Genomic DNA, 57,501 nt, shown 5'->3' with positions numbered 1-57,501 from the left:
ACACATAATGGCGCAGAAGCCACCATCAGGATTCATTGTACGCAACGCCAAGAAGGCGAAGTCGAGATCAATGTTTCTGATACGGGGCAAGGCATAGCACCCGACCAGATCGACCGGGTATTCGAGGCATTCTACACTACCAAGTCTGACGGAATAGGAATGGGCCTTTCCATATGCCGCTCTATCGTCGAGGCGCATGGAGGCCGTATCTGGGCCAAGAGCAATTATCCTACCGGAGCGTCATTCAACTTCACGCTTTCCACCTACGAGGACACCGCCGTTGATCGATGACAGGAAGAACAGGCGCCCAACGGTGATCGTCATCGATGACGATCAAAGCGTCCGCGAAGCGCTCAAGGGGCTGTTCGAATCCGTAGGACTAATTGCTGAAACACATGGCTCTGTCAGAGAGTTCATGGCCGCAGACGATCCCGAAAAAGCCGGCTGCATCGTTCTCGACATCCGCCTTCCCGGCCAAAGCGGACTTGAGTTCCAAGAAGCGCTGGCGCAGAGCGATCTTCCTCGATCTGTCATCCTGATAAGCGCTCACGTCGATGTGGCGATGGCAGTACGGGCAATGAAGGCTGGTGCCATCGACGTACTGACGAAACCAGTCCGTGAACAGGATCTGCTGGAAGCCGTAAACCACGCAATAGCCAATGATGCAGCGCGCCGAGAGGAAAGAACCTCGAAGACCGCCGCCCAATTGAGACATACATCGCTCACCGAACGTGAACGCCAGATCCTGACCCTGGTCGTCGCCGGCAAGCTAAACAAGCAGATCGCCGCTGAGCTGCAACTCGCGGAGCCCACCGTGAAACTTCATAGGGGTCACATGATGCGGAAGATGAAGGCGACGTCGGTCGCTAATTTGGTCAAGATCGTTGGTGGTCTATTTTAGCCCACTGACTTAGCCATATATCCGAGAGGTGTGGCGAGATGCCCTCCGCCCTGAGCGATCTTGGCTGGAACTCCAAGGTCTTGAGTGGATTCGAACCTGTGACCCACATCTGATCAGCATTAAGCGGTTGGCTATCCGGATAATCTCCGCATGTGCGATAGGACTATTGGAGCAGATAGAACTCTTACTCACAAGTTCCGTGACGCGATTGAACACTTCTTGGTCAACCAGCCTCCCACCATCATTCAAAACCTTACGCCTCCCACTCGAAACGATAGCGACGCTATAACCTTGCAGTCGTCTGCGTCCGTCATGATCCATGCAAGGAATTTATATGAATAGTGACGAAGCCGGACAATATCTATGGCACGGGTCCAGAGCCGCTAAGCCATAGCCTTGTCACTCGACTGACTTCCATCCCGCTAACAATCGCCTTGGTTTCAGGGGTCTGCCAACTATAGCCGGTACCTGCAACGAATGTTTTTTTGAAAGGCCCTTTCACGCGACGCGCGAGCGCGATCTCGGCGTTGTTGCAAAGACTTGTCGATACGCGTTCCCGAAAGCGCTCTGGGATTTATAGCCAACGCGTCTGGCAACGTCGTCAACGGGACCCGTTCCTCTCAGCAACATTGTTCGTGCGAGCGTCAGCCGCCAGTAGCGGAGATAGGCGAGCGGTGGCCTTCCCACCTGTTGCCCGAACTTTGCAGAAAACGCGGCTCGCGACATTCCTGCGACGTCTGCCAGCGCCGCAACGGTCCATGGCGCTGCAACGTCGCGGTGGACGGCGCGTAATGCGCGACCGAGACGTGGATCGGAGATGGCTCCAAGCCACCCCGTCAGACTTCGATCACGATCGTCAGACAGCGTCCGGAGCGCTTCTACCACGAGGACGTCTGCGAGACGGGCGGAAACGATGCCGGTGCCTATGGCACCCCGCAGGATCTCGTTGGTGATCAGGTCGAGAACGGCTGCTATGGCCCCAGATGCGCTGGCCTCCCGCCCCACGCGCAAGAACCCAGGAAGCATGTCGAGGAGGAAATCGCCATTCTCGTCATGGAACGCTATCGAGCCGCCAATCGCAACGACGCCATCCCCCGATTCTACTCTGGACACGTCCGACCCCCCTTCCGGAAACAGCAACGTTCCATCTTGCGGTTCCAGTTCAGGATCGCTCGCCACAACATAGGACGTGCGACCCAACAGGCAGACATCACCCTTCTTCATGAAGCAATGGGGCTCATTCGGCGTGCGCATCCACTGTTCGCCCTCGAGGACCGCGACGAACTTGAGGCGGTTCGCGGCCGGGAATGCAAATGCCCACGATCCCCCCGCTTCCATGCGTGTGCGCCTCACCACCCGAGCGCCCAGTACCTCGAGGACATCAGACAGCGGGTCCCGCTCCATTGTAGACGATGGCGACAAAACCATGGATCTCCTCGCATAGATGCTCTTGAAGCTTCGATCTAGGTTGCGCTGATCAAAGTCCAAGAGGAGACCGATCATGAGCATCGAAGATAAAGTCGTCGTCATAACCGGAGCGAGCAGCGGCATAGGACGGGCAACGGCAAAGCTGCTGGCGGAACGCGGCGCATTCGTGGTTCTCGGCGCGCGGAGACTGGAGCCGCTGCAGGTTGTCGCGGATGAGATCTTGGCCTCGAACGGCAGGGTCGCTTTCAAGGCGACGGACGTTCGCAAACGAGCCGACCTGGAAGCCTTGGTTTCGCTCGCCGTTGAAAAAGGCGGCAAACTCGACGTGATCGTCAACAATGCCGGTGTCGGCCCGATTTCGCGTTTCGACGAGCTGCGGGTCGACGACTGGGATCTGATGATCGACGTCAATCTGAAAGGTACGCTTTATGGGATTGCCGCGTCGCTACCGGTTTTCGCTCGGCAAGGCTTTGGGCACGTCATCAACGTGGTCTCCACCGCCGGGCTAAAGATTGTGCCGACCATGGGTGTCTATGCGGCCACAAAAAATGCCGTCCGGACGGCGACCGAGGCCCTGCGCCAGGAGGCGGGACCCAACTTGCGGGTCACCGAAATCTCGCCCGGGATGACCGCGACAAACTTCGGCGACAGCATCACGGATCCCGTCATGAAGAAAAAGATCGAGGATGATCTGGGCGCGATTGCCATGCCGGCGGAGGCTATCGCCCGCGGCATTCTGTTTGCTATCGAACAGCCGCCGGCGGTCGACGTCGGCAGCATCGTCATCCGCCCAACAGCGCAGGGATGATGGTGCAGGTGACGTGTTACGGGTAGACGGTGGATGCTTCAATGCCGCACGAGGTCGCTGGCTCGCCCAAGCAAGACGTGTTCCTGCGCGTCCTTGCGAGCCGCCGTGCTTAGCGAAGGCGGTCACCGGCCGCCTTCGTGCTCGAAATATATCCAGCATCTCGACCAAGCGCCATGTTGCGGCAAGGAAACGGGCGGCGTGCATCTGCGGACACCAGATTTCGTATCAGTTGCCGCAGTATGAGAACACGCTCGTCCGAAGCGTTCGTCGAAAAGCTATTTACAATGTCCGCACAAGACGACAAGCAGAACCATAGCTCACGTTTGGAAGTTCATGGATGCCCTATCAGTGCAGTCAATGCAACTCAGATACGGAAGAGGGTTTTCTGCTTGAAAAGGGCGACGGCGCCATGATGTCATCAGAGACATGGGTTGCGGGCAAGCCCAACAAAAGCCTCTTTACTGGACTGAGCCTTAGAGGCCAGACAGTTTATAACGTCGTGACTTTTCGGTGCGTCGCATGCGGTTACCTCGACTCCTACGCATTGAGCAAACAATAGACCGGGGACATCTTCTACGCCTCAACTCTTCTCCCTGTAGAAGATCATTCCGCCGTGGTGCAGCGTATCGCTGTCGACGAAGGTCCCATCGGCGGTAAAGCCGGTGTCGTCCCAGTAGTTGATGTGCGTGCCGGTCACGCGGTATCGGCCCTGGTAAGCGCTGCGGCGGATGCCGCGGGCTTCGTCGTAGCGGCCGGTGGGAAGCAGCTCCTGACGGATGCGGCCGTCGCCGGTGACCCACATACCGAGATAAGGATGGCTCTGCGGCTGGGCGTTGGCGGTGGTGTCGGTGTTTGGCGCGTTGTTGGATTGCGTGGGCATGGTGTCCTCTGCCTTTACATTGTGGACCACCGCGCTGATCGATAGGGCGGTGACGAGGATACAGAGGAGGTTTTTCATGGCTGCGTCTCCTCCGAGAGTGTCGTTGCCGGGCGCTCGCCGCCGGGCTCACCGCTGTTGACGTCGCGCCGCTCGCGGAAGAGATCCGACAAGACTTGAGAGGCCGCGATCGCCTTGGGGAACCCCGCCGGTACGGTCACCATGTAGATGACCTCCTTGAGCTCCTCCTCCGACACGCCGATGTTGAGCGCATAGCTGGCATGAACCCTCATGAAAGCCGTCTCGCCGATGGCGGCGAAGGCCGCGACCGCAGCGAGCTGGCGTGTCCGGTTGTCGAGGCCCGTGCGCGACCAGACGTCGCCGAGGGCATAGGCTTCAGTCGCTTCGGCAAGGAACGGGAATTCCCGCCGCATGCCTTCAAGCGTGGGCTGCGTCATGCCGTTGTTCAAGCTCCGGATGACTGCAGACCCGCGCTCCCGCCTCTCTTCTACGGTCTGGCTGAGTGCGGCTTCCGGAAAAAGGCCGAGAAACGAGACGGCGGCGGCGGTCGCCACATTGGATCCGAACTGCTGGAACATGATGTTCTCCTTTTGCTGCCTTGTTGCGTCATGGCCGGTCAGAATCCCGCCCTGGTCGGACGAACGACGATCTCGTTGACGTCGACATCCTCGGGCTGCTCGATTGCGAAGCGGACGGCGCGGCCGATCGCATCGGCTGTCAGTGCAATCGCGCGGTATGCCTTCATGCCTTCGATCGCTGTCGGGTCAGTGATCGTGCTGGCCAGCTCGCTTTCAACGACACCCGGATGGATGCAGGTGACGCGCAGCTTGTCGTTTTCCTGCCGCAGACCATCGGAGATCGCCCGGACCGCATATTTCGTTGCACAATAGACAGCCGCGGTTGGCGACACCGTCAGGGCACCCACGGAGGCGATGTTGATGATCTGGCCGGAGCCGCGTTCGGTCATCTCCTGCAGGACAGCGGCAATGCCGTAGAGCACTCCCTTGATGTTGACGTCGATCATGGTGTCCCACTCGTCGACCTTCAGCGAAGCCATCGGCGACAGCGGCATAACGCCGGCATTGTTGACGATCACGTCGATCCGCCCGAATTCCTGTCGAGCGGCCTCTGCGAAGGCCGCGACGTCGGCACGATCGGTCACGTCGACCCTACGGGTCATGACCTTGCCGCCGGCCGCGCGGATCTCTTCGGCGACGGCCTCCAAACGATCGGTGCGGCGGGCGCCGAGTACGACGGTCGCGCCGGCCTTTGCCAGTTCGTGGGCGATGCCGACCCCGATGCCGCTGGAGGCGCCGGTGATTAGAACAATCTTGTCCATGACTTTCTCCTGTTGCATCCGCTTGATGCGGTAGCCAGAACAATAGTCCTGACGCACTGTCGTGATAACCTGCTGACTTGTTCACTCGCTGGTAAGGAATTCTAACCAATGCAATCAGACCTCAACGCACTCGCGGCCTTCGCTCTCGTTGCGGAGAAAAAGAGCTTTCGCGCCGCAGCCGACGCAATGGGCGTCACACGCTCCGCCGTTAGCCAGACGATCCGCAGGCTTGAGGAAACACTTGGCATCGCACTCGTCCATCGGACGACCCGCAGCGTGTCGTTGACGGAGGCCGGGGAACGGCTCTACGTCGAGGTGGCACCGGCTCTGCGGGATATGCGCGGCGCTATCGAGGCGGTCGCCAATTTTCGCGGCCGACCGCGCGGGCAGCTGACGCTCGCGGTTTCGTCGATCGCGGAGAGTTTCTTGTCGGGGCCGCTGCTCGCTGCGTTCCTGGAGGAAAACCCGGAGGTGACGCTGCATATCACCGTCACCGACGAGGAGTTCGACATCGTCGCGGAGGGCTACGATGCAGGGGTTCGACTCGGCGAAGTGATCGCCCAGGACATGATCGCCGTGCCGGTCTCAGGTGAGCAGCGCCAGCTGGCCGTGGCGTCACCAGGCTATCTCGAACGCTTCGGGACACCAAACCATCCGAGCGAGCTTGCAAGCCGCCGCTGCATCGGCTGGCGTAGAGCCACAAACGTCGCACCCTATCGGTGGGAGTTCGAAGAAGAGGGGCGGGCTTTCTCTTGTGGCTGTAACGGATACGGTCACGACGACCGACATGGCGTTGATGATCAAGCTCGCCAGCGCCGGCGCCGGGATCAGCTTCGGCATGGAGGACAGTTTCCGGCCGGCGGTGGCGAGCGGGAAACTGGTGCCGGTTCTCCAGGAGTTCTGCCCGCGCTTCCCAGGCTTCTTTCTCTACTATCCCAGCCGCCGCAACATGGCGCCGAAACTCAAGGCGCTGGTGGAGCATCTAAGAAAGGCGCGCCCGAGTGGCCGGTCGGATGAGGTTCTCACCTTTGCCGGACGACAGGCGGACGCTGGCGTTTCCGACACATAGCCCGTGCGAACTTGACTCGGCTCAAGCTGAGGCGATTGAAGTTCTCGAATGACCAAGCACGACGCGCTTAAGGGGATTTGAACCATCAACCCAGACTTTGGGACTGAGTGTAGTTCCAGTTCTTGGCTCGTTGCGCCAGCAGGTCCACCAGATCGCGTGTCCGCTGCGGTATCTGCTTGCGGTCAAGCTGAACCGCGTAGATCGGCGTTTCCGGCAAACGCCAATCGCGAAGAACCTCGACGGTACGGCCGCTTTGGAGGTCCTTGATTCCGCACCAGGCCGGCAGCCAGCTCATCCCGAGGCCGCGCAAAGTCATCGCCCATGCAACGGTCATGTCCTCCACGACAATCCGGTTGCGCGGTACGATCCGGGTCAACCCACCTGTGCCGAGATTGTCTGCAAACAACCATGGAGACAACTGGCCATTGGCTGGGTTGCGATATCCGAGCTGATGATGGGCTTCGAGATCGGCAGGTGATGCAGGCACGCCCATAAAGTCGAGATATTTCGGAGTAGCAGCGAGAACATGCGGGAATGTACCCAGACGCCGTGCAATCAGCCCAGGCTGCCGATCGAGAGGGCCAAAGCGGATGGCGACGTCGATCCCCTCCGCGGCGAGGTCCAGACCCGAATCGTCTACCTTAATCTCAAGCTCCAGGTTCGGGTTGGCCTTCAGGATGGCAGGCAGCATCGGCGCAATGCATGTGCGCAAGAATGGTCCCGGAGCAGCGAGCCTCACGCGCCCACCTGAACTACCCGCAGCAGTCTCCCCGATGGTTGCTTCGAGGCGTTCGGCCTGGCGTAACAGATCGCGCGCGCCCTCAAGCAGTTTCTCGCCGTCATGCGTCAGCGAGATAGCATGGGTTGTCCGATGCAGCAGCTTGACCCCGTGAAGGGTTTCGAACCGGCTAACCGCTTTCGACATGGCGGACGTGGATGTCCCGGCGCGCCGTGCCGCCTCGGCAAATGACCCCGCATCCACGACGCGCACGAACTGCAGGAGGTTCAAAAGGCTTTGCTGTGCAGTCGGTGTTGCCATGGCGGCATTATAGCGATGACATCAAAGTCACTACAATGCCTGCCGTCGGTCACGATATCCCAGCGATCAACGGGGCAGCAGTGTGTCGCCCTGAGCTAGGAGCCAGCACCATGACCGCATCCGACAACTTGCAAGCGATGCTGAACAAGGCAGAAGAGCAGCTGCCCGATGGAGAGCCGATTTTCATGCTGAACCTGCTGCGTTACAGGCATGAGGCAACCTATGAAAATGGCGAGGACTTTGCGCCATGCAGTGGCCGTGAAGCTTATTTTACACGCTATATCCCGGCCTTCGCGAAGGCGACCGAAGGATATGGAATCGAGCCGTTCTGGATCGGCAAGGTCGGAAGCCTGCTGATCGCACCACCTGACGAGCTTTGGGACGACATCGCGATTGTTCGATATCCGGACTTCGTGACTTTCAGGCGCATGGCGGACAGCGTCGAATATCACCGTGACGCGGAACCGCACCGGCTCGCGGCACTGGCAGACTGGCGGCTGATTGCATCGACGCAGATCCCGATCCCGCACTGACCGGTAATCTTCGCCGCAGCCTGTCCTGACGGCAGACGCGTTTCCGCCGTCGCTGCTGCCTTCACGGCGACAGGATTTCCGGTCCGAAGGCCTGTGATATAAACGACGACGCCCATCTCGACTTCGTCGGAGAGGCGACTCATTTCGGGCGTCGCCTCTCCCTTCCGGCGCTGTTGCTGCACGTGGCCTCAACGCAATCGAACCCCAAGCTCGCCTAGACAGAAAACCCCGCACTGTTTCGTGCGTCTCGGTTTAGAAACGGCAGCCGTTGCGTCGCCTCACCGGTCAATGCAAGGACGGCGTTGGCGACCGCCGGTGCGATCGGCGCCACGCCCGGCTCACCCATTCCGGTCGGTTTATTGGCGGATTTGATGATGTGGGTTTCGACTGCCGGCATCTCGTTCATGCGCAGGATAGGATACTGACGAAAGTTGATTTCTTGGACCAAACCATCTTGTAGCGTCACTTCCCCGTAGAAGGCAGCGGAAAGCCCGAAGCCAATTCCACCTTCCATCTGGGCGGCGATCTGGTCTGGCGCGACAGCAATGCCGCAATCGACAACCGAGACCACACGGCGCACGACCGGTCTTTCCTCCATCATCCTCACTTCGGCAACCTGACCGACAACGGTTCCGAAGGCCTCATGGATGGCAAGACCGCGGGCCCAGCCGGCTTCGAGCGGCTTGTCCCAATCTGCCCTGCGACACAGCTCCTCCAGCACCGCAAGCCGTCGGTTATCGCCTGCCTTTTCGTAGAACACACGTCGGTAGTCGGCCGGATCGCGGCCGGCCCGTCGAGCGAGTTGGTCGATGATGTGCTCCATCACCATGGCGGTGTGCGAATGGCCGACGGAGCGCCAGAACCCGACAATGACTGGAAACGCTGGCGTGAATATCTTTCCGTCAACCGTGGTCGCAGTCGAGAAATAGGGCGAATTGGCGATGCCCTCGGTCGCGGTGAGATTCGGCCCGACGGGAAGAAGTGATTGGCAGACCGTATGAACGCGCCACCGCGTCGGAAACCCGTCCGACCCCAGCTCCACCCAGACACGATGATGCGACATCGGCCGGTAGTATCCGGATGCCATTTCATCCTCGCGGGTCCAGATCAGCTTGATCGGCCGGCCCTCCATCCGTTTGGCAATCCGGACGCACTCGACCAGATAGTCCGAGCTCATGATACCGCGGCGGCCGAACGATCCACCCGCCGGAAGGACCTCGATATTGACCTTCCCGGGCATGGTCCTTGCGGTCAATGCAGCCTGCACTTGATCGATCGTCGCCAGATGCGCGCCTGATGTGATCGACACGTCCCATCCGTTCACCTCGGCGACACAGTCCATCGTCTCCATGGGGGCGTGAGCAAGATAGGGGAAGTCGAACGCGAACTCGGCGACCTCGCCATCGAAAGGCGTTTCAGGCCCATCCCCTGTGGCCTGGAACTCGCTGGGCTCAACATCCGTACGGCCGGCTGCGATGTCTTGGTAATAGCGGGTCAGTTCGTCCGTGGAGCGCATTTCGGCTTCGCTGTCGTCCCACTCGATGCGAAGAGCAGCCCGCCCCTGGATTGCGGCGAAGGTCGTTTCGGCCAGGACCGCAACCCCGGTTTCAATCGCAAAGACTTCGACGACACCCTTCACGCGCAAAGCGTCCGTCGCGTCGAACCGGGCAAGCGTGCCGCCGAAGCGGGGGCTATGCGCGACCACCGCGACCAGCATGTTCAGGCGCTGGACGTCCTGTGTGTAAACTTGGGCGCCCGTGCTCTTTTGGAGGGAGTCCTTGCGCCGCACTCGGTCCGTGCCGATCAACCGGAAGTCCCGCGGCTGTTTCAAGACCGGAGACTGTTGAGGGGTCTGGCGGGACGCGTCACCCAGAAGGTCGACAAAGGTTGCAGAGCGGTTGGAGATCGGGTGAGACACGATACCGTCACGCACGATGATCTTGTCAGCCGGAACGTCCCAGCGAAGTGCCGCTGCGTCGACAAACATGGCGCGCGCCGCCGCGCCCGCATTGCGCATCAGGTCCCAGTTGCTGGCAATAGAGTTCGAGCCCGCCGTTATCTGCACACCATAGGCACGAACATTGCTGCGTGCATCGATGACACGCACCTTATCCCAATCCGCGTCGAGCTCTTCGGCGACAATCGCCGCAAGCCCGGCGTGGATCCCTTGACCCAATTCCTGCTGCTTGTTGACGATTGTCACCCAGCCATCGGCTGTGATGCGAATGAACGGTCCGAACGCGCTCGGGTCCGGATCGCCGCCGCCCGCTTGGAGGATCGCGCCGACAACCTGCATCGGGTTGGTGGCGACATAGCCGACAACCAGCGCTCCGCCGACCAACGATCCGCCGAGGATCAGCCGACGTCGGGTCAGCAAGGTGCGGGGATTTTTTTCCGCTAGATCAGACACGAGCCGTCTCCTCTTGATTTTCATCTCTCTTGCGGTCTGCCTACTGGGGACAGACAGCCCCGGTCTCAAGCCACGCTTTGATCAGCGATCCAAACTCTTGTTGAGTACCAGGCGCAGGCTGGCGATTTCCCCCCGGGTGCCATGCCCACCCGACCAGTTCATCTTCCATCACGTGATGCAGCAGCTCGTCCCGCGTCATATGCGAGCGCGTTGGATCCAGGAGTTGCCTGCAGATGTTGCCAAGTGTCTGACCTTGCCAGGCCATCTCGATCGGGGCGAGTTTCCATTTCGGATTGCCGGGAACACCGGACGCCGCGAAATTCTCGGCCTGATGGCATGTGCTGCAACGGAGTGTCGATGCACCTCCTCCATCCAGGCCACGCGTGACCCATGGCATGTGGGGACGCATGGCATCGGTCTGCGTTGGCCGGTCGGTGCGCGGATGACAGTTCAGGCAGCGTGGATGTTGGAGAACGCGACCAGCTTCCTCAAAAAATGCGACGGATCGGCTAGCCGGATCGGCGATCCCATCGAAATCCGACACCGACCGCAATCGTTCGATTTCTGCTGGGAGCAGCCTGGCTTCCAGCGGTCCGGTCTGCGGCAAGGTTCGAGGGTATAGCGCGTAGACGATGCCGATTGTGCCGGTCACCGCCGTCAGCGCCAGTATGGACAAGAGTCCTACCTTCAAGCGGCGACGCCACGTCCACGGGATCGGGGTTTGCCGCGCGTTCATGTCGATTGCCCCAGCTGTGCGGCGGCGGTATGAATGGCGACGCGAATTCGGTTATATGTCGCACATCGGCAAAGGTTGCCGCTCATGGCCAGGTCGATATCTTGATCTGTCGGCCTTCGGTTATGACGCAGCAATGCAATCGCGCTCATGATTTGTCCTGACTGACAGAACCCGCATTGCGGCACGTCATGCGCCACCCATGCGGCCTGGACGACACGGACCTCATCACCTTCGGCGCCTTCGATAGTGGTAATCTGCGCAGAGGTTGCTGCTTTCAGCGGAATGGAACAGGATCGCTTGGGCTGCCCATCGAGATGCACCGTGCAGGCGCCACACTGCGCAACGCCGCAACCGTATTTGGTTCCGGTCAAGCTTAGCCTGTCGCGAAGAATCCATAACAAAGGCGTATCACCGTCATCCTCGACAAGGTGAGCTTGGCCATTGACCGAAAGTGCAAACGACATGGTGGTTGGTCCTTCGAAGCGGCGGCTATCAAAAGCCTCGTGTCAAATCGAGAGCAGTTTGAGTCCCAGAGCGCGTCCAGTCATCAAGCGAGAGCAACTCCCGACTGAGGTTTCTCATCAAAGGATACGCCCGTTAGAGATTCCGAGACGTCCCACAGTCTGCGTGCGACATGGACTTCCAGCGATTGTTGCGGTGGCTTTGCATCGGTCGGATATCCCCGCGTCTCGCTGATTTTATCCGGACCGTAGTATCCGCCGCTCCGGGCATCTGGGGATGTTGCTGCATACAACGTCGGGAGGGCGCCCTGGGAAGCGGGCTGGAACAGAAACCACATATAAGACCGAACGAGACCCATCAGACTGGATCGGCCCGGCGCGTTGTGGAGAAGGTCGGTGCGCGAAACTCCGGGATGGGCCCCGATACTGGTTATTCCCCATCCATGAGCATCGCTGCGCCGCTGGAGCTCGAACGCGAACATCAGACAGGCTAGTTTCGACTGGGCGTAAACGGGCATCGGCTTGTAGCCGCGCTCCGCCTGCAAGTCCTCGAAATTGATGACCCCACTGCGCGCGGCGACGCTGGAAACCGAGATCACTCGCGGTGCGTTGCCACGCCGAAGCAGGGGCAGAAGATGCGCAGTCAATGCAAAATGGCCTAGGTGATTTGTGCCGAGCTGAAGTTCGAAGCCATCCTCAGTGGTTTTGCGTCGTGGTGGTGTCATGACGCCGGCATTGTTGATCAGCACGTCAACGCTGGCCCGATGGTCCCGAAGCCGTTTTCCGAAGGCCTCGATCGATTCCAGGCTGCCAAGATCAACAGGCTCGAAGGCCACGACCGCATCCGGCACGTTCTGCTTTATCCTCATCACGGCATCGTTGCCTTTTTGGGCATTGCGGCCGGCGATGATCACGTCGCCGCCGGCTCGCGCAAGGGCCAAAGCGTCTTCGAAGCCGAGGCCACCTGTACCGGTCACAATGAAGGTCCGCCCATGTTGGGGCAGGATATTCTCGATGGTCCATCTGTCACGCATTATCTGTCCTTTCAAAATTACACCAAAGCGCCGGATGTAAAATTCGGCTTTCAAAGCTGCATAAGCTCCACGATCGCGCCTACTGCTCAATCTTGTGAATACGGTAAACAGCCGCCGGAGGAATGTTCGCCAGAGTTCCGCCAATCCGCACAGCTTTGAGGCCGAGCCGGCTCAGCACCTTGGCTGGAACAGGACAACGAAGACCGTAAGTGAACTGATAGAACCCACCGCCTGGGCTCATCTTCTGAAATGCTGCGGCCAGGATTTTCGTGACCTGGAGAGGCGACATTGCGAGCAGTGGTAGGCCGCTGACGATGGCGCCGACAGGCCGATGATTAAAGAGCTCTATAGACGACAGCCGCGCGGCATCCATCCGAAAAACTGTCGCCTGGGGATAGCGCGTGCGAAGAGCCGCCGCGAACTTCGGCTCGAACTCGATCAAAGCGAGCTCAGTCTGGGGTACCCCACGACCAATGATCGCGCGGGTGAATGCCCCGGTTCCTGGCCCAAGCTCGATGACCGGACCCGTGTCCGATGAGATTTCCGAAGTGATAAGTCTTGCAAGCGCCGCACCTGACGGGGCGATAGCAGCTATCCTCAGAGGATTTCGGAGCCATGCCCGGAAGAAGCCCCATGCCTCGAAAGTATCGGTGCTCATCCGACGGTCTAAAGCTTTGGTATCGTGCTTGCTGCAAGCTCGGATCGTTTTCATTAATTTCGCCATGACACGTTACCCACCTTTCGAATTGCTTGAATTCTTCGGGTGACCCACAGAACTGCAAACTCGGCAAGAAGAACGCAACCTAGAACAGACACCGCAAGCACCGTTGAGTTGGTTTCTTCGATCTTGTGCGAAGCGAAGAAACCGATACCGGCAAACAGGCTGCTCCAGGTCAGTATTCCTGCAGCCGAAGCGGTCAGGAAACCTCTTGAATTACCCCGTAGAAAGACCGCAAAAATGGGTGCCAACAACCTGATTGTCGGAACCAGCTGTAGGCCAAAAGCCAGCACCGTCTGCCTGCGGCGGAATGATGCTATTCGATCATTGATCCGATCGGACGAAATGCCGAGTAACCGGCTGACCGACGAGAGAATGCGCATCGAGCGCTCGTCGCCCAAAGCCCGAACACAGTAAAAGCACGTAGCACAGCCGCAGAAACTTCCAATCGAGGTGGCAAGGACTGCTGCTGGTAGCGACCAGGCTCCGTCCGATGCACTGATCCCAACGGACAGCAGCAGTCCATGTGACGGGATCACAGGCATAAAGCGTTCAGCCAAAGCGGCAGCGAACAGTCCGATAAGGCCGTAGACGCTGATCCATCTCATGACCACGCCGATGGGGTCGATTCCCATAGCCAGCCCTTTTCTGTTTCAATTGGTGTTTCATGGGCAACCGAGCACGCTCGATGCGAGGGACTCGCCTTTGGTGGCCCTGCAGGTCGTCAACCTGGGGGCGTGACGACCTGTCCAGAAAAGCCACAGGCCGATGCCGACGCTGCGGTTACCCTGAGCGAGCTTGAGCTTTCTCGGTATGATAATCCGTTGGACTTTCGCGAATTGCGCTTGATCTACGATAGATCTCTGTCATGTTAAGTGAACTCCTGGCTTCGGTTTCGCAATCTCAAGCTAGATGGAGTACCCCATGAACAGAATGCCCGAATTCGCAGAAAACTTGCCTATTCCTGCAGGCGACGATGCGCTTGCACCTAGTAGCTCGGTCATATGTTGGCCTATCCGCGTGTCGGAGATTCATTTGTCATCACCGCTTCTGGAGGCCGTAACTGGCTACATCGAAAGTCAGGGCGGTGGCCAGGGCCTGTTCCCGACCCAGATCCCCGGTGTTAACGTCGTTCGGTCTTTCCAATCCATGATGCCTATGCGGCAGATTTACCGGCCCTCTCTTTGCGTTGTAATCCAAGGCGCCAAGGAGATACACTTCGGCAGTGACAGGCTGGAGTATCAGGCAATGCAATGCTTGGTGGTCAGCGTGGAGCTACCTGCCAGTGGCCGAATCGTCGAGGCCAGTGCGGAAAAACCCTATCTTGGCGTTATGATCGACCTTGATGTCGGTGTGCTACGCGAGGTGCTGGAACAACTCGATACGCCGCCTACTGCTCCCACCGAACCCGGTCCCTGTGTCTTCGTCGGTAACGTCGATCAACCTCTGGCCGATTGCATCCTGCGCCTTGTCCGCATGTCTGACACGCCGAAGGCCATTCCCATCCTCTACCCGTCCTTGATGCGGGAGATCTGCTATTGGCTTTTGAGCGGGCCTCACGGAAGCGACCTTTGCAGTCTTGCACTTCCGGAAACCAATACAGAACGTTTGGCCAAGGCCATTCGTATGCTACACGTCGATTTTGCAGGGACGCTCCGAGTTGAGCATCTGGCAGATGTCGCTCAGATGAGTTCGTCATCGTTCCATCAGCACTTCAAGGCGCTGACATCCATGACGCCGCTCCAGTTTCAGAAACAGTTGCGATTGCTGGAAGCGCGCCGCTTGATGGTGTCAGAGGCGGCAAACGTAGCAGATGCGGCCTATCAGGTCGGGTATGAAAGTGCCTCCCAATTCAGCCGCGAATATTCCAGAACATTTGGAATAGCGCCGAAGCAGGACGCGCTCAACCAGCAACGTCTTTACAGGCAATATGCCAATCGCAACGTGCAAGGCGCCTGACGTTCCTCAATATCTCTGTACCCACCAATGCCGTCCACAATGGTTCGGCAAACGTATCAAGAGTCTGTCATGAGAGAATCAGGGCCGTCTTCATCCGCGGGCGTCCCACCGGTAACTCCTGATAAAATCTAGAAGCGCGCGCATCGCTGCACTGGGCAGACGCCGGTTAGGGTAGTAGAGGAACCAGCTCGGCAAGGCTGGACGCCAGTCGACGAGCAGGTCTATCAGTCGACCGCTCTCAATATCGGGTTTTGCATAGTCGTCCAGAACATGCGCGATACCCTTGCCGGCCAACGCCGCTTGCAACTCATTCTGTGCCGAACTGAGTGTCAGGCGGCCCGTCGGCGTAATTTCAAATTCGTCGCCTCCGTTGAAGAACCGCCATGTCATCAGCGTGCCGCCAGGAAACCTTCGCCGGATACAGTCATGATTGACAAGATCATGCGGTGTTTCGGGCCGGCCTGCTCTTTCAAGATAAGTTGGTGACGCGACGATCGCATATCGCAACGATGGTCCTAGCGGGACCGCGATCATGTCTTGAGCCAACTGCTTGCCGAATCGTACACCAGCGTCAAAACCCTGTTCGACGATATCGATCACAGCCGCATCACTGATGATTTCCACTTTTACCTCGCGGAATGCCTCCATGAAGTCGAAGACGAGGCGGCACAGAAGATGATCGACAGCCGGAGCAGGCGCATTGATCCGTAGGGTGCCTGACGGCGTGTCCCTGAGCTCGTCGACCTCGGCGACCGCCAGCCTGATGTCGGCCAGAGCCGGCGCGAGGCGGTCGAGCAGACGCTGTCCCGCTTCAGTCGGAAACACGCTTCTGGTGGTTCGATTGAGCAGCCGAATGCCCAAAGCCTCTTCCAACCCGTTGATTGTCTGGCTGAGCGCGGACGAAGAGACGCCGCGCTCGAGCGCCGCGGCGCGAAAGCCACCACAGCGGACAATGGCGGCAAAAACATCAAAGCTGTCCAGACGTAATGCATTCATTGCGAAGCTTACCTTACCAAGCCGGTTTCATTTGCGCAGCTTATCAGCGCGGAGCGTGGCTGTCATGATGGTTCCCAATGGCTTCATCGCGCACTCGCCGCGAAGATCGATTTTGAAAGGAAACATTATGACCGCATTTACCATCAACAGGCGGGCCGTCATGCTCTCAGCTGTCGTCGGGGCATCGAGCATGATCGTTCCAGCGCTCGGCACCACCGGAATTGCAAACGCACAAACCAAATCCTCCACAGCCCGCAATGCCGGCCATTACCGCTTCCGCATCGGTGAAATCAGCGCAACGGTCCTTAGTGATGGTATCATCGGCGGCCCCCCACAGATCTACGCCAGCGATGCGCCAGAAGCTGACCTCCAAGAGGTTCTGCGGCGTGCTTTCCTGCCGTCTGATCACCTGACCCTCAACCTGAACACACTGCTGATCGAAACCGGTGGCCGTCGGATCCTCATCGAAGCCGGAGCCGGCGGCACTATGGGTCCGAATGGCGGACGGATTTTCGACAACCTTGCCGCGATCGGACTGAGTGCGGACGACATCGACACGATTGTCATCTCGCACACCCATCCAGACCATGTCGGGAACCTCAGGAACGCGGACGGTGGCAGAGCTTTCCCTCGCGCCACGGTATTCCTGCCGAAGGCGGATTGGGATTTCTTTGTCGTCACCGATCCCGATCTGTCCTACATGCCGGTCCCGCAGGAATTCCGTCTGCGGTTTGCTGCTGCCATCAAGAGCAGCCTTGAGCCTGTGAGAAATGACGTAGAGCTTTACGAGGCGGGCGCCGAAATCGTTCCGGGACTGACGACAATCGTTGCATCGGGCCACACGCCCGGCATGGCGACGTTCCTGGTCCATTCCGGAAATGATCAGTTGTTGCTGACGGCGGACCTTGCCTACCACCCCGTCGTCAACGTCGACAGGCCTTGGCTTCCCGGCCCCGACCGCGACAAGGAAACGGCGCTGTCCTCTCGCCGCCGCATCTTCGACCGGGCCGCCGCCGACCAGATTCCAGTTCTCGGTTTCCATTTTCCGTTTCCCGGCCTCGGCCGGATGCTCAAGACCGACGGCGGCTACGCCTGGGTTCCTGCCAACTGGCAGTTTTGAAGCTGGCGCCAAACCAACAGGAGACATTTCATGAACCAGTCGAAAATCAACAGACGCGGGTTTCTCGGAACGGTCGGCGCAGCCGCAACCGGAGCGGCCTTTGCCCTGCCCGCAAAGGTTGCGACCGCGCAAGGAACGGAAACGGCGGCGCCAGCCTCGACGTTCGCACCGGAAGTTCTGATTCGCACGTTGCCGCGAACCGGTGAAACGGTGACGGCTCTCGGTCTCGGCACGTTCCTGACATTCGATCTGAAACCTGGTGATCCCCGCGATGATCTGCGACAGGTTTTCCAGAGATACGTCGCAGCCGGCGGTCGCGTCGTCGACACATCGCCTCTCTACGGCTCGGCAGAGGTCACCGTCGGCCAGTTCATGGGCGAAACGCCAGAGCCCGACGCGATGTTTCTCGCCAACAAGCTCTGGTCGACAGGGGAATATCTCGGCGACGAAAGCCATGCGCAAGAGAGTTTTCGACAGTCTCGACTGCGCACCTGGCGCAAGACGATCAATCTTATGCAGTGCCACAGCATCACCAATGCGCCCGTTGTCATCCCGTTGATGAAGGCATGGAAACAGGAAGGGCTTATACGGCACGTCGGCGTGACGCATCACGAGTCTGCTGCCCAGGATCAGCTGGCCGCTATCGTGCAACGCGACGATGTCGACTTTATCCAGACGAATTACTCGATCTTCAGCCGCGACGCCGAACGGCGCCTGCTTCCGCTTGCTGCCGACAAAGGCGTCGGTGTGCTCATCAATCTGCCGCTGGAAAAGGCGCGTCTTATGAAAGTAGTCGAGGGGCAGTCTCTTCCCGGTTTCGCGCAGGAATTCGGAGCAACAAGCTGGGCGCAGTTCTTCCTGAAGTGGGTCATGGCGCATCCTGCAGTCACGAGCGTGCTCTGTGGAACATCGAACCCGGATCATATGAGCGACAACATTCAGGCCATGCAAGGTCCGCTTCCTGACGAACGCATGCGTGCCCGGATGGTAGCGCATATGGAAACGATTCCCGGGTATAGCTCTATCGGAACCATGCCGTGGTATCCGGGCAAAGAGAATATGTATCCAGGTCTCATCCGGGAAGCGCAGGCGAACGCTGCAAGGCGTCTTCAATAGAAGTATGGAACGCGGCGTGCGATTAGGCCGATAGCTGCCGATAGATACGGACAAGTGTCATGCGCTCGACCCGACGCTCTCTCTTGACTGCGTTTCCGTCGCTACCGTTTCTCGAAGCAGCAACGAGGAATGCATTTGCCTAAAACACTGCGCATGTCCTGCCATCAACCCCTCGATGCTAAGAAACGCGCAGCCTTACGCCACAGTCTAGCTGTGAGCTGCAGTGCGGGATTGCTCGCAGCGTTGAGTTATGGAACGAGGCGTTGCCAGGGTTGTAAGATCCGTCAATCGCGACTGTCGACGAGCGCTATTGGCGCCCAATTCTTGGCCGGAGTATCTTCGTTTTGTTGGGTACGTTCCAACTGAAAACATGCAGGATTTCGGCTATCGTGCGATTTCGCAATGATCTTGTTCTGACCGCCAGAAGCTCTGCGCCGGCAGTGCCCCACGCCGCGCTCCGGAAACAGAGATCTCCACCTAGGAGCGCGCTGCCGAAACCGTCGCGATAAAGGCCCGCAGGTCGGACAGCATCAGTTCCGGTTCTTCCAGCGCGGCGAAATGACCGCCCCGCGGCATGTCGGTCCAATGCACGATGTTGTAGGTCTTCTCCGCGAACGCGCGCGGGGGCGGCAAGAACACCGGATCGGGAAAGGCTGCAAAGCCCATCGGCACTTGGATTCGGGTGCCGACCGGAAGCATTCGCGACGCCTCAAGCCGGCTGCCGTAGTAGATCCAGGTTGCCGTCACGAAGGATGCCGGCGCGATGTAGAGCATGATGTTGGTTAGGAGTTCTTCCTCGGAAAATTTGCTCCAGATGTCCGGGTCGCCATCGACGGTTGTCGGAAGATCGGCCCATTTTCCGAACTTCTCGAGTATCCAACCCGCCGCTCCGACCGGGCTGTCGGCCATCGCGATGCCGAGCGTTTGCGGGCGGGTTGCCTGCTCGTGAAAGTAGGCGCTCTCCCGATCGGCAATTGCAGCCCGCTTGGCGGCGAAGGACTTCTCCTCGTCGGTGGACGGAGCGGCATCCTCCGCACGCACGGTCAACATGTTGATATGGATGCCAAGCAGAGCGTCCGGTCGATCATGCGCTGCCCAGACCGCGAGGGCGTGGCCCCAATCGCCTCCTTGAATGAAATACGGCTTGTCGCCGAACAGTTGGATCATCAGCCCATGCACGAGCGCAGCAGCCCGCCGCGGGCCGATCGGGCCCGTGATCGGGGTGGAGAACGCGAAGCCAGGAAGCGAGGGGACGACAACATCGTGCCCGTCCGCCGCGAGCGGCTCCAAGAGCCGCTCGAATTCGAGATACGAGCCCGGCCAGCCGTGGAGAAGCAGGACGGGCGGCTTAGAGCCGTCGCCCTTCACATGAACGAAGTGGAGGTGCTCGCCTTCCACGTCGGCCGCGAAGTTGGGGAGTGCGTTGAGGCGTCGTTCAACAGCACGCCAGTCGTAGCTGTCCCGCCAATAATCGACGAGCCGCCTGAGATCATCAACCCCGACCCCCGCCGACCAGCCCCCCGCATCCGGCAGCTGGCTCCAGTCGTAAGCCTCGACCTTGCCTCTGATCGCAGCGAGCCGTTCGTCAAGGACGTTGATCGTATAGGGTGAAATCATGATGTTTCTCCGCTTAGGGGGAAAGGGAAACCGCTCTATTGCGGCGAATTCCAGAAACACGGTGTCATTTCTATCGATATCCGTGTTACGGGAGCTACGGACCTGCCCGGGCGATCGCCGTGAAGAGAGGTACGGCTCCCTCAGTCACCAAAGCACCTTGCCTTCGATCGCGGCATGCCAGCGAGATCAACGCTGCCGCGGCTCCACGGCGGCGGTTTGCGACCTGGCTATTTCTTGAGAAGGGAAACCTGCCTCTCGAAGTCGGCCAAATCAAAATAGTCGCGCCAAACAGTGATTTCCCCGTTCTCAACGGTAACCGTACCCATAACCGGCAATGTGATCGTCGCGCCACTTTCATGGGTGAACACATCGATCCGCTCGTTGAGAACAAGATTCCCCGATGCCGCGATGTTGGTCACAGCCCAATCCACCGTGAACGCCGTGCCGACCCCGAAGTCCTCGTGGAATTTGCGAACGTTGTCCCGCCCCATGATGTCGGGCAGCGGCACGTTGTCATAGAGGACGTCATCCGACAGCATCGCAAGGGCGTCCTCAATGCGATTTGCACTCCAGTGGCCGAAGAAAGTGGTGGCGATATCGATCGGGTCGGTGGACATGGTTGCTCTCCAGAGAGGGTTTAGGGAAACTTGATAGATTGTTTGCCGGTAATGGGCCGCCAGCTAACTGCGCGAGCCGGTTACCGATTGAGATAGGCCCAATTCCACGGCGAAACACACAGAGCGTCCTAAAGGCAGAGCAGCTCAGGCTGAGTTTGCATTCGGCTGGCGTGACACGCCAGTGGAACCCAAAAGATGCGCACTTAGTCGCGACTGAATTGCGATGGGCTGCCATAACCGACTTAGAGCCCGTACTGGCCGCGTCCATCTTGCCGCTGACCCATCAGGCCTTGTGCCTGCTGCGTTCCCCTCGAACCGCTATTTACAAGTACGCGTCCCCCCAGATCTATCATTTTCCTTTTTATGCAGTGATCGCTGTAGAAATAGGTAGCGGCATTGAAAAGTGGCGTCAACCGATTTATACAGTGATCGATGCAAAATCGTGTTTCGATACCTCGAGCGAACTTACCGTCGAAGCGTCCTCCACGCGGGCGGCCGCGGGAGTTTGATCGCCAGGCTGCGCTTGCCGCGGCGACACGGCTGTTCTGGATGAGGGGATACGAGGCGACCTCGATCGCCGACCTGACGGAGGCAATGGGTATCGGGCCCAAGAGCCTTTATGCGGCTTTCGGTTCGAAAGATGCGCTCTATGCCGAGGCCCTGCGATACTATTACACGACCTACGAGGGGTTGGTGTGGACGCGCTTCAGGGCTGCTTCGACAGCGAGGCAGGCCGCGCTGCTCTTTCTCCAGGATGAGGCGATCGCCATGACCGGTGGAGATCTCGATCTACCCCATGGGTGCATGTCAACGCTCGCGACCGTGGGCAGCAAAGGGCACTCCGAACTGGGCGAAGTCATGCGAGCGACTCGTGCAGGCGGTTTCGATCTGCTCAAAGCGCGCTTCGACCGAGCGAAGAAAGATGGTGATCTAAAGGCTACGGTGGACACGACCAAACTGGCGAGGTTCGTGCAGACAGTCCAAAGCGGCATGGCGATCCGTGCCCGGGATGGAGCGGACCGCGCGGAGCTGCACGATGTGGCGGAAATTGCGCTTTCCGGCTGGGACAATATCACCGCCAACTGATTACCTGCGTGGCGAGCTCGATTGGTGCCCGAAGTTCGCAGGCTTCCATATCTACCATTCAAGCCGGCGACGGTCGCCCCCAGCGTTGCGAGACCTTGTTGCTGCGCTTGAAATCTGATGTGTTCTAACGCCTTGAACGGATACGAACCTACGATCCGCTTTGCCAATTGAGCTAAGCATCTGATTGAAAATAAAATCTGCAATGCAGAGCGCAACTTGGCCTATCTCGAGAAGCGGATAAGCCGACGGCGGATTTCGCCAGCTGGCAAACGACACCGCGGGTGATTTGCTAAGCGACTAAGGCCGGAATGCAAATGCTCGAACTGCACATGGCCGCCATCGGCGAACTGATCAATCACCCACAGCACACCGTGCATTTCAAGCCTCTCGGCAGTCGCAAGCTCTCGAAGCACTCCATCACCCGTAAGCAGTCCCCAACCCCGAGTTTGCGCTAGCACGAATGCAAACGTGTCAGGAGCCGAGAGGCGAGCGTGGGCACGGTTGACCTCGGTGGCCCTGCGAACCTCAGCAGACGTCAAAGGTTCTACCCTTAAGCCGAGTCGCACAAGCGTCTGTCCCATTTCGCCGACCAATTCCCGCTCATACAGCAGATCAGGGACGGCGAACTCGAACGGCAAAAGAAACATGAACTCGAGAAGGCCTGCCCTTTCCAGGTCAATTAAGACTGAGGTATCGGAAATGAGAATCGCCATGCGTCAGACTGCCGTCTGGTCCAGTCGTTTGTCGAGTTCGCGAACGGAAATATCGAGCATCTCAGCGGCACGAGACTCGCCCAATACGCCCTCAACCAAAGCACGATAGCATAAACGCTCGAACCTTTTAGGTTCCTCAAGTTCGGGAGCCATACTCTCTGGCTCCTCGTAAGGATAGTGCCGCCACCCTCTCTCTTCGAAAACTTTGAACAGTCGTGAACATGCCGCCTGACTGATAATTCCCAGATCTTTGCACCGATAGGCGAGTGCCTGAACACTTACCCCGAACCTTTTCTTTAGCGCGACAAGCTCGCCAACACTTATAGACGACCGATGAGCACCGGCTTCTGCTCGCAAGACGTCGGCCGGCATCAGAAAAGCGCCGGCGAAGCGATGAGCTGCTTTTTCCACGTCGACTCCCTCGGCTGGCGCAATCACCATATGTCCAAGTTCGTGTGCCAGGTTGAACCGCTTACGCTCTGACCACGTTCCCCGCTTGATAACAATTACCCGAGCGGCGTCGCGGTCCTTGCGACGAACCCTCGCCGCCAAACCGTCGACGTCGTTCAAGTCCATCGAGAGGACCTTTATTCCTCGTTCCTCTAATAGCTCGGCTAGCTGCGGGATAGGGTCGTTTCCAAGACCCCAATCATCACGGACCGAGCGTGCTGCATCTTCCGCATCGCGAATGTCTGAAACTGGATATGGCGCGCTTCGCGGCTGCTCCCACTCGACACTGCGCAAGTGAAGAAGATCCTCGATCACAAGATATCGCTCGAGCATATGGATGGCTCGCGCCTGGACTGCAGCTTCCTCTTTGGAAGACGTTCCGAGCTTTTTTCTGAAGTCCACACCTTCTAGGGATAGCTGATCTTCACTTAGAAGGAATTCCTCGGACACACCCAAGGCTTTGGCCAAAGCTATCAAAGCTTTGGAGCCGGGCATATCTTCATTTCGCTCATACTTGCCGATCGCCTGCGCTGACACCACGCCATTCATTGCATCCGCTAATGCCCTCAATGACAGCCCAGCCGCTTGCCGTGCGACCTTCAATTTGTTGCCGATCATATCGATCTCCTAGATTTCAGTTTACAAACTACTCTATTTTAACATTTTTGTAAACCTGCCCTCTTGAAATGAGCGGCCAGATGCCTGATCTTTTCTGAGAAAGAGTAACCACCGATTCCTGCATAACTCGGATCTTTGCGGCATTCATCGAACTACAGCGCTTCTTCGCAAAGAGATCACCCTCGATCTTAGGAACTGCTTCATGAAAAAGGACCGGTTTACACGCAAGGCGCACCCGAGACAGCTGTCGTCAGGTTACGTCACCTCGGTCCGTGAGACTCTCGTTCGCCGTCAGGCTACCGATGCGAATGAGAAAACAAGCTACTTCCATCCTTGCCGAATGTGCGGTGCAACGATTCTGACAAGGCGCTTGCCCAACGGCGGTTGGGCACACTTCGAAGGAAAGGACGGGCTAACCAGGGTCAAGCACCCGTGTCAAACGCGTGGCGCCGGACTGAGTCGGCGGCGTGACCCTTTCACGTTGGAGCTTTTCCCAGTCCAGCCGACCGATGGGTCAGCTTCATCGCAAGACAGCCCCAGCATGAGATGAACACATCGATATCCCCACCAAACCACATTTTGAGGTAACAGGCCGATGAGCATTGCCGACACGTTCAAGCAGTTTCTCAGCAATATTGCGGTAGAAAATGACGATACCATTAGCCTTCGCTACGGCGAGGTGACGGCCGCACTAAACAAAAAATTTCGCGACACCGACTCAAAAGTCTCGAACTCTCTGCAAGTTGGCTCATACGGCAGGTGGACCGCAATCAAGGGCATTTCTGACCTCGATATGCTTTATATCATGCCCGCCGGGAAGTGGGATAGTTACAAGGACGCCGGACAATCTCGTCTTCTCGATGACACCAAAAATGCGATCAAGAGCCGCTATCCGAGCACGACTGTTCTCAAGGATCGGCTTGTCATCCAGGTGCTCTACCGAGACTTTCATATCGAAGTCCAACCTGTTTTTGAACAGGCGGACGGAAGCTTCAAATACCCTGACACCTATGCTGGTGGGTCATGGAAAATCACGAAGCCCCGTGAAGAGATCGCCGCCATGAAAGAGTCGAACGTACAGAAGAACAAGAACCTGCGTCGCCTCTGCAAGATGGCTCGAGCTTGGAAGAACAAAAATGGCCTTGCGATAGGTGGGCTGCTGATCGACACACTGACCTATAATTTTCTGAAATCGACAAATGAGTATGATGAAAAGAGCTACCTCTACTACGATTACATGAGCCGCGATTTCTTCAAATTCCTCTCAGAACGTCCTGATCAAGACTATTACGCCGCTCTTGGGAGCGGCCAGCGTGTCAAGGTGAAGAAGAAATTTCAGAAGAAGGCAAAAAAGGCCTACGAACTGGCTTTGGACGCCATCGCTGCCGCGGGCTCGACTACCGAGAATGAAAAGTGGCGCAAAATTTATGGTCGCGGTTTCCCTGCTGCAGAACAGGCGGCGCAAAAGGCAGCCTTTGCCTCATCTTCGTGGAGGAACACCGAGGAGTTTATCGACAACCGGTATCCGGTCGATATACGCAATAGCATCACCCTAGATTGTGAGGTCTCGCAAAATGGGTTCCGAGAACGCTTCCTAAGAGAGATGTTGCGGCTGAACCTGCCGCTCAAAACGGCCAAGACGCTGACATTCAGCGTTGTCGATCACGACATTCAGGGCGACTTCAACCTTTATTGGAAGGTGCTCAATCGCGGCGAGGAGGCACGCCGCCGGGACTGCATCCGTGGACAAATTGACGGAGATCGAGGCAGCATGAGACGAACCGAGCACACAAATTTCAGGGGAGATCATATCGTAGAATGCTACGCCGTCCAAAACGGCGTCGTGGTTGCGACCGATCGCATCCATGTTCCCATCCAGGGCAGTCAGGTAAGCGCTGATGCAGCTTGAACAGCAACCCGACCGGGGCGACTTCTCACCGCTTGAGGACCAGATCCGCGAATGTTTTGGCCGTGTCGTCTACACCCACAAAACTCACGAAAAGATGGCCGACCGCTGCTCAGCGACGCTCCAGCGATATAAGCTCTGTCAGATTGGCGTGTCCGTTCTGACCACGTCCGGAGCGTTGTCCGTCGTGTTTCTCGACCAGTTTTGGCTGAAGCTTGCAACTGCATTTCTGTCGATCGTCGGCCTGTGGGCTTCCGGCTACATGAAGGGCTTTGATCCAGGCGGTACCGCACAAAAGCACAGGGACGCCGCCGCCAACTTGTGGCCAATACGGGAATCATATCTGTCTCTGCTGGCCGATCTTCGGATGGGGGGGATTCCATCGGAAGAGGCGTTAAAGCGCCGGGATGAACTACAGAAGAAGCTGGCGGCAATTTATTTGGGGGCGCCACAAACTACCGCCAAAGCCTATGCCGATGCGCAAAGAGCTTTGCAGAAGAATGAAGACTATACTTTTTGCGACGAAGAAATCGATAAATTCGTGCCGAAATCGCTTCGAAAAAAGTAGCATGGTTCAGGTTCGAAATCGATCTTAGCTCTTTCAGAACCCCGTCCACAGACTTCGAGCTGGATAAGCTTGGAATGAACTTGGTGGATCGACATCCACCGGGATAGGGTAACGGAGGGGGTAACCAGAAATGTATTTAAGCAGCATCGAAATTCGCGACTTTCGAATCTTTGAGCATTTCGAGCTATCTCTCAATCAGTCGCTAAATGTGATTGTGGGCGAAAACAATGCCGGAAAAACCGCCTTTGTGGATGCCATAAGGTATGCCCTGGGGACGAACTCGAATGAATGGGTCAGAGTCGACAGCAGCGATTTTCGGCGCGGGACTAATCGCTTCACTATCAAACTCAAATTCGTCGACATCACCGCGCGCCAGGCTGCCGTTTTCGTTGAGTATCTGACCTACGAAAAACATGAGGGGGCCGACACCAGAAGGCCTGTACTCTATCTCAATTTTCATGCCGACCTTACCGATCAGCTATTCCGTGGAAACCGGGTCATATTGACAGACGTCCGGTCCGGCATTCACGGTGACGGCCCTGCCATAGAGAGGGAGGTCAGAGAGTATCTTTCTGCAACTTATCTGCGGCCATTGAGGGATGCAGAGGCAGAGTTAGCCGCCGCGCGGGGTTCACGCCTGTCACAGGTGTTGCAATCGGCGTCAAGCTTCAAAGACAACGGAAACATCGACGCTCTACTAAACATCCTGGTCGAGGCGAATGCAGCAGTGCTCGACAACCCGGGAATCAAAGAGAGTGTCGACAAGATCTCCGCGCAGTTGAAGGAATTGAATCTCAAAAACAATCCGCTGCGGCCGGCGATCGAAATCGTCGGTGGAACCGACTTTGACAGTCTGAGTCCACCTGAACGCAAGTCCATGTTTCGCAGTTTGTTGGAGCGCCTACAGCTAATGATTGATACCAGTGATCGACAGCAGGGCTTAGGGTTTAGCAACCTCCTTTTCATGGCGACAGAGTTGCTGCTGCTAAAGCAGGAGCACGATGATTTCCCCCTGCTTCTAATCGAGGAGCCCGAGGCACACCTTCATCCGCAGCTTCAGATGAAATTTCTCAAGGCGTTGCGTGAAGGCTTCGGAGGCGCCGGCAACCCTCCGCTGCAAAGCATTCTAACAACCCACAGTCCCAATCTCGCGTCAAAAGCTCTACTGGAGTCCATTATCCTCTTCGTGGGCGGAAAAGCCTATGCGTTGCGAAAGGGGGACACAGAGCTTGCACCGGACGACTACGTGTTCATGGAGAAGTTTCTCGATGTCACAAAGTCCAACCTGTTCTTCTCTCGTGGCGTGGTGGTCGTCGAGGGCGACGCCGAAAACGTCCTGCTCCCGACGATAGCGAAGCTGATCGGCTATCCGCTTGAGGATTACGGTGTTTCGATGATCAATGTGGGAAGTACCGCGTTTGCGCGCTATGCCCGCATCTTCCGTCGCAAAGGCCTCGGTGCCGCTGAGCACTCCGACCGTTGGATTCCAACCCGGGTTTCCTGTCTGCGCGATATCGACTTGTGGCCTGCCAGGGCGGAACGCCAAAGCGATGTCGATACGATTGGATTCAAAGTGCGGCGGCCACCGGACGCGTACGGCCGGGGCGGCAATCTCTCGTATTGGCTCGACCAGTACGACACAGAGAAACTGAAAGCCTTCCAAGCAACCCGCACGACTGCGGCAGGTCAAAACGTAGCGGTGTTCCTTTCGGACGAATGGACCTTTGAATATTCCCTCATCCGAGCCGGTCTCGAGCGGGAGGTATATGAGGCCACGGGCACTCCTGCCGCGTTTAACACGATGCCCTCCGATCCGATCGATCGCGCCGTCCAGATTTATGGGCTTATTGAAGGTACGCAAGGATCAAAAACGGAAACCGCGTACAGGCTCGCTACCATCCTGGAAAGAGACTACGGACCTAAGGCGACCCCGGCCATTGCCGGTGAAACGGAAGAACAGCGTGTGGCGCGCATTGCTGCGGACAAAGCAGCGAATCGTGCCAAGCGAAAAAATCTTGCCTCGAAGCTTCCAAAGTATCTCCTAAACGCCCTCGTCCACGTCCTGAAGCTTGAAGCCACAGAGGCCGCCGAGGAGAAGTCAGCGGAGGCCAAGTTATCCTGATGCTAATCGGTGATGAGGATATCGAGGAACTGCTAGGCGAGCTGAATTCAAAGGTCAGCGATCCAACGCAACATATCGTTTTGGACGCTGCGCGGCGTCATGCGTTCAAATCCTACGAACCAGTACAGGCTTGTCCAGGTAGCGGAAAAACAACCCTTGTGGGGCTCAAGTTAATTGCCCTTGCGAAGAAGTGGACCGATCGGCGCCAAGGAATCTGCGTTCTGACACATACAAATGTTGCCAAGGATGAGATACTGCAAAGGCTCCGGGACCATCCTGCGGGATACCGCTTATCCCGCTACCCTCATTTCATCGGGACGATTCAAGAATTCGTGGACACGTTCCTTGCGTTTCCTTACGCGCGAGCGCGAGGCTGGGAGGTGCGCTTGTTGCCCGAAAACGCATACGGCGAGACGGTGACCAAGGAGCGATGGAAAAAAGCGAAAGATCTCGGCAATTCAAAACTGTATTACCTGACCTATTACATGAACCGGGGGAAAATTTCACCGGAGAAGCTGTCACTCGTTCACACCGTAAAGGGTTTGAGCGTGTCACCGGAGTTCTTGTCGGATGTACGCAAGGTCGCGGATTTAGCCGGAAGCAACATCGACGAAAGCTATTTTTGGGAAAAGCGTGAAGCGCTGTGCCGAAAAGGTGCTTTCATGTATCGCGAGATGTACGAGCTTGCATTGCGGCTTATAGCGGAATGCCCGGCAGTTCTCGATGCATTGCGGGTGCGTTTCCCGATCGTGTTTGTCGATGAGATGCAAGACACTCAGAAATTTCAAGACGACTTGATCAATGTCGTCTTCCCCTCACCTGGAAGCCTGGTGCAGAAGGTAGGTGATCCCGACCAGGCGATTTTCGACGGCTTGGGTGGTGGCGGGACGAATGTAACTTACAACTCGGCTGCGCTGTCCTCCATCGCGCAGAGCCATCGGTTTACCCCGCAGACTGCCGCCCAGATTAGTGGGTTGAGTTCCCGCGGCCTGGTGCTCGCGACGTCTCGTTCGCCAGTCAACGGCCCGCCAAACACAATACTCGTCTACGATGATACCTCGATCGGCAGCATTTTGGAGACTTTCGCAGGGATTGTCGCTGCGCTTCCCGCAGACCGGCGCCAATTAGTGAAGGCAGTGGGCGGTGTCGGGACCGATCCGGGGTCCAATGGCCTAACCATAAGAAGCTACTGGAGTCTTTTCGATCGCGCCACAGCACCGCGCACTTTCAGGCCCAGCGGTCTTTGTCAGGCAGTACGATATTGTTGTGAGTTGGACACCGGCGATATCTTCGAACGTCACGCTCTCTTGATGGCGGCCATTGTTGAGCTGTTGCGGCTCGCGGGGTCTGCATGGCCGGGCAATGCGGGCCGGACCAGCGCGCCAACCCGCTCTGCGCTCACCAGCGAACTGAAGAGGAGCGGCATGATGGCTGCTTTTCGTCAGTGGTTGACAGAGATCATGATGAGGCCGGTGGGGTCGAGTGCTCATTGGGAGCAGCGGTGTGCGGAACTTAGAGCCATTTTTGGATTGGGTTCTCTCTCTGCCGAGGCAGAGTCCTTTTTTGCATTTAATGCCGCGCCCATGCCGACAGTCTCTCCGAACGCTTCCGACAACAGGTACATCGCGGCAAATGGCGTCGTCATGGATGTCGCCACTATCCACGCGATCAAGGGCGAAACTCACGACGCGACACTCGTCCTGGAAACGCGCTATAGGACTTTGAACGACGTTTCTGAGATGCTCCCATATCTGACCGGCTCCGCCAATCCCAAACCCATCTTCAATGCCGCCAGTCCTAATTCACATACCTCAATTCGCGCCAGCTTTATGAAGCGGCTGTATGTGGCGGCATCGAGACCGCGACATCTGCTTTGCGTCGCTGTTCACAAGGATAGATTGTCGGCCGAGCACAGGGCGGCATTGGTTGAGCTCCAGTGGGCGGTAAGCGACCTACCGCAAGCGAATGGAAGTTTCGGATGAGGACAGCCGACCGCTGGAACAACTAGTACCTGTCGTCCGTGGTTCGATGACGGACGCCAAGGTCAATGACATCTGGCCACGGCGCGGCTTGCCGACGTTCTTGCCGGCATCAGTTGCATGGGTATGCGCTGTCTCACCCCGCATGAACAGCAGATGCTTGATCTGTGTTGAGCATCTACAACCAACATGGAAAACCAGTTATCTGTCGATCGCGGTAACTTGCAACGTCGGGAGAGGAACATCAAATTGCAGGATGATTACCGGGTCAATTGTCAGTGGCAATCAACAGCATCTTACTTAGTTCAACGGAAAATTGCCTGAAAAGCCTGATCCACCAAAACTATCTTGAGATATATGCCGAATCACCTCTAAGTTGAGGCTATCATCGGTCCAGGTCTGCACAAGTCGAATTGCGGGCACCCACGGCGGCAGCGAGGCATTGCTTCAGGACATTCAACCATGACACGAAACATTGCCTTCATGAAGTCAGAAGCCACGTTGGCGTGGATTGGCCAATTCGATCCTACAGATCAGCCCCTCGTTATCGAAATGCTTCAAAAGATGCTCCTTGTCAGCCGCAACGGCTTTGTTGAGCGCTTGATAAAGCTCATCAGAAGCAAAAATGGGGGACACCCGGTTGGTCTTTACGCCGAAAGGGAGCTTAGAAGCCATGGCGGAAGGCCAAATCGGCTATTCAAGCAAAGCGATCGGAAGCCCTTTCGCGCTGCAGGAGCAGGGCCCCGCCCAATTGACCCATTTCGCGCTTACGACGCAGATGTCGGAAGCGAAGGCATTGTCGCTCAGGCCGTCTCTGAATTATGCCGTCGATTTCCAAAAGTGTACTTCAATCATCCGGGCCCGGATCAAATTCGAAAAAACAAAATTCGACGATTTGTCCTGGTGACCGATTTTATCGGATCTGGAGACCGAGTTCGAAAATATCTGGATGCTGCCTGGCGGGTTGCATCGGTCCGATCATGGTGGTCTGCGCGCGCGACCGTTGGCATGTCCTTCGAAGTGATTGCATATTCTGCGACCCCTCAGGGACAATCGTACGTAGAGGCGCACCCCACGAAGCCGGACGTATCGCTGGTGGCGCCCTGTCCCACAATCGCGAATATTTTTAGCAGGGAAAAAAAGTACGCCCTTCAGAATTTGTGCGCGCAATACAGTCCGGCGGCTCGGCACCTCCCCTCAACCGGTTACGGGTGGGTGGGCGCCCTGATTGCATTCGCTCATGGCGCCCCAAACAACGTACCCTTAATCTTCTTCAAGAAAAGTCCGACGTGGATCCCGCTGTTTCCAGAGCGGGTTACCTCGGACGTCCGAGATCATTTTACCGATGAGCCCGAGACGGGCGAGCAACTGCGAGAACGGCTCAAGGCCATGCGTCAAAGCCGCCTCTCGCAATCCGGCCTGCTCGCTTCTGTCGATCCTCAGATTCGAAATCTCGTCATGGTTTTAGCTGCTCTCTCCCGCCCTCCGCGAACTAGACAGAGTGTCGCGCTCCAGTCAGGTTTGACGCTCAGCGAAGTCGATTCGGTGCTCGCCAAAGCCATTGGCTATGGCTGGATTGACGGTCGAAATCGACTTACGGATCGCGGACAAGCAGAGCTACGTCGAATGCGTGTCGATCAATTTAATCTGAGTGGTCTTCCCCATGAGACAGAGGACGACTATTGTCCGCAGCAGTTGAGGGTGCCAGTGAGTCTTTCTAGATGACGCCGGTTCGCCGGCGGCGGCATCTGGCTCATGGCCAGGTGTCTCGGGGCGCAGATTCTGCAGCCCTTAGGCTAAGCGTCCGCTCGAAGCTAAGGCACATCACGCAACGCCGCCTTGCGGCGGATCGCGTCGAGGTCTTGCTACGTCGCGTGATGTGTCTCACCCCCAGGGTGTCAAAGTAGAATGACAACCTGGCACCCTCAACATTTCCGCAGCGCGGCCATAGCCGCGGGCCGAGATCCCTCGACTATCCGAAATGCGCTTGCCGTTGCCGAGAATATTCGCCGGCATAATCCCACTCTGCCCCCGATATTTTCATTGAAGCATATGGCCGAGTTGACGGGCAACGACTACGGCGCACTTCGCTCCATAGTCAAGCGGGACGAACCAGATCCCTACCGCATCTTCACGATTCGAAAGCGGCCGTCTTTTAATGGTGAACACAGATTTCGACTGATTACGGTACCCCGACCCGCATTGCTAAGAACTCAGAAATGGATCTGCCAACAAATATTGGCGAAAACCACGCCTCACGGATCGAGCGTCGCTTTCTCCAAAGGAAATACTCTGTTCAATGCCGCTCGGCCGCACTGCGAGAGCCGTTGGCTGATTAAAATGGATGTGCGGAACTTCTTTGAGTCGATTAACGAAATCGCCGTTTATCGTGTCTTCAGATCTCTCGGCTATCAGCCACTCGTATCCTTCGAACTCGCCCGCGTTTGCACTCGCTTAGGAGGTCCGACACCTCTACGGTCGACACCGAGGTGGCACTACGACGCCAAAAATTGGCCCAGCATTTCCGCTTACCAAGTTTATCGCTATGGATACGGACCGCACATGGGGCATCTCCCACAGGGCGCACCGACAAGCCCAATGCTTGCAAACCTTGCGATGCGTGGATTTGACGACGCCGTGGACGAGATTGCCGCCCGACATGGGCTGCGATACACGCGCTATGCCGACGACCTCACCTTTTCGACCAATAGCGATGACTTCGATCGAGGCAAGGCCGGGCATCTTATCGGCCTTGTCTACAATGAAATGGGCAAAGTCGGTCTGTCGCCAAATATTACTAAAACGCGTGTCGCTTCCCCGGGTGCTCGCAAAGTTGTTCTCGGGCTGCTGGTTGACGGCACAAAACCGAAGCTTCCCCGCGATTTCAAGCAGAACCTGCGTCGGCACATATTTTGTCTCACGCACGAGGGCCTTGGTCCGGTTCGCCATGCAGAGGAACGCGGATTTTCTTCGGTCCTGGGCCTTCGGCGACACATTCAAGGTCTTTTGGCTTTTGCGAACCAGATAGAGCCGGAGTACGCCGCAAGCTGCCGACAACAGCTTCAAGTGGTGGTTTGGCCGCTTTGACCGGTCACGCTAACGAAACGGATACGTCAGAATTCACTGGGTTTGACAACGCGTGTCTCCCTCCTCACCATCATGTTCGACATTTAAGGACTGCAGGCCGATGGGCGAATTTAACCGGATGACAGTTGTGGCCGCCGCTGAGGTGATCTCTGACAGCCACTCCCACAGTGATATCGATGTTCTAGAAGTTCAATGGGGAATTGATGATCGGGGTGGAGGCAGTAGTAAGCCCGCCCGGGTCGTGAATTTGTCTAAATCCGCCATAGACGGCGGTGCTGAGGTTCAAACTGAGTCCGGCCTAGTCAGCATCGAGCGAGCGTTGGTTGAAACCGCGCTCGCAAACTGGTCCACGGTGAAGGAAAAGCTCTCTTGGCGGAAGTTGAAGGCTGGCCTACGCTTCGACGGCTTCGAAGTCGTCAAACCGAGCGATGATGATGCAGATGGATGGATGAATTCAACGTCCATGGGGCCAGCGACACTCGTTAGGATGCTGCCGTCCGATGTTCCGGGTCTCAACATGAGGGAGGCGGAAAGTGAAGTCGTTCAGCTGCTCAAGAAGCATCAGCTAGTTGTAGCCGAAGGTCATCTATCGAGAGCCGTATCGGCCTTCCAGAGAGGCGAGTGGTCAGGCGCGAATGGCGAACTTCGGAACTTTCTGGAAAGTTACTTGAATGAGATCGCGGTGAAGTTTGGCTGCGATCCTTTGGCCGACAGCAAGCAGAAGCGCGACTATTTAGGCTCGGCCGTCACCCCCCCCTTTCTGCTCGCAGAATATAACGAATGGAGCGCGGGGGGACAAAAGTCTCCTTTCGTGCAGGGGCTAATGAGCCGAATGCACCCTCATGGGGGACATCCCGGTCTATCCGAAGAAGAGGACGCCACGTTCAGGCTCCAAGTCAACCTTGTGACAGCGAGGTTGTTTTTACGCCGTCTGGACCGAGGACCATATTGACAAAAAGCTCGCCGGAGTGCGGACTGCCATCGTCAAATTATCCCCCACGCCCGAAACCTCCCCCTCCCGGTCATCTCGCGCAGACCCAGCTCCAAAACAATCCGCCGCGCCGCCTGCGGCGTGACGTTGAGCGTTTTCGCCACCATCCCGGCCGACACCAACGGCTTTGTCATGACAAGCTCGACCAGCTCCGGCAGTTTTGAAGACGTCCGGCGCCCGTCGAGCTTTCGGTCCATCATTGTCTTCGCCAGCGTCAGCCGGTCGTGCTCTTTCATGCCGATCTCGGCGGCCGCTAAAAGCCCGTGGGCAATGGCAAGCAGCCGTGTTTCGCGGTCGCGATGCCGGCGCCGATCGACGGGAATGGTTCTCATGCCGAGGTTCATGGCTGCAAGATGGGCACCGGTGGTGATGCCGGCCTGGCGGAGGATCGAGGCGGCAAACACCCGGCCGAGCCAGGGCGCATGCTGGAGGACGGAAAGTTCTTGCCAGGCATCGAGAGCGACGATCGCCTGCAGCAACGCCGGCAAGTCTTGCGCCTCCCGCACGACGCCGCGCCATTCCTCCAGCCGGGCATCCTCGTCCCAGTCGAGATCATAGACAAGTGCGTCTCTATCCGCCGCGCCACTCCAGCCGGGCCGAGTTGCGTTCTCGATCGCGGCCTCCGATCGGGCGAGCACCGCATCGATGGCGGCGTAGTCGACGCCGGGAAGATTTTCGATGTCGTCGACATCTTCCCCCTCGCCTTCCGGATCGACTGTGACCGCACGCCGGATGGCACCGATCGTCTGCGCCTCTTCGGTGTCAGCCGTCGTGATTTCCGCGGTTTTCCGCAGCGAGCGGATGCCGTCGGCAGAGAGCGCCCATTCGGGGGACTGGCCGGCGATCCGCCGACGGGTGCGCAGGACGTCGCGGGCGATTGTCAGCTCATGGGTAGGTGTGCGAATATCCTTCGTGGCGTCGTGGAGAACGAGGTCTTCGAGATGGACGAGTTCGCCATCGATCCACAGCGAAGCACACGCGTCGGCAAAATGAGATCGTTCGATCCACCCCTGGCCGACCGGCGAGCGGGCGATGCGCTCGTCGAGACGCGTCAGCGCGACACCGGCGTCGAAAGCCGGTCGCATCAGGGCACTCATGCTGATTTTTGCAATATCGTAAGCCATTGAAATCATGGTAAATGATTTCTTATGGGAACTCTACATAAATATTACAGTTCCTCACCCGGTACGATCGCCGGTTCGCGCTCTAACCATCGATAAGTACTCCTTATCGATAGTAAACCTACTGATGAGAAGATTATAATACCTTCTCAGAGAGCGATTATACTAAATGCCCTCTTTGCTCATGTCCTGCCAAGCGGTGTGTGAATGCTTGCTCGATCTGGTGACTTAATGCCCTTGGCAGAAATCATCTGCCTCAAGAGTCGTGCTGCGCTCACCTGCATATGAGCGAGCGACAGCCAACGGCTGACGACCTTCTTCACAAAAAAGACCCTCCGCCAACAAAACAGGTTGCGTCTAGGAGTTTGTTTGTTAATGTGCCTAACAATAGCGAGCGAAGATCTGAAACAGGCACCTCGCGGAACAGCAACAAGCATCAGGAGACAATCATGATTACGAAAGCCAGCTTCTGCCTCAGTACGATCCTGACTGGTACGTTCGTCGCTACGGGCGGTGCATATGCGCGAGAGAATGTTGTTCTTGAATATTGGGTCTATTCCGATTTCGCACAGGGAGAGGCCCTAAAACTGCAGCAGACGTTCATCGACGAATTCGAGGCAAAGCATCCTGGCCTTACGATTAACATCGCAGGCAAAGGTGACGACGACCTGCTGTCGGGGCAGATCGCAGGCGCTGCCAGCGGAAGCGGCCCCGATGTCTTCATGAACTCGACATCCGCCGGGTCCTCCCTTGTTGAGGCTGGTGCACTGAAGAACATCTATGCGGAGTGGATGGCAACGCCCGACACCTTTCGTGCTCAGTTCAACAAGGAACTGATATCAATGTGTACGCCGAAGCCCGAGACGATGTACTGCATACCCTACACCGGCTATGGCTCCCTGATGTTTCGCAACCTGACGGTTCTTGAGCAGGCCGGCGTCGATACTAAGGCGCCGATCAGGGACTGGGCGGACTGGCTGTCCCAGATGGAGAAAGTGAAGGCAGCGGGGAAGTACGGCGTTCCCGACATGACGCAGAACTGGGCGTCCTTTCTCAACATCTACTCGGGTGTCGCCGAAGCCAGCGAGTGGGGTGCCGATTTCGATGCGAAGAAGACACTGGTCAATCCAGAGAAATATGCCAAGACGGCGGATTTCTTACAGAAGTTGAAGCCGTTCTCCACGGGCACCAATGTCAATGACCAGGCAACGCGCGACCTTTTCATTAGTAACGAGCTTGCGTTCTATATCAACGGCCCTTGGGTCAATCCACCATTGGAGCAGGCCGCCAAGACGTCTGGTCTTAAGTATGACTGGGTCATGGTGCCGGGTGCTGCGGAAGGTAAAAGGGCTGGCGTACAGGGATATGAGTTTATCGGCGTTGCTCCCAAAGCCAACTCCAAGCTCGCGTTTGAGTTTGCGGCGTTTGTAACCGAGAAGCAGCAGATGATCCGCTGGGCTGCAGCACTCGGACGGTATAACAGCAACTTAGAGTCTCTCGCTGACCCCTCGGTTTCAGGCAATCCTCTTCTGGCGGCGACGGCTGAGTCTGCCAAGACCGCGCTCTACAACAAGCCGCCCTTCTTCCTCGGCACCTTTCCGAACAGCTACTGGTCGGCCATCACCGACAATGCCTCTGCCGTGGCCGATGGCGAGATGACACCCGATGAAGCGGCTTCGCAACTTGTCGAGGAACTGAACGAGATCCTCGCAGACGGGTGACCGTCGTGTCTTTCCAGCAGCGGGTTCTGCCCGCTGCTACGGACCTCGCGTTGAAGGAAATACCATGTCATCGAGAACGACGCGCAGCATCGCGCATTACCTGATGCTGTCTCCCTTCATGCTGCTCTTTGCAGTCTTCTTTCTCTATCCCATTGCCAGCGGGTTCTTCTATTCGTTCTTCGAGTGGAATGCCGCACAGAGCTCACAATTCGTAGGGCTTGCAAACTACACGAAGGTCTTCACGTCGCGAAGCTTCGAGAAGGCTACCTGGAACCTCCTTGTCTACGTAGCGATCACCGTGCCACTCGGCATCTCCGTTGCCCTTGGGCTCGCCCTGCTGGTCGACAGCTTCAGCGGCTTCTGGGCAAAATTCTTCCGCAGCGCCTTCTTCATTCCGGTGGTGATGCCGCTTTTCCTTGCAGCCACGATATGGCGCTGGATCTACGCCCCGAACTTCGGTCTCTTGAACACTGTGCTCGCCTGGTTTGGCGTCCCGTCAGTCCAGTTCCTCAATGATACCGGCACGATGCTCTATGCTATGATCGCTGTCGATGTCTGGGTTTCCGCTGGCTTCAACATGGTCATTCTTCTGGCTGGTCTGAAGAACGTGCCGCGCCACTATTACGAAGCTGCGCGTCTCGACGGTGCGAGCAAGTTCCAGCAAATCGTGCATGTCACGATTCCCTCCATCCGGCCAGTCCTCTTCTTCGTCATCACCTACGGCCTGATTTCCGCGCTACAGGTCTTCGATATTCCGTGGCTACTGACGGGTTCGTCCTTCGCTGAATACGGCGGCCGCGCCAACACGCTCCTTTTCCCCGTCATGGACATGATGGGTCGGGGCTTCGGTAGCGTTCGTTTCGGACAAGCCTCCGCCTACGGCTTCATGCTGACCATCCTCATCGTCTGCGTGACAGCCGTGATGTTCGCCCTGCGCAAAAGATTTGGTGACGTATGAGCACGACCGTAAATGCTGCTGAAAACCTTTCTCTCCAGGCTTCCGCTAACGGCTCTCGCAGATGGTCTCCCTCCTTCGCTACGGTCCTGAAATGGATCCTCGCGATCGGCATTGCCATCGTTGCCGTTTTTCCGATCTGGTGGATGTTCAATGTCGTGTTCTCTGAGCCGGGCGTCCCCATCTCAATCAACCCCCGCCTCTACCCGACGTCACTGAGTGCCGGCCTCAACAACATCCTCATCATCTTCACGGAGACCGACTACCTCCGGGCCTACTACGTGTCCGTCATGTACACGCTCCTGACGATCGCTGGCATTCTTCTGTTCTCCTCGATGGCGGCCTTCGAATTCGCGCAGTTCCAGTTTCCCGGCAAGAGCCTCCTGTTTGGTATTGTCATGCTCTCTCTCATGGTGCCGACGGCTGTGACGATCATTCCGACCTATCTGCTCACGGTTCAGCTGGGATGGCTGAACACTATGCAGGGCCTCGTCGTGCCTGGGCTCGCTTCTGCCTTCGGCCTCTTCATGCTCATCCAGTTCATGAAAAGCATTCCGGCGGAGATGATCGAAGCGGCCCGGCTCGACGGTGCAAACCACTTCCAGATCTACTGGCACGTAGCACTGCCTCTCTCGAAGAACGCGCTCGTGACGCTTGCCATCCTCACATTCATGAACACCTGGGGAAACTACATCTGGCCGCTAATCGTTGCGCCGAGCCCGCACATGTACACGGTCGGTCAAGTTGTCGGACTGTTCAACGCCCCCTATTCGCACACGACAGTCGATATCGTGATGACGGCCAACCTGCTTGCTGCCGTCCCTCCCCTCATCTTCTTCCTGATCTTTCAGCGTCAGATCGTCGAGGGGATCGCCCATTCCGGAACAAAGGGCTAGGCGCTCTCGGCGCCTCCCCGACACCTTCCCGTTCTGACCGCAGGTCTTCTGCGGCGCGACCAGCCATGAACAAGGTTATCGCTATGTCCAGCTTACAGATTAAGAATGCCACCAAAGCCTATGGCACGGTCGAGGTTCTCAACGACATCAACCTCGATATCAACAGCGGCGAGTTCGTCGTGTTTGTCGGACCTTCGGGATGCGGAAAGTCGACGCTGCTACGAATGATTTCGGGGCTCGAGGACATCACCGCTGGCGAGATGCGCCTGGACGATCGCGTCATCAACGATATCGACCCGGCAAAGCGGGGCATCGCTATGGTGTTCCAGTCCTACGCGCTTTATCCGCATCTAACCGTGTTCGAGAACATGGCCTTCAGCCTGACCATGGCGCGCGCGCCGATGGCGGAGCGTAAGCAAAAAGTGGAGCGCGCAGCCGAGATTCTGCGGCTGACACATCTTCTCGATCGTCGCCCAGCGCAGCTGTCTGGCGGCCAGAAGCAGCGCGTCGCCATAGGCCGCGCCATCGTGCGTCAGCCGAAGATCTTCCTGTTTGACGAACCCCTCTCCAATCTGGACGCCGAGCTGCGCGTCCAGATGCGGGCCGAATTAATAGAGCTGCATTCCCGGCTGCGCGCGACCATGATCTACGTCACGCATGATCAGGTCGAAGCCATGACGCTTGCCGACAAGATCGTCGTGCTGAACGGCGGCAAGATCCAACAGGTGGGCCGCCCTCTCGACCTCTATGACGATCCAGACAACAAGTTCGTCGCCGGCTTCATAGGCACGCCGACCATGAACTTCCTGTCCGGCCAGGTCACAGACGTGGCACATGATCATATCATCGTCGCTGGGCTTGGCGGCGACCCAAAGATCCCGCCCCTTCCGATCCCCTTCACGGGCTTTGATCCGTCTATCCGCAATATCGAGCTTGGCATACGGCCGGAACACGCCACCATCGCATCCGAACCCTCAACAGCCGCCGGCCTTCCGGCCAGGGTGACACTGGTGGAGGAGCTGGGAGATCTGACCTCGGTGCATACCGTTTTAGCAAACGGCGAACGGCTGGTCGCCCAGAACCACGGGCGGCGGCATCAGGGTACGGTGGAGACGTCCGTTCACATCGCTACGGACAAGGCGCTGGTCTTCGACACATCTGGCAAGCGCCTGCGGCCCGCTAGCACCTGAACGCCCACATCTGGCGCGCCCCTTATCACTTGAACAGACTTCTGGAGACTACCCATGAACGGGATCACCGTCGGGATCGATATCGGTGGGACGAAAACTCACCTGCGCGCATATGATCCGGCAGGGCATGCCGATGATCTGATCGTTCCCAGCGGCGAGTGGCGATTGCGTGACTGGACCGGGGACGCCCGTGCCCTTGTCGACTTTGTGGAAACCCTGGCTGGGGCGCGGACGGTCGACGCCATTGCCGTCGGTGCGCACGGTTGTGACAACCAAGAGGAATGCGATGCGTTCGCAGCCGGGTTTCGCGCGGTAACCACCATACCCGTCAAGATCGTGAACGATGCGGAGCTCATTCCAGCCTCGATCGGTGAGATCAACGGGATCGGCGTCGTGGCGGGAACGGGCTCCATTGCTGTAACTCGCAACACGGACGGCCGGATGCTTGTCGCTGGGGGATGGGGCTGGGTTATCGGAGACGAAGGAAGTGCCGCCGGCTTGGTCCGCGAGGCCGGACGCGCTGTAAGCAAATACCTCGATTGCGGTGGCACTCCCGATGAGCCGCTGGTGCGTGCACTGTTTAGTGCACTCAACATCGACAACCCCGCGCGGATCGGGAGTCAAATTGCCAGCGCCGGCGGTGCGGCAGCCCTCGGTCGCCACGCCTCGACAATCTTCGACGCCGCATCCATGGGGTCGAAGATTGCACAGACCGTAATCGATGAAGGTGCTTCTGCGCTTGTTGATCTCGTGGAGCGGCTGCGGATGTTGGGGGCCGAGGCGTCGAGCGTCGTCGCTGGCGGCGGTGTGATCGTCGCGCAGCCGGGTTTGGCCAACGCCTTTCTGCACGCCATGGACGCGCGCTTCGGCAGCTCTCTTTCCGTTTCGATCTATCCGGGTCCGCCTGTCGAAGGTGCCTGCAACATCGCCAAGGCCTTTGCGGCCTCGATACCCCTTTCCGCGCTGCCCGAACGGGCTGGTCGGTCAGCTTAACCCTTGCCGGCCTAACAGTGCCGGATTCTTTAAATGAAAGGATTTCCCATGAGTTACAGAGCCACAATTGCGCGTCAGCCGGAATCTCTGCGCGATAGCATCGCTGCTGCAAGCGCCGACCTTGAGCACATCGATGCTTCACCGCTCAAGGCAGGCCTCATAGGCATCACAGGCATCGGTGCAAGCTTCGCGGCAGCAACGGTGGTCGCTGGCGAATTTCAGCGCCTAGGCCGGCGAGCCCAAGCCATCCGGGCCGTTGATTTGATGCAGGGCGGCGATATGGCTGACAGCATCATTGCCATGTCTGCCGGCGGACGTAGCATCGAGCCGGTCTCCGCCATTCAGGCACATCAGGGATGCCCGTCTTTCGGCATTACCAAGGAGGGCAACAATCCGCTCTCCTCCGTCGTGGGCGCTCATATTCATTTTGCAAGCGGATCGGACGCAACCCCCTCAAGCACCGGCTACACCGGTACGCTCATTGCTGCAGGCCTTCTCGCAGACAAGGTCGCCGGGCGCGCATCAGTCGAGTGGGCCACACTGCCTGCGATCGCCGCTGACGTTCTGAAGACGGCCGGCGATCGTATGGAAGCCGCAGCTGTGATCTTCAATAATCGACGGGCGATCGACTGCGTCGGCGCTGGATCTGCATTCGGTACAGCCGACGGGGCTTCGCTCCTGATCCGCGAAGCCGCCCGCATTCCCGCAGGTCCTTCGGACACGCTGCACTATCTGCACGGGCCAATGGAGCCGATGGATGCAACCACGGGCGTCGTCATCATCGGGGATGGGCGCGAGATCAAGCTCGCACAGGATATGGCCGCCATCGGCAGTGGCGTTCTGCTGATCACGGCAGAAGATGTGGCAGATGCCGAAAACCTCGTCGTCATTCGCGTTCCGGCGCAAACCAGCCGCATCGCTCGCGCGATCCTCGATATCTTGCCCGCACAGCTTCTGGCGGCAACCTTGTCGGATGCCTTAGGGCTGACGGACACGAAGTTCCGGTACCGCCAAACGGACACGAAGATCAAAGCCGATTGAACGGCCTATCCACACTTTGAGAATAAGGGGCGGTCAGTTTGGCCGCTCCTTCGTTTGTTTTCCCGAGTGATGTCAGCCGTTTACAGCGTCAATCAGATCTGCCTGAGCATGGGCCGCGGCCAACTTGCCGATACCGAGCAGCGTCGCATCAGCGCCAAGAGTACTCGTCACAATATCGGTGGAATAGCTTAGTCTCGCAATTTCCTCCCGAACATACGGGAGCAGCAAAGGAAGGCTGCCCACGCCTCCACCGAGCACAACAAAGCCAGGATCGATAACAGCTACACACGCAGCGACGAGCCGTCCTATGTCATGCCCGTGCCGCCTGACATGATCCGTTGCGGCCACGTCGCCTTTGCTGGCCCTTTCGAAGAGGTCGAGACTGTCTCGCGGGAGATCATCTCCCGGCCAATCTGACCGCACGCGCTCCATGAAGGCGTCTACGCCAAGATAATCTTCCAATGTCTCCGGCTGCGGCCTCTCGTTTGCGCTCCAGGGAAATGGGATATGACTGACTTCGCCAGCTGCGCCATTCTGACCACGGATAAGCTCGCCGCTTAACACGGTCCCCATGCCAATCTTCAGGCCTACCTGCACGAACGCAAAGTCACGGCGCCCGATGGCGGCTCCGTAGTTGTGTTCGGCGATAGCAGCACAATTGACGTTATTTTCCAGGACAAGGGGCACGCCGGGTGGTGGTGTGAAGCCATCGAACGTCCAAAGCTCGCGGTCAGGCTGCACGAGCCGCGATTGGCCTGTGACGCGGGCCGGCACTGCTACTCCAATGGCGCGGAGCGGTCCCCACTCTGGCATAACTGCCTTAAGTACCTCGGTGATAGCCTGATCAACCATACGGCTAATCTCAGCGCTCATATGGCGTTGACCTGAAGAAAGCGGGTAAATCCCAGCCAAAAGCACTCGGCCGTCCAGATAGGTCGCGCGATAGCGAATGACCGTTGACCCGGCATCCACCGCGATCGTATGCCCTGCGCCCTTGCCAATTTGATAGATAGCAGCCGTCCGTCCCGTATGGCCTTGTGCTTGCCCAATGACTTCCACGTAATCCAGCCGGCTTAGCTCCGCCATAGCTGCCGACAATGTCGGACGTGAAAGATTGAGGTCCTCACACAACTGCGGACGTGTTGCTTGCCCAACGGCGACTAAGCGTTTGAAAACGGCACGTGCGCTCGATGTGAAGGTTGCTGGGATAGCTATAGGCACGCGTGCTAAGGACAAAGCTTCATCTTTCCTTGGTCAGTTGCTGCTTTTACCGGATCGGGCACCACATGGTAAAGCTGCAAAACAAACTGACGCGTGCCCTGAAGTCCGCAACGCTCTGCGTATGCATGTCCCTGTTTCGCTTTGGAAAAGATGCGGTGTATCGATTCCGGCACTGGCCGCTTCGTCGATACTAACGCCGCTCTTGTCTAGGCGTCGGGCGTAGGAATTGCCACACATCGATCATCTCCGGAACGATCGGGATTTTAGAACTTCTCCAACAAGCTGCCTGGCCCGCGGACGGTTCATTCACAGGAACTGTTGATGATAAGCTTAGACATGCCGTACATCGCCGTAAGCGGGGAGATGCGGCTATAATACTGCTGTAGCCCGACTGTATTAACTCAGAGCGACTCTCGGTGCCCCTACAGCTATGTATATTCATCCACATCAAGATAATTTACTTATTCCAATGCCGATTCTACCTTACCCCTCGTAATGAGCCACGTCACCGCTTCCTGTACCGCTTGCAGCGATGTGTGCCGGGGGACGAAGCCGAGGAGACGCCGCGCCTTTTCCATCGAGCAATTCGGGCTGCGCGCAATATGCTCCCAGGTGGCTTTCGCGTCTTCGGCGTTCTGGCCAGCTGCCCATTGGTCATAGGGAAGGAATTCCAGTTCGGGTTCATGACCGAACCAGCGCGACATGCTCTCTGCATATCCGCGCAGCGTCAGTGCCTTCTCGGAGACAGCATGGAAACTCTCACCGATTGCCGTTGCACGAGAGGAAATGACCGCCATGAACAAGCGGGCGACATCTTCCGCATGGACGTGGTGGACAGTCTCCAGGCCGAAGTTCGGCAAGGCAAGTTTGTCGCCGCGCGCCAGCACCGAAAACACCTGCGGATTGAAGTTGCCCTGCGGGTTGAGCGGGGCCCAGCCCGGTCCGACGATGTGCCCGGGATGAAGAATGGTCACGGGAAACCCGTCCTGATGCGCCTTCTTCAACAGGTAGGTCTCGATCTCGGCTTTCTTCACCCCATAGTCGCCAAACGGATATTTTGGTGTGTCCTCAACAGTTGGAACGGCAACAGACGTGCCGTGGGTCCAGATCGTGCCTGTGTGAAGGAAATGACCGACATGACCAGCCAGCGCTCCAATCAGCATTTCAGCGCTGGGTTTTGTGAAGCAGATCATGTCGATGACGATGTCGGGCTTCAGAGACAGGATATCCTTGCCGAAAGTACCGGCGCGCTCCAGCGCCTCCCGATCCATTTGCAGACGTTCGACGTGACGCCAGGCCGTGTGCGGCTGGTAGGGTTCGGCCACGCCACGACTGATGGCGACAACCTCATACCCTGCTTCAACGAGGGTGGGAACAAGGTAGGTCCCGACATGCCCCGTTGCTCCAATCACGATCACACGGGTCATAACGTCACCTGACTGCCTGGTTGATGGAGGCTCGTGTTCGGTAACGTGCACCTGTCACTCGAGTTCCGAACGGTCCGAACGCGTGGAAACCTTCAGCCACATGGCGTTGTGCAAGGTGCACGACAAGACCGCCGGTCGTCCAATGGGATCATAACCGCCGAGGCTATATATGCATTTTCTTGTACACGTTCTGTTAACATCATCGCATTAGCAGGCTGGCCCCGGCCTCGGGCCGATCGAGTTCGACCAATTGTGGATGCCGTATGCGAAAGCACATTGCCTCACCCCAAACCCTCCAGCGCATGATCACCCAGTTCTGCCAGGTCAGGATTGCTCCTGTTGCGACACAACGCGACTGCCAGAACATTCGGGGCTACCTGCTGTCACTTATTGCCAGACACATGCGGCCACCGATAAACGCCGGGCGCACGGATTGGCGGCAGATCGGCGATGATTGTGATCTTCGGCAGGAGATGTCGCAAGCATTGAAGCGAGCGATGCAGCCGGGACTTGACGCAATCGAACGTTGGATGCGTGATATCGGCGAGGCGGAGCCGGATCCAGCGCCATCCCGGCGAACTCAACCAACACAACAGCAGCCGAGAACACCGGTTGCGGACAAGACAGCGAGGGCCAAACGAGCTGTCAAAGACGTGCCATCGTCCAGATCACCAAGGACACTGCGCAGTACGGTATCCACAGCGGCGCCGTCCCTGTCCAAGCCTGGACCAGATCCGCAACCGATCGACCCCTTCCCCGAGCCACTCTTCAGCCAAGGGCAGGATCCTGCTTCGTTTCAAGAGGCACTGAGCTACCAGATCCGCCGTTTTGGCGAGACCTACTATCGCCTGCATAAGGCCGTCGTCCATCCGGGCGAGGCCTTTGACAAGACTACGCTGCTGAGCTGGATGACCGGCATGAAGACGCCGAGGACTTTGGAAAGCCTCGCCATCCTCAACCGTATTGAAGCCCGCTATCGCCTTCCCCAAGGATACTTCAAAGCCAAACTGCCGCATGCCGTGCGCGCAGCATCGGGCCATGACGTCGGCAGCGACATCGGTCCAGCGGAACGCCGTCGATTGGCCTGGCATCTTCCGGACGACTTCAACAGTCTGCCCCATGCCAAGCGCGAGGAGATCCTTGAATGGGTCCGCCGCGTCATTATTACCGGCGCCACCGACTACAGGCGATATCAGGCAGCAGCCGTTCGTCAGCGATACGCCATACGCTTTCCCGGAATAGCCTATGGCGGCGGCCCATCGACCAGTTGCAACCTCCTCACAAGTGTGGACGATGCAGATGAAGACGATGTCACGTCGATCGAGGATCCGGATCTCCTGTCCGGCGTGATCGATGCGCCGCCAGCCCTTGCGATGGAAATGGCCGATCTCGTTAGCTTCAAGACATCGACGCTGACAGCCCTCGGGTTTCAGCGCCACGGGGTGTGGGGTGAGGAGACGGCGTCCCAGAAGATCGAGCATCTCGGTCTGATGTTCGGAGCCCTGACCGCCGCTCCAGGTGGCGCTGTGCGCGGGCGTGGCGTGCCATTGACGCACCTGACCTTCGGCATGCTGGTCTTTCCCGGCATCTGGGATTGGTATGTGCAGTGGCGTGAACACCGCCGTGGCTTCTACACTGCCTGGGAGGTCGACATGCTGAGCGTCGCGCTTTCCTTGACCCGAGAGGGCACAGGCTGGCTGCGACAACATCCCGAACTTTTGCAGCGCGTCCGTGCCGTGCCCGGCCTGATCTCGCAAGCCGAGATCGATGACGCGCGCAGCGACTGGCATGCCGCCTGCGAACGTTTCTTCCAGTATGCCCGTCATCGCTCGAAGGAGATCCAGCGGGTCATGCGCGTCCACCGTGATCCGTTCGAGCCGATCATGCCGGTTCTGGAGGCGGCAAGCCCGCTTGCCGAGTATCGCAAGATCACGGAGGAGATCGTTCAGCGGATGCCGGATGAGCGCCGGTATCCGCGGGCTGCGGCCGAAGCCGTGCGTGCTTTCCTGATGTTGCGTCTTGGCCTGCATCTGGGGCTTCGCCAGAAGAACCTGCGCCAGCTCCTGCTCTGCCCGCGCGGTCATTTTCCGCGCTCCGAGCGGCGGCTGCAGGAACTGAAGCGGGGCGAACTGCGCTGGAACGACCGCGAGCGGGGCTGGGAAGTGCTGATCCCGGCCATCGCTTTCAAGAATGCCCACTCGTCGTTCTTCGGCTCAAAGCCGTTCCGGCTGATCCTGCCCGATCTGATGGGGCTCTACACGCATCTCGACGCTTATGTCGCGTGCCACCGCAGTGTCCTTCTTGGAAACGCGCGCGATCCCGAAACCTTCTTCGTCAAGACGGTGAAGACCACCAGCAAGGATGCGGCCTACGACCAGACGACTTTCTACGAGGCGTGGCGGCTGACCATCCAGCGGTACGGGATCTACAATCCCTATACCGGCCGCGGTGCGATCGAAGGCCTTCTGCCCCACGGGCCGCACAACGTGCGTGATGTGCTTGCAACCCACATCCTGAAACAGACCGGCTCCTACGAGCAGGCAAGCTATGCCATCCAGGATACGCCCGACATGGTCGCCAGGCACTATGGCCGCTTCCTGCCGCAGGATAAGGCCGCGCTGGCGGCGAAGATCCTCAATCAGGTCTGGCAGGCGGCGTGAGGTACATGCTCCTCGGGCAGGCGCAGGTCTAACATGTAAAGGGAGCGGCTGATAACCGCTCCCAATTGCAGCTTCGCCACGACGGAAACGGGTGATGCTTCCCATCCACCTGCGGGCTTCCGACGTCCGGCTATATCCGACTACTTCTCGACGACGGTTCCAACGCTGCTCGCCGGACCCTTCAACGCCGTACATGCTGAGGACCAGGCATTGGCGTCATCGCCGAGGGCAGTTCTCAACCAGGCCAGCGTCATGCGCTTCGTTGCCTCGAGCGCATCCGGCACCTCGACCTCTGTCTCCTTGGCGTCGAGCCCTGCAATGCCGCCAAGGCCGTGGCCTACTCCGTGAAGGGTAAGAAGCGCATGCGCACCAACCGCGTCATGGTAGGCATCGGCATGCCAATCCGGGCCACGGGGTGTAAAACGCGGGTTGTCGTCTGCCCCGCAAACGACCAGGCTCGGCGTCGTCAGGTGTGAGAAGTCGAGGTCAAAGAATGGAAAGCGCGCAGCGTTCTCTTCTGTCAGATCTTTTCCACCACGTCCGGGAGCGGTGAGAAGAATCCCAGCCTTGATGCGTGGATCCCTAAAAGTCTCTCCGTGGAGTTGCGCGCCCAGGAGCAGGCTCACCGTGTGGCCACCGAGAGAATGTCCTGCCGCCGCGATGCGGTCATGGTCAAGCCGCCCAGAGACGGCCGGCGCTTGCTCTTCGATCTCTGACAGCCGGTCGATCACCGTCAGAATCTCAGCGACGCGCTCGCGCCAGAAGAACGGCGCGCCTTCGGCGTCTTCAGGAAGGCCGCCGACGCGGGAGCTTGCGTGGGTAGGCTGGATGACAGCAAAGCCGCGCTCCGCCCAGAACTGCGCCATATGCGCGTAGCCATCCTTCGACGGAACGTAGAACGAGGGTCCGTATCCATGCGACAGCATGACGATGGGGAGGCGATCGCCTTCTGCCGGTGCCGTCAAACGCAGTTCCAGAGGCGGTCGTCCGTCGATGTCGAGGCGGATCGGCGAGTAGGCTATCGTGAGGGCTCCGTTGGACGTTGGGATACGGCGCGCGATATCGATCAGATTGTTCTTCGTCATTTGTGACTCCTTGTGCGCCTTCAGGATGGACGACGAGATCAGGATTATCTATATCTAAACGTCCGCACCTATTTAGTGAAAGTCCAGACATGTCCGATCCACTCGCCGAGATCGTCTCGCTACTCAAGCCCGTGCCATCGATCGCCAAGCTGGTTATGGCCGGTGGGGCATGGTCGGTCGAGCGTCGCGAGCTTGGTAGTCCGTTCTATTGCGCGATTGTGGAAGGATGCTGCCTGCTCACGATCGCCGGCAGATCGCCGATCATCCTTGCGTCCGGTGATTTCGTTCTCGTGCCGCAAATCCACGCATTTACCATGAGCAGCTTTGAACAGCCTCCGCCGGGCACGTTACCGCGACGGCTGGAGACCGGTCCCGGCGTCTTCCGCCTCGGCGATCCGGACGCGCTGGCCGACGTCATGGCCATGGTGGGTCACTGTTCCTTCCTGGCGAACGACAAGCAGTTGCTGAGCGCGCTGCTGCCGGACATCGTTCATGCTCGAGGCGAGCGGCGGCTCATGGATCTCGTCGGGATGATTCACGCCGAGATGGTCGGCGGACTTGCAGCGCGGGACATGATCCTGAGCCGGTTGCTCGAAGTTCTCTTCATCGACGCTCTGCGGAGTACAGGAGGGGCTGAGACATCTCCGGGATTGTTGCGCGGGCTTTCCGACATGCGCCTGGCTCCAGCGCTACGACGCATCCATCAGGACCCGAGTGGAGGCTTGTCCGTCGAGGAACTGGCAGAGACCTCCGCTATGTCTCGGTCGGCATTCTTCGACCGCTTCCGAAGGCAGGTGGGCGTCCCTCCGATGGAATATGTGACGGGCTGGCGCATGGCGATTGCAAAGGACCTGCTGGTCCGGCGAGAGGCGCCCCTGGTCGAGATCGCAACGCGGATCGGTTATGCCTCCGCCAGCGCATTCAGCGTTGCATTCACGCGGCATGTCGGTGTCACGCCAGGGGTGTTCGCCCGAACAGACTGACCTCGACAGCCCTGTCTCGCCGCCTATTTTGTGCTGGTTCTACCCTGCAATGTCCGTTTCGAAGGCGCCAAGCACAAGACGCCTGTCAGACCTTGCCTGTTCGCAGCAATTGGGCTTTCTAAAGCTGCCGCTGTACGAGAGATACGGCCGAGCAAGTCCGCTCATTGTCATAGGAGACGTCCGTTGCAGAGTCTTAAAAGTGGACGGTGGCTCAATAAGCCCGCAAAAGCACATGCTTCGGATACCGAGCTTTCCGTGACGACGGACGCCAGCACCGATTTTTGGCGAGAGACACACTATGGCTTTGTGCGCGACAACGGCCACTTCTACGCATTCCAGACCCAAGGCGATTTCACCGCCCAGGTTCGAGTTCAGGCGAATTTCGAGCATCTTTACGATCAGGCCGGTCTCATGGTCAGGCTCGACGAAAGACGGTGGGTCAAGACCGGGATCGAGTTCTCGGACGGATATGGCTTGCTCGGCAGTGTACTGACGAATGAAGCCTCCGACTGGGCAACGGGGCGTTATGACGGCAACCCATCAGATTTCTGGATAAGGGTGACCGTCCAGAGTGGCGTTCTGAGGATACAAGCTTCACATGATGGGCAGACGTGGCCACTCGTGCGCCTCTGCCCATTCCCGGAAGCGGACCATTATCTCGTTGGGCCAATGTGCTGCACTCCCGAACGTGCAGGCTTGAAGGTCAGATTTCGTGAGTGGCAATTGGGACCGGCCTTGGGCAAAGACCTTCACGACCTGACGTAGCCGCCAGAGCGCCTGTTTAGAAGCCACAGCGTCTGTTTCTGGCGAAATTCACGCAGACTTTGCCGAGGCGCAATCCTGACAGGCAATCATCCTCGCCAAAGTCGAGAGTACTGGTGGTCGCCGCCTGGGAACTACATCATAAATCTCTGAATCACAGAGACGACTTCATACGCGATAACGCCTCCACCACAAGATTTGGTACAGCAATCCATACGGCGCCCAATCCTACATGCAGCGCTCCGATTGTCATCAGGATGCTGCGGAACGGCTCTTTGCGCGTTTTGTGACCAAGTACTTGCTGGGCGGCAAGGGCTCCAAGGCTTCCACCGACAATAGCCAGCCAGAGCAGCGTGCTCTCGCGAATGCGCCACGCTCCCTCTACCGCAGCTTTCTTATCCCACCAGTAGACGCAGTAGACCGCGACGTTGATGAGAAGATAAATGAGAAGCAGTGTCAGTTGTGTCGAACGGTACATAGTCGAATATAGGCATGCGGCCGTTAACTGCCGGCTAATCATTGGCTCCATGATTGACGCAATGTTCTTTGCGACGCAGCCTGCCGCGCGTCACTTGAACGGCATCAATGGCATTGGTGCCCTATCCACTCAATGTCTGGGACGTGGCGAACAGAGGTTCCGTCGCAATAGGCCTTGAAAGGCGGCGAAACTCCTCCTGGTGATGACAATCAAGATGGACTTTGCTAACGCTCGCGCCCATTCTGCTCGGGTTATGACACTGGGTCCACCCGTGGCTCCAAAGGACGCAATCTGGTAGCTCCGGATGTGCCTATAGCTGCGCGTCACGATAAAGGCGAAGTCGAAGCACGGCAAGGACAAACAACCAAGCGTTCGGGACGCAACGTCCGCTGATGGCGGACGAAGCTCCGTGATTTCCGGACCTTGGGAAAGCCGTTAATCTGGGGCCTTTCCTTAAATCTCTGGTTCCGAGAATGCAAAGTCTCAGGTTACTGAGGATTTGAAAGAGGTGGTCGAAGACGAATGGTGGGATCATGACCGAGGACGAGCGATTTGATCTGATACGGCTATAGTTGATCCGTTGCGCAATCATCGGCATTCCTGCGGCACTATCGTATTTCTACCCGCTCGCATCGTACCTGTTCGGTATGTTAGCGTTTATGATTTTCATTGGGTACATCGACCTGTTTATCCATCGAGTAAGCCCAGACGATTGGGGCGAAGACGGCGGAGGGTTCTATGGAGCACCGGCAGTCATGTTCCACAAAGCTTGGAACCGACGCCCTCTTGATGAAGGCTGTCAGTAACCATTTCGATGGCCGCATTCGATCGGGCGAGCACCGCATCGATCGCCGAGAATTCGTCGTCGGGTCAACTGTCTTCACCATCCGCACCACCGGACCTTGCTCAAGAGAGATGAAAAGCCAGAGCGAAGTCTACCTATTCCTTTCACAGCCGATGTAGACGCAATAGCCCTTACCGGCTCCCGTGGCTTTTCCAGGCGGCGCGTCACGGCTCCGATCGCCGGGGTTTGACCGCGGACACCGGATCCATACGGACGGGCGAGCCTTATTGCGTGGCAGCTTCAAAAAACGGCTCCGGACTGTCGATTTCGATGAGTTTCCGGCCCTGAATCTGCCAGAACCGATTGCCTGTATTGCGCACGAAACTCCGGTCGTGGGACACGAGAAGGCAACTGGAGTTGCGCTCCAGCAGTTCCTCTTCCAGCGCCTCCTGCCCCTCGATGTCGAGGTGGTTGGTCGGTTCGTCCAGGAGATAGAAGTTCGGCTCCTGAAGGCGCAGCACCAGTAATCCCAGACGAGCCTTCTGCCCCCCGGAAAGCTCGCCGACCGGCCGTCCCTGCATCTTGATGGTCATGCCCGCACCCGCAAGCAGCGTTCGTGCGCGCTGATCGCCGCCGTCGAAACGATGGATAATCGTCTCTAGCGGCGTGCGCCGGTCGTTCAGGTCCGACAAAGACTGGTCGCCATAACCCAGCACCAGCGACGGCGTAGCTGTGATCCCCTCTATGATGACGGATGGCTCGACAATGGCCTGTCGAAGCAGCAAGACCAGACGCGTCTTCCCGGCCCCATTGTGACCGAGAAGAACGATCCGGTCTCCCTGGCAGATGAATTGCTGGCCGGTTCTGAACAGCAGCGTTCCCTCTGGTGTTGTGACCGGCACGTCCTTCAAAGTTATTAGGACTTTTGCGTGCGTGCTGCGATGGGCAAGACGGATCGCGCCCGCCGATCTCTCCAGATGCGCGGGCTTTGCTCCATCCTCGAGCTTGTCTGCCCGATCCTTCAACTGTTTCGTCTTGACCACAAGCAGGTCGCTACCTGAGTTGATGCCGATATTCTTGAGTTTTGCGGCCTGCTGGCGCAGCTGGTCGGCGGTCTTCAGGTCGCGCTCGTAGCGCCGCGCCTGCGCCTCATCAGCCTCATCCAGTGCCACACGGGCTTTGGCATAGGGAAAGCCAAAGACCTTGCTGTTGTCGGGTCGAAGGAAAAGCGTCCTGTTGGTCACAGCTTCCAGAAACGCGCGATCGTGACTGGCGACGATGACGGGCATGTCGCGTGGAGGCGCATTCAGCCAATTCTCCAGCAAAGCGATTTTTGCGAGATCAAGATGGTTGGTCGGTTCGTCGAGCAGAAGCACGTCCGGCTCCGATACCCAAGCGCGGGCGATCAGCGCCAGCCGCTGCCAGCCACCGCTCAGCGCTTTCAACTGCCGCTCCCGCAGTTCTTCCGGCACATCCAGTCCTTCCAGAACGACATCGGCGCGCCAGCTTTCGCTCTCGACAACCTCGCTGGAAAGCGCCTGCAAGACGGCATTGCGGAAAGTCGCCTCGGCAAGTGCGGGCGGAACGTTCTGCTCCACCATGCCGATTGTCAGACCCCTTGCTCGCGTCATCTCGCCTTCGCCGGGCTCAAAGGCGCCGGCGATGCATTTCAGAAGCGTCGACTTGCCGCGACCGTTGGCAGCCACGATGGCAATCCGGTCGCCGGCATTGACGGTCAGATTAAGGCCGGAAAACAGCGGGGTCGCAAGTGTGACCCCGAGATTGCGCAGGTTGATGATGCTCATGGGAATTCTCTGGTCTTGCTCTGCGGACACAGCACATCATGGGCGCGCGGCCTCAATAGATGCGAAGCGTCTCGCGGTGTGTCGGAAATGGCAGAGGGGCGAGCAATGCTCGGCTCTGCAGGCCAAGGGCCTGACCAGACAAGAATGTCGAGAGAACCGGTCTCTGGTCAGCCCTGCAAACGCGTTTGCAGGGCGTTGACGGGGCCACGTGTCCGGTAATACCGGAAATAGAAATTATGCATGTGACCCTCCTTTCTCCTAAAGTGGTTCAAGGTGAGTACCACCGGATTTTTCCCGATGCAACGTCTCCAGGACGACCTCACGGCATACCTCCCATAGCCTTGATGACGCCGTTCGTTTCAGATCCCGTGCTAACGCCTTGAGCGACGATTGCCTGCGATGCCGGCCATATAGAAGTCACCTTTAGATCGATGATGACCTTGTACCGCGGCGACTGGGCGAACTATCGGACCACGGGAGTTTTGGAGCACAACGGCATGCGATACTCGCTAAGGGCGACAACCACATCGGACTGGGATGACATCGCTGACATTTGGCATTCGAGCGCGAGCCTACCCGGTGTCGGTCCCGTTTCAATGCCCTCTCGGGATGAACTGAGGTCGCGCCTAGATCCGGAGTTTGCAGCGGGTTGGTTTGTGATGCTTGCGGTCTGCGAAGGGACAACAGTCGGCTTTGTTGCGATGAAGCGCTCGGAGGCCGTGCTCGCCGAGTTGTTCGTTCGCCCTGACGCCGTGGGCAATGGTATTGGCCGGAAGCTACTCGAGGAAGCCCAGGCCGAGATGCCGACCGGCTTTACCCTGTTTACCCGGACGGCCAATGTCAGAGCTCGGCGGTTTTACGAGGACAACGGTCTTCGGGCGATCAAGGAGGGCTTTCATCCTCGGAGCGGCGACCCCGTCGTCTACTACCGCTGGGAGAGCGGTTTTAGCTAAGAAGCCGAACGCTGCTGACAGTCAGGTTACGGCTGAAAACTGTGTCCATCGCCGGCAAGAAGTTTGAGATTACAATTTATCCTACGTTCTCTTCGGCCCCAAATGCGACGTACGTTGGCGTACGCGTTTGGAGCCGCCATCAATCAGCCTAGTCGTTGAAAACGAAGCAGGCTTGTAAAGGCAACGACTGCCAGCAGTGCCAAGCCAATAATGCCGCCCATCGAGAAACGGATCCCGAACCACTCCATCGTGAGGGCCAGCACGAAGGGCGCTAGTGCCGAAGCGACCAGGCGGGCCGCCATCATGCGACCTTGCAGCTTGCCGTAACCCTCACTCCCGAACAGCGCCAGCGGCAGAGTGCCCGACACGATGCTCAGCAACCCATTGCCCATGCCGAAGATGACGGCAAAAACCATGGCACCGGGTATCGAGGGAGCACTCAGGATCAGGATCACCGCGCTGACCGGAATCAAGGCCGACGAGATCATGGCAAGATGCAGGGCGTTGAGGCGCTTGCCGAACACCATATTGATCAGGCGGCTCGCGACCTGCGACGGACCGAAGAGAGTGCCGACGATGGCGGCGCTTGCGCCGAGCCCTAGTCCGGCCAGTAGTGGAACCATGTGTACCAGCACCGCCGAGCCAGCGAGGTATTGCAAGGCGAAGGCCGTGGTCATGAGTAGGAATCCCGAGCGCCTGCGTTCCAGAGGCAGTGTGCCGAGTACCGGCTCGGTCGGGGATAATGCGGCCTGTTTGCGGCTGTGGGTCACCCCCGTTGCCAGCCAGGCATGCAGCGGCAGGCAGACCAGCAGGTTGAGTCCTGCAAAGACCAGATAGACGTTCTGCCACGAGAGGTGCGAGTGCAGGCTCGAGGTGAGCGGCCAGAACAGTGTGGAGGCGAAACCCGCGATCAGGGTCAGATAGGTGATGCTGCGCTGGGCCACCGTCGGCTGAAGCTGAACCAGGAGTGCAAAGGCGGCCCCGTACTGGACGAGGTTGGCGGCGACCTCGATGCCGATCAGGGCGGCGACATAGGTGGTTCTGCCGGGCGCATATGCGCAGGCAACCAATGCGGCGGCGGCCACAGCAGAGCCGATGGTCATCACCGCGCCCGCGCCGACCCGGTCGATGAGACTGCCGAGCCAGGGCGCGGTGAAGCCGCCGATCAGCAGGGCGACCGAAAGCGCGCCGAAGATCCACTCCTGCGACCAGCCGAGGCTGGCACCCATGTCCGGCGCCAAGATGCTGAAGCTGTAATAGAGGGTGCCGTAACCGATGATCTGGGTGACACCGAGTGACAGGATAGCCGCAACTGGAAGTCTTGCGGTCATATGGACTTGAGGCTCACGCGCTGCTCCAGCTTCTCAGCTTCCTCCTTCCGCTCGCTATAGCGGTCGGTGAGATAGCCGGATGCGTCGCGCGTCAGCCATGTGAACTTGACCAGCTCCTCGCAGACGTCGACGACCCGGTCGTAATAGGACGAGGGCTTCATGCGACCGTCTGCGTCGAATTCCTGGAAGGCTTTGGCAACCGAGGACTGGTTGGGAATGGTGATCATCCGCATCCAGCGGCCGAGCACGCGCAGGTGGTTGACCGTGTTGAACGACTGCGACCCGCCCGAGACCTGCATGACTGCGAGCGTCTTGCCCTGCGTCGGGCGGATCGAGCCGACCGCAAGCGGGATCCAGTCTATTTGCGCCTTCATGATACCGGTCATCGCACCGTGGCGCTCAGGCGAGATCCAGACATGGCCTTCCGACCACTGGGTCAGATCGCGCAGCTCCTGGACCTTGGGATGCGTGACCGGCGCGGCATCGGGCAGCGGCAGGTCGGTGGGATCGAAGATCTTCACCTCGCAGCCAAGTGCCTCCAGCAGCCTGCCCGTCTCGAGCGCCAGCAGTCTGCTGTAGGATACCGTGCGCAGCGAGCCGTAGAGGATCAGGATGCGCGGCTTGTGGGTCGAAAACGCCGGTCGCAGCGCGTCGAGGTCCGGTTGGCGCAGGTGGTCGCGGTCGAGGGCAGGCAGATCAGCCAATGCGTTTGCCCTCCGCATCGAGGACCTGCTCGCCGTTTTCCTTGGTGAAGGGACCCTTGTGCGTCTCCGGCAGGATGTCGAGCACCACCTCGGAGGGACGCGACAGGCGTGTGCCAAGGGGTGTAACAACGAAGGGGCGGTTGATCAGGATCGGGTCCTTCAGCATGGCATCGAGCAACTGGTCGTCAGAGAGGTCCGGGTTGTCGAGGCCAAGATCCACATAGGGCGTACCCTTCTCACGGATGGCTTCACGCACGGTGAGGCCCGCATCCGCAATCATGGTTGCCAGCGTCGCTTTCGATGGTGGATGCTTCACATATTCGATGACCGTCGGCTCGATGCCGGCATTGCGGATCATCTCCAGCGTGTTGCGCGACGTGCCGCAGGCGGGGTTGTGGTAGATGGTGACGTCCATGGTCTCAGGCCTTTCTGATGGCGTTGGTCCGGACCCCGGCGCCGCGCTCGTACCAGTTCTTGCTGCGGTTAACGATCCAGACCACCGACAGCATCACCGGCACCTCGACAAGGACGCCGACCACGGTGGCGAGCGCTGCGCCGGAGGTGAAGCCGAACAGGCTGATGGCCGCCGCCACTGCGAGCTCAAAGAAGTTCGAGGCCCCGATCAAGGCCGACGGACCGGCCACGCAGTGCTCTTCGCCGCTGACGCGGTTCAGGAGATAGGCGAGGCCCGAGTTGAAATAGACCTGGATCAGGATCGGCACGGCGAGGAGCGCGATGACGGTCGGCTGCGCGATGATCTGCTCGCCCTGGAAGCCGAACAGCAGCACGAGGGTGGTGAGGAGCGCCACCAGCGAGACTGGCTGCAGGCGACCGGCCATGCGTTCGACATCTTTGCTCCGGCGCAGGACCTGGGCGATGATGACCGGCAAGACGATATAGAGCACCACCGAGAGGATCAGCGTATCCCATGGCACAGTGATGGCGGACAGGCCGAGCAGGAGGGCAACGATCGGCGCGAAGGCCACCACCATGATCGCATCGTTCAGCGCCACCTGGCTCAGCGTGAAATGCGGCTCGCCCTTGGTGAGGTTGGACCAGACGAACACCATGG

51 protein-coding genes and 1 pseudogene (2 of these 52 cut by a window edge) are annotated in these 57,501 nt (G+C 58.2%); 26 read left to right on the top strand and 26 right to left on the bottom strand.

Annotated elements, in window-relative coordinates; all coding sequences use genetic code 11:
- Positions 1 to 291: the end of a PAS domain-containing sensor histidine kinase gene (locus tag BSG19_RS21810; protein WP_092990111.1), read on the top strand. Its footprint begins 1,611 nt before the window's first position; only the last 291 of its 1,902 coding nucleotides appear in the window; its start codon lies beyond the left edge, outside the window; its stop codon occupies positions 289 to 291.
- Positions 281 to 901, top strand: coding sequence for a response regulator transcription factor (locus BSG19_RS21805; protein WP_062594282.1), 621 nt, complete (start codon positions 281 to 283; stop codon positions 899 to 901). Before BSG19_RS21810 ends, BSG19_RS21805 begins: the two co-directional genes overlap by 11 nt.
- 498 nt (positions 902 to 1,399) lie before the next feature.
- On the opposite strand, the gene BSG19_RS21800 is transcribed toward BSG19_RS21805, so the two are convergent.
- Positions 1,400 to 2,305, bottom strand: a complete 906-nt coding sequence (locus BSG19_RS21800; protein ID WP_280142428.1) for an AraC family transcriptional regulator — start codon at positions 2,303 to 2,305, stop codon at positions 1,400 to 1,402.
- 94 nt (positions 2,306 to 2,399) lie between these two features.
- Between BSG19_RS21800 and BSG19_RS21795 the strand changes: the two genes are divergently transcribed.
- Positions 2,400 to 3,137, top strand: coding sequence for an SDR family oxidoreductase (locus BSG19_RS21795; protein ID WP_244529375.1), 738 nt, complete (start codon positions 2,400 to 2,402; stop codon positions 3,135 to 3,137).
- A gap of 580 nt (positions 3,138 to 3,717) precedes the next feature.
- Here the strand turns inward: BSG19_RS21795 and BSG19_RS21785 are convergent.
- The 3 genes from BSG19_RS21785 to BSG19_RS21775 all read right to left on the bottom strand — a co-directional run bounded on the left by BSG19_RS21785 (position 3,718) and on the right by BSG19_RS21775 (position 5,374).
- Positions 3,718 to 4,017 carry an Atu4866 domain-containing protein gene (locus tag BSG19_RS21785; protein WP_170866073.1) on the bottom strand — a complete coding sequence of 100 codons (300 nt, stop codon included), beginning with the start codon at positions 4,015 to 4,017 and terminating at the stop codon, positions 3,718 to 3,720.
- A 74-nt stretch (positions 4,018 to 4,091) separates the two neighbouring features.
- Positions 4,092 to 4,613, bottom strand: coding sequence for a carboxymuconolactone decarboxylase family protein (locus BSG19_RS21780; RefSeq protein ID WP_092990107.1), 522 nt, complete (start codon positions 4,611 to 4,613; stop codon positions 4,092 to 4,094).
- A 38-nt stretch (positions 4,614 to 4,651) separates the two neighbouring features.
- Positions 4,652 to 5,374 (bottom strand): SDR family oxidoreductase, encoded by a 723-nt coding sequence (locus BSG19_RS21775; RefSeq protein ID WP_092990106.1) that lies wholly within the window; start codon positions 5,372 to 5,374, stop codon positions 4,652 to 4,654.
- Between the two features lie 108 nt (positions 5,375 to 5,482).
- Between BSG19_RS21775 and BSG19_RS21770 the strand changes: the two are divergent.
- Positions 5,483 to 6,371, top strand: a pseudogene (locus tag BSG19_RS21770) (LysR family transcriptional regulator); the annotation flags it as partial.
- A gap of 157 nt (positions 6,372 to 6,528) precedes the next feature.
- On the opposite strand, the gene BSG19_RS21765 reads toward BSG19_RS21770, so the two are convergent.
- Positions 6,529 to 7,482, bottom strand: a complete 954-nt coding sequence (locus BSG19_RS21765; RefSeq protein ID WP_092990105.1) for a LysR family transcriptional regulator — start codon at positions 7,480 to 7,482, stop codon at positions 6,529 to 6,531.
- On the opposite strand from BSG19_RS21765, the gene BSG19_RS21760 reads away from it, so the two are divergent.
- Positions 7,380 to 8,015 carry a hypothetical protein gene (locus tag BSG19_RS21760; RefSeq protein WP_244529377.1) on the top strand — a complete coding sequence of 212 codons (636 nt, stop codon included), beginning with the start codon at positions 7,380 to 7,382 and terminating at the stop codon, positions 8,013 to 8,015. The two genes, BSG19_RS21765 and BSG19_RS21760, sit on opposite strands and share 103 nt — an antisense overlap.
- Positions 8,016 to 8,229: 214 nt before the next feature.
- Here BSG19_RS21760 and BSG19_RS21755 read toward each other — a convergent pair whose 3' ends face one another.
- The 6 genes from BSG19_RS21755 to BSG19_RS21730 all read right to left on the bottom strand — a co-directional run bounded on the left by BSG19_RS21755 (position 8,230) and on the right by BSG19_RS21730 (position 14,009).
- A complete protein-coding gene (locus tag BSG19_RS21755) occupies positions 8,230 to 10,425 on the bottom strand; it encodes a xanthine dehydrogenase family protein molybdopterin-binding subunit (RefSeq protein ID WP_092990103.1) in 2,196 nt (731 codons plus the stop codon).
- A gap of 40 nt (positions 10,426 to 10,465) precedes the next feature.
- On the bottom strand, positions 10,466 to 11,161 hold the full coding sequence (locus tag BSG19_RS21750; RefSeq protein ID WP_092990102.1) for an Isoquinoline 1-oxidoreductase subunit: 696 nt from the start codon (positions 11,159 to 11,161) through the stop codon (positions 10,466 to 10,468).
- Positions 11,158 to 11,625 carry a (2Fe-2S)-binding protein gene (locus BSG19_RS21745; RefSeq protein ID WP_092990101.1) on the bottom strand — a complete coding sequence of 156 codons (468 nt, stop codon included), beginning with the start codon at positions 11,623 to 11,625 and terminating at the stop codon, positions 11,158 to 11,160. The genes BSG19_RS21750 and BSG19_RS21745 overlap by 4 nt, the downstream gene beginning before the upstream one ends.
- 83 nt (positions 11,626 to 11,708) lie before the next feature.
- Entirely contained in the window at positions 11,709 to 12,656 is a 948-nt protein-coding gene (locus BSG19_RS21740) for an SDR family oxidoreductase (RefSeq protein WP_092990100.1), read from the bottom strand.
- A gap of 79 nt (positions 12,657 to 12,735) precedes the next feature.
- Positions 12,736 to 13,314 carry a class I SAM-dependent methyltransferase gene (locus BSG19_RS21735; RefSeq protein ID WP_092990125.1) on the bottom strand — a complete coding sequence of 193 codons (579 nt, stop codon included), beginning with the start codon at positions 13,312 to 13,314 and terminating at the stop codon, positions 12,736 to 12,738.
- Between the two features lie 53 nt (positions 13,315 to 13,367).
- Entirely contained in the window at positions 13,368 to 14,009 is a 642-nt protein-coding gene (locus tag BSG19_RS21730) for a DedA family protein (RefSeq protein WP_092990099.1), read from the bottom strand.
- 400 nt (positions 14,010 to 14,409) lie between these two features.
- On the opposite strand from BSG19_RS21730, the gene BSG19_RS21725 reads away from it, so the two are divergent.
- The gene (locus BSG19_RS21725; RefSeq protein WP_092990098.1) at positions 14,410 to 15,333 is read left to right on the top strand and encodes an AraC family transcriptional regulator; all 924 of its coding nucleotides are present in this window, start codon (positions 14,410 to 14,412) and stop codon (positions 15,331 to 15,333) included.
- A gap of 90 nt (positions 15,334 to 15,423) precedes the next feature.
- On the opposite strand, the gene BSG19_RS21720 is transcribed toward BSG19_RS21725, so the two are convergent.
- Positions 15,424 to 16,329 carry a LysR family transcriptional regulator gene (locus BSG19_RS21720; RefSeq protein WP_092990097.1) on the bottom strand — a complete coding sequence of 302 codons (906 nt, stop codon included), beginning with the start codon at positions 16,327 to 16,329 and terminating at the stop codon, positions 15,424 to 15,426.
- 127 nt (positions 16,330 to 16,456) lie between these two features.
- Here BSG19_RS21720 and BSG19_RS21715 point away from each other — a divergent pair, with 127 nt between their 5' ends.
- Together BSG19_RS21715 and BSG19_RS21710 are read left to right on the top strand one after the other, a co-directional pair.
- Positions 16,457 to 17,449, top strand: coding sequence for an MBL fold metallo-hydrolase (locus BSG19_RS21715; protein ID WP_092990096.1), 993 nt, complete (start codon positions 16,457 to 16,459; stop codon positions 17,447 to 17,449).
- Positions 17,450 to 17,479: 30 nt separating this feature from the next.
- Positions 17,480 to 18,565 carry an aldo/keto reductase gene (locus BSG19_RS21710; protein ID WP_092990095.1) on the top strand — a complete coding sequence of 362 codons (1,086 nt, stop codon included), beginning with the start codon at positions 17,480 to 17,482 and terminating at the stop codon, positions 18,563 to 18,565.
- 477 nt (positions 18,566 to 19,042) lie between these two features.
- Here the strand turns inward: BSG19_RS21710 and BSG19_RS21705 are convergent, their stop codons facing one another.
- Both BSG19_RS21705 and BSG19_RS21700 read right to left on the bottom strand, forming a co-directional pair.
- Positions 19,043 to 20,242 (bottom strand): epoxide hydrolase family protein, encoded by a 1,200-nt coding sequence (locus BSG19_RS21705; RefSeq protein WP_244529372.1) that lies wholly within the window; start codon positions 20,240 to 20,242, stop codon positions 19,043 to 19,045.
- Between the two features lie 167 nt (positions 20,243 to 20,409).
- On the bottom strand, positions 20,410 to 20,799 hold the full coding sequence (locus BSG19_RS21700; RefSeq protein ID WP_092990093.1) for a limonene-1,2-epoxide hydrolase family protein: 390 nt from the start codon (positions 20,797 to 20,799) through the stop codon (positions 20,410 to 20,412).
- Between the two features lie 432 nt (positions 20,800 to 21,231).
- Here BSG19_RS21700 and BSG19_RS21695 point away from each other — a divergent pair, with 432 nt between their 5' ends.
- Entirely contained in the window at positions 21,232 to 21,885 is a 654-nt protein-coding gene (locus BSG19_RS21695; protein WP_092990092.1) for a TetR/AcrR family transcriptional regulator, read from the top strand.
- A 221-nt stretch (positions 21,886 to 22,106) separates the two neighbouring features.
- Here BSG19_RS21695 and BSG19_RS21690 read toward each other — a convergent pair whose 3' ends face one another.
- Together BSG19_RS21690 and BSG19_RS21685 are read right to left on the bottom strand one after the other, a co-directional pair.
- On the bottom strand, positions 22,107 to 22,598 hold the full coding sequence (locus tag BSG19_RS21690) for a PIN domain-containing protein (protein WP_092990091.1): 492 nt from the start codon (positions 22,596 to 22,598) through the stop codon (positions 22,107 to 22,109).
- A 3-nt stretch (positions 22,599 to 22,601) separates the two neighbouring features.
- The gene (locus BSG19_RS21685; protein WP_092990090.1) at positions 22,602 to 23,666 is read right to left on the bottom strand and encodes an XRE family transcriptional regulator; all 1,065 of its coding nucleotides are present in this window, start codon (positions 23,664 to 23,666) and stop codon (positions 22,602 to 22,604) included.
- 595 nt (positions 23,667 to 24,261) lie between these two features.
- Between BSG19_RS21685 and BSG19_RS21680 the strand changes: the two genes are divergently transcribed.
- The 7 genes from BSG19_RS21680 to BSG19_RS21645 all read left to right on the top strand — a co-directional run bounded on the left by BSG19_RS21680 (position 24,262) and on the right by BSG19_RS21645 (position 34,280).
- Entirely contained in the window at positions 24,262 to 25,575 is a 1,314-nt protein-coding gene (locus tag BSG19_RS21680; RefSeq protein WP_092990089.1) for an SMODS domain-containing nucleotidyltransferase, read from the top strand.
- Entirely contained in the window at positions 25,565 to 26,140 is a 576-nt protein-coding gene (locus tag BSG19_RS21675; RefSeq protein WP_092990088.1) for an SLATT domain-containing protein, read from the top strand. The genes BSG19_RS21680 and BSG19_RS21675 overlap by 11 nt, the downstream gene beginning before the upstream one ends.
- Positions 26,141 to 26,270: 130 nt before the next feature.
- Positions 26,271 to 28,262, top strand: coding sequence for an ATP-dependent nuclease (locus BSG19_RS21670; RefSeq protein ID WP_092990087.1), 1,992 nt, complete (start codon positions 26,271 to 26,273; stop codon positions 28,260 to 28,262).
- Positions 28,262 to 30,244, top strand: coding sequence for a UvrD-helicase domain-containing protein (locus tag BSG19_RS21665; RefSeq protein WP_092990086.1), 1,983 nt, complete (start codon positions 28,262 to 28,264; stop codon positions 30,242 to 30,244). Before BSG19_RS21670 ends, BSG19_RS21665 begins: the two co-directional genes overlap by 1 nt.
- 459 nt (positions 30,245 to 30,703) lie before the next feature.
- A complete protein-coding gene (locus BSG19_RS25835) occupies positions 30,704 to 31,966 on the top strand; it encodes a phosphoribosyltransferase-like protein (protein ID WP_139274808.1) in 1,263 nt (420 codons plus the stop codon).
- A gap of 183 nt (positions 31,967 to 32,149) precedes the next feature.
- A complete protein-coding gene (locus tag BSG19_RS21650; protein ID WP_092990083.1) occupies positions 32,150 to 33,328 on the top strand; it encodes a reverse transcriptase family protein in 1,179 nt (392 codons plus the stop codon).
- 100 nt (positions 33,329 to 33,428) lie between these two features.
- On the top strand, positions 33,429 to 34,280 hold the full coding sequence (locus BSG19_RS21645) for a hypothetical protein (RefSeq protein WP_092990082.1): 852 nt from the start codon (positions 33,429 to 33,431) through the stop codon (positions 34,278 to 34,280).
- Positions 34,281 to 34,312: 32 nt separating this feature from the next.
- On the opposite strand, the gene BSG19_RS21640 is transcribed toward BSG19_RS21645, so the two are convergent.
- Positions 34,313 to 35,452 (bottom strand): RHE_PE00001 family protein, encoded by a 1,140-nt coding sequence (locus BSG19_RS21640; protein ID WP_092990081.1) that lies wholly within the window; start codon positions 35,450 to 35,452, stop codon positions 34,313 to 34,315.
- 437 nt (positions 35,453 to 35,889) lie between these two features.
- Between BSG19_RS21640 and BSG19_RS21635 the strand changes: the two genes are divergently transcribed.
- From BSG19_RS21635 to BSG19_RS21610, 6 genes are all read left to right on the top strand, one after another.
- Positions 35,890 to 37,161: a sugar ABC transporter substrate-binding protein gene (locus BSG19_RS21635; RefSeq protein WP_092990080.1), complete on the top strand. Its 1,272-nt coding sequence runs from the start codon at positions 35,890 to 35,892 to the stop codon at positions 37,159 to 37,161.
- Between the two features lie 64 nt (positions 37,162 to 37,225).
- On the top strand, positions 37,226 to 38,119 hold the full coding sequence (locus BSG19_RS21630; protein WP_092990079.1) for a carbohydrate ABC transporter permease: 894 nt from the start codon (positions 37,226 to 37,228) through the stop codon (positions 38,117 to 38,119).
- Positions 38,116 to 39,012 (top strand): carbohydrate ABC transporter permease, encoded by an 897-nt coding sequence (locus BSG19_RS21625; protein ID WP_092990078.1) that lies wholly within the window; start codon positions 38,116 to 38,118, stop codon positions 39,010 to 39,012. The genes BSG19_RS21630 and BSG19_RS21625 overlap by 4 nt, the downstream gene beginning before the upstream one ends.
- 83 nt (positions 39,013 to 39,095) lie before the next feature.
- Positions 39,096 to 40,202 carry an ABC transporter ATP-binding protein gene (ugpC, locus tag BSG19_RS21620; protein WP_092990077.1) on the top strand — a complete coding sequence of 369 codons (1,107 nt, stop codon included), beginning with the start codon at positions 39,096 to 39,098 and terminating at the stop codon, positions 40,200 to 40,202.
- A gap of 54 nt (positions 40,203 to 40,256) precedes the next feature.
- On the top strand, positions 40,257 to 41,195 hold the full coding sequence (locus tag BSG19_RS21615; RefSeq protein ID WP_092990076.1) for an N-acetylglucosamine kinase: 939 nt from the start codon (positions 40,257 to 40,259) through the stop codon (positions 41,193 to 41,195).
- 48 nt (positions 41,196 to 41,243) lie between these two features.
- Entirely contained in the window at positions 41,244 to 42,236 is a 993-nt protein-coding gene (locus BSG19_RS21610; RefSeq protein WP_092990075.1) for an SIS domain-containing protein, read from the top strand.
- 72 nt (positions 42,237 to 42,308) lie between these two features.
- On the opposite strand, the gene BSG19_RS21605 is transcribed toward BSG19_RS21610, so the two are convergent.
- Both BSG19_RS21605 and BSG19_RS21600 read right to left on the bottom strand, forming a co-directional pair.
- Positions 42,309 to 43,472 (bottom strand): ROK family protein, encoded by a 1,164-nt coding sequence (locus BSG19_RS21605; RefSeq protein ID WP_244529371.1) that lies wholly within the window; start codon positions 43,470 to 43,472, stop codon positions 42,309 to 42,311.
- A gap of 446 nt (positions 43,473 to 43,918) precedes the next feature.
- Positions 43,919 to 44,884 (bottom strand): NAD-dependent epimerase/dehydratase family protein, encoded by a 966-nt coding sequence (locus BSG19_RS21600; RefSeq protein ID WP_092990074.1) that lies wholly within the window; start codon positions 44,882 to 44,884, stop codon positions 43,919 to 43,921.
- 263 nt (positions 44,885 to 45,147) lie between these two features.
- Between BSG19_RS21600 and BSG19_RS21595 the strand changes: the two genes are divergently transcribed.
- Positions 45,148 to 47,544: a hypothetical protein gene (locus tag BSG19_RS21595; RefSeq protein WP_092990073.1), complete on the top strand. Its 2,397-nt coding sequence runs from the start codon at positions 45,148 to 45,150 to the stop codon at positions 47,542 to 47,544.
- Between the two features lie 140 nt (positions 47,545 to 47,684).
- Here the strand turns inward: BSG19_RS21595 and BSG19_RS21590 are convergent, their stop codons facing one another.
- Complete coding sequence (locus BSG19_RS21590; RefSeq protein ID WP_092990072.1) at positions 47,685 to 48,629, bottom strand: alpha/beta hydrolase family protein; 945 nt, start codon at positions 48,627 to 48,629, stop codon at positions 47,685 to 47,687.
- An 89-nt stretch (positions 48,630 to 48,718) separates the two neighbouring features.
- Here BSG19_RS21590 and BSG19_RS21585 point away from each other — a divergent pair, with 89 nt between their 5' ends.
- Together BSG19_RS21585 and BSG19_RS21580 are read left to right on the top strand one after the other, a co-directional pair.
- The gene (locus tag BSG19_RS21585; protein WP_092990071.1) at positions 48,719 to 49,612 is read left to right on the top strand and encodes an AraC family transcriptional regulator; all 894 of its coding nucleotides are present in this window, start codon (positions 48,719 to 48,721) and stop codon (positions 49,610 to 49,612) included.
- Between the two features lie 183 nt (positions 49,613 to 49,795).
- Positions 49,796 to 50,377, top strand: a complete 582-nt coding sequence (locus tag BSG19_RS21580) for a DUF1349 domain-containing protein (RefSeq protein WP_092990070.1) — start codon at positions 49,796 to 49,798, stop codon at positions 50,375 to 50,377.
- 151 nt (positions 50,378 to 50,528) lie between these two features.
- Here BSG19_RS21580 and BSG19_RS21575 read toward each other — a convergent pair whose 3' ends face one another.
- Together BSG19_RS21575 and BSG19_RS21565 are read right to left on the bottom strand one after the other, a co-directional pair.
- Positions 50,529 to 50,903: a DUF1294 domain-containing protein gene (locus BSG19_RS21575; protein ID WP_244529370.1), complete on the bottom strand. Its 375-nt coding sequence runs from the start codon at positions 50,901 to 50,903 to the stop codon at positions 50,529 to 50,531.
- Positions 50,904 to 51,920: 1,017 nt separating this feature from the next.
- Positions 51,921 to 53,441: an ABC-F family ATP-binding cassette domain-containing protein gene (locus BSG19_RS21565; protein WP_092990068.1), complete on the bottom strand. Its 1,521-nt coding sequence runs from the start codon at positions 53,439 to 53,441 to the stop codon at positions 51,921 to 51,923.
- Positions 53,442 to 53,872: 431 nt separating this feature from the next.
- Between BSG19_RS21565 and BSG19_RS26190 the strand changes: the two genes are divergently transcribed.
- Positions 53,873 to 54,394 carry a GNAT family N-acetyltransferase gene (locus BSG19_RS26190; RefSeq protein ID WP_092990067.1) on the top strand — a complete coding sequence of 174 codons (522 nt, stop codon included), beginning with the start codon at positions 53,873 to 53,875 and terminating at the stop codon, positions 54,392 to 54,394.
- Positions 54,395 to 54,537: 143 nt separating this feature from the next.
- Here BSG19_RS26190 and arsK read toward each other — a convergent pair whose 3' ends face one another.
- The 4 genes in view from arsK to arsB are tightly spaced (at most 4 nt apart) and all read right to left on the bottom strand, a layout consistent with a single transcriptional unit that may run on beyond the window.
- Positions 54,538 to 55,725, bottom strand: coding sequence for an arsenite efflux MFS transporter ArsK (gene arsK / locus BSG19_RS21555; protein WP_092990066.1), 1,188 nt, complete (start codon positions 55,723 to 55,725; stop codon positions 54,538 to 54,540).
- A complete protein-coding gene (gene arsH, locus BSG19_RS21550) occupies positions 55,722 to 56,447 on the bottom strand; it encodes an arsenical resistance protein ArsH (protein WP_170866068.1) in 726 nt (241 codons plus the stop codon). Before arsH ends, arsK begins: the two co-directional genes overlap by 4 nt.
- The gene (gene arsC / locus BSG19_RS21545) at positions 56,422 to 56,844 is read right to left on the bottom strand and encodes an arsenate reductase (glutaredoxin) (RefSeq protein WP_092990064.1); all 423 of its coding nucleotides are present in this window, start codon (positions 56,842 to 56,844) and stop codon (positions 56,422 to 56,424) included. Before arsC ends, arsH begins: the two co-directional genes overlap by 26 nt.
- Before the next feature lie 4 nt (positions 56,845 to 56,848).
- On the bottom strand, positions 56,849 to 57,501 hold the 3' portion of the coding sequence (gene arsB, locus BSG19_RS21540) for an ACR3 family arsenite efflux transporter (protein ID WP_092990063.1). The gene runs 382 nt beyond the window's last position; only the last 653 of its 1,035 coding nucleotides appear in the window; its start codon lies beyond the right edge, outside the window; the stop codon is at positions 56,849 to 56,851.

The organism is Rhizobium sp. NFR03, assembly GCF_900111275.1.
GTDB lineage: Bacteria > Pseudomonadota > Alphaproteobacteria > Rhizobiales > Rhizobiaceae > Ferranicluibacter.
The sequence above is the reverse complement of the archived record's forward strand: the minus strand, read 5'-3'. Positions and strand labels throughout refer to the sequence as shown.

Bases quoted from the DNA above. Each gene is read 5' to 3' on its own strand.
- BSG19_RS21715 (WP_092990096.1), top strand. From the start codon at position 16,457: ATGACCGCATTTACCATCAACAGGCGGGCCGTCATGCTCTCAGCTGTC.
- BSG19_RS21780 (WP_092990107.1), bottom strand. From the start codon at position 4,613: ATGTTCCAGCAGTTCGGATCCAATGTGGCGACCGCCGCCGCCGTCTCG.
- BSG19_RS21800 (WP_280142428.1), bottom strand. From the start codon at position 2,305: ATGGAGCGGGACCCGCTGTCTGATGTCCTCGAGGTACTGGGCGCTCGG.
- BSG19_RS21670 (WP_092990087.1), top strand. From the start codon at position 26,271: ATGTATTTAAGCAGCATCGAAATTCGCGACTTTCGAATCTTTGAGCAT.
- BSG19_RS21585 (WP_092990071.1), top strand. From the start codon at position 48,719: ATGTCCGATCCACTCGCCGAGATCGTCTCGCTACTCAAGCCCGTGCCA.
- BSG19_RS21775 (WP_092990106.1), bottom strand. From the start codon at position 5,374: ATGGACAAGATTGTTCTAATCACCGGCGCCTCCAGCGGCATCGGGGTC.
- BSG19_RS21665 (WP_092990086.1), top strand. From the start codon at position 28,262: ATGCTAATCGGTGATGAGGATATCGAGGAACTGCTAGGCGAGCTGAAT.
- BSG19_RS21600 (WP_092990074.1), bottom strand. From the start codon at position 44,884: ATGACCCGTGTGATCGTGATTGGAGCAACGGGGCATGTCGGGACCTAC.
- BSG19_RS21785 (WP_170866073.1), bottom strand. From the start codon at position 4,017: ATGCCCACGCAATCCAACAACGCGCCAAACACCGACACCACCGCCAAC.
- BSG19_RS21640 (WP_092990081.1), bottom strand. From the start codon at position 35,452: ATGATTTCAATGGCTTACGATATTGCAAAAATCAGCATGAGTGCCCTG.
- ugpC (WP_092990077.1), top strand. From the start codon at position 39,096: ATGTCCAGCTTACAGATTAAGAATGCCACCAAAGCCTATGGCACGGTC.
- BSG19_RS21595 (WP_092990073.1), top strand. From the start codon at position 45,148: ATGCGAAAGCACATTGCCTCACCCCAAACCCTCCAGCGCATGATCACC.
- BSG19_RS21690 (WP_092990091.1), bottom strand. From the start codon at position 22,598: ATGGCGATTCTCATTTCCGATACCTCAGTCTTAATTGACCTGGAAAGG.
- BSG19_RS21675 (WP_092990088.1), top strand. From the start codon at position 25,565: ATGCAGCTTGAACAGCAACCCGACCGGGGCGACTTCTCACCGCTTGAG.
- BSG19_RS25835 (WP_139274808.1), top strand. From the start codon at position 30,704: ATGACACGAAACATTGCCTTCATGAAGTCAGAAGCCACGTTGGCGTGG.
- BSG19_RS21630 (WP_092990079.1), top strand. From the start codon at position 37,226: ATGTCATCGAGAACGACGCGCAGCATCGCGCATTACCTGATGCTGTCT.
- BSG19_RS21685 (WP_092990090.1), bottom strand. From the start codon at position 23,666: ATGATCGGCAACAAATTGAAGGTCGCACGGCAAGCGGCTGGGCTGTCA.
- arsK (WP_092990066.1), bottom strand. From the start codon at position 55,725: ATGACCGCAAGACTTCCAGTTGCGGCTATCCTGTCACTCGGTGTCACC.
- BSG19_RS21590 (WP_092990072.1), bottom strand. From the start codon at position 48,629: ATGACGAAGAACAATCTGATCGATATCGCGCGCCGTATCCCAACGTCC.
- BSG19_RS21760 (WP_244529377.1), top strand. From the start codon at position 7,380: ATGTCCCGGCGCGCCGTGCCGCCTCGGCAAATGACCCCGCATCCACGA.
- BSG19_RS21680 (WP_092990089.1), top strand. From the start codon at position 24,262: ATGAGCATTGCCGACACGTTCAAGCAGTTTCTCAGCAATATTGCGGTA.
- BSG19_RS21635 (WP_092990080.1), top strand. From the start codon at position 35,890: ATGATTACGAAAGCCAGCTTCTGCCTCAGTACGATCCTGACTGGTACG.
- BSG19_RS21740 (WP_092990100.1), bottom strand. From the start codon at position 12,656: ATGCGTGACAGATGGACCATCGAGAATATCCTGCCCCAACATGGGCGG.
- BSG19_RS21565 (WP_092990068.1), bottom strand. From the start codon at position 53,441: ATGAGCATCATCAACCTGCGCAATCTCGGGGTCACACTTGCGACCCCG.
- BSG19_RS21745 (WP_092990101.1), bottom strand. From the start codon at position 11,625: ATGTCGTTTGCACTTTCGGTCAATGGCCAAGCTCACCTTGTCGAGGAT.
- BSG19_RS21610 (WP_092990075.1), top strand. From the start codon at position 41,244: ATGAGTTACAGAGCCACAATTGCGCGTCAGCCGGAATCTCTGCGCGAT.
- BSG19_RS21730 (WP_092990099.1), bottom strand. From the start codon at position 14,009: ATGGGAATCGACCCCATCGGCGTGGTCATGAGATGGATCAGCGTCTAC.
- BSG19_RS26190 (WP_092990067.1), top strand. From the start codon at position 53,873: ATGATGACCTTGTACCGCGGCGACTGGGCGAACTATCGGACCACGGGA.
- BSG19_RS21765 (WP_092990105.1), bottom strand. From the start codon at position 7,482: ATGGCAACACCGACTGCACAGCAAAGCCTTTTGAACCTCCTGCAGTTC.
- arsC (WP_092990064.1), bottom strand. From the start codon at position 56,844: ATGGACGTCACCATCTACCACAACCCCGCCTGCGGCACGTCGCGCAAC.
- BSG19_RS21645 (WP_092990082.1), top strand. From the start codon at position 33,429: ATGGGCGAATTTAACCGGATGACAGTTGTGGCCGCCGCTGAGGTGATC.
- BSG19_RS21575 (WP_244529370.1), bottom strand. From the start codon at position 50,903: ATGGAGCCAATGATTAGCCGGCAGTTAACGGCCGCATGCCTATATTCG.
- BSG19_RS21615 (WP_092990076.1), top strand. From the start codon at position 40,257: ATGAACGGGATCACCGTCGGGATCGATATCGGTGGGACGAAAACTCAC.
- arsH (WP_170866068.1), bottom strand. From the start codon at position 56,447: ATGCGGAGGGCAAACGCATTGGCTGATCTGCCTGCCCTCGACCGCGAC.
- BSG19_RS21710 (WP_092990095.1), top strand. From the start codon at position 17,480: ATGAACCAGTCGAAAATCAACAGACGCGGGTTTCTCGGAACGGTCGGC.
- BSG19_RS21650 (WP_092990083.1), top strand. From the start codon at position 32,150: ATGACAACCTGGCACCCTCAACATTTCCGCAGCGCGGCCATAGCCGCG.
- BSG19_RS21625 (WP_092990078.1), top strand. From the start codon at position 38,116: ATGAGCACGACCGTAAATGCTGCTGAAAACCTTTCTCTCCAGGCTTCC.
- BSG19_RS21695 (WP_092990092.1), top strand. From the start codon at position 21,232: ATGCAAAATCGTGTTTCGATACCTCGAGCGAACTTACCGTCGAAGCGT.
- BSG19_RS21750 (WP_092990102.1), bottom strand. From the start codon at position 11,161: ATGAACGCGCGGCAAACCCCGATCCCGTGGACGTGGCGTCGCCGCTTG.
- BSG19_RS21720 (WP_092990097.1), bottom strand. From the start codon at position 16,329: ATGAATGCATTACGTCTGGACAGCTTTGATGTTTTTGCCGCCATTGTC.
- BSG19_RS21700 (WP_092990093.1), bottom strand. From the start codon at position 20,799: ATGTCCACCGACCCGATCGATATCGCCACCACTTTCTTCGGCCACTGG.
- BSG19_RS21735 (WP_092990125.1), bottom strand. From the start codon at position 13,314: ATGAGCACCGATACTTTCGAGGCATGGGGCTTCTTCCGGGCATGGCTC.